At 61.7% G+C, this 57,377-nt stretch carries 53 protein-coding genes (2 of these 53 only partly in view); 24 read left to right on the top strand and 29 right to left on the bottom strand.

What is annotated here, in order from left to right:
* On the top strand, positions 1–1,063 hold the 3' portion of the coding sequence (locus ACZ881_RS13870; protein WP_476116272.1) for a hypothetical protein. It extends 866 nt beyond the left edge of the window; 1,063 of the gene's 1,929 nt are visible here — the last part of the coding sequence; its start codon lies beyond the left edge, outside the window; the stop codon is at positions 1,061–1,063.
* Here ACZ881_RS13870 and ACZ881_RS13865 read toward each other — a convergent pair.
* A complete protein-coding gene (locus ACZ881_RS13865; protein ID WP_476116270.1) occupies positions 1,060–3,414 on the bottom strand; it encodes a HelD family protein in 2,355 nt (784 codons plus the stop codon). The genes ACZ881_RS13870 and ACZ881_RS13865 overlap by 4 nt on opposite strands.
* Positions 3,415–3,537: 123 nt before the next feature.
* Here ACZ881_RS13865 and ACZ881_RS13860 point away from each other — a divergent pair, with 123 nt between their 5' ends.
* A complete protein-coding gene (locus ACZ881_RS13860) occupies positions 3,538–4,173 on the top strand; it encodes a hypothetical protein (RefSeq protein WP_476116268.1) in 636 nt (211 codons plus the stop codon).
* A complete protein-coding gene (locus ACZ881_RS13855) occupies positions 4,167–4,466 on the top strand; it encodes an HNH endonuclease (RefSeq protein ID WP_476116266.1) in 300 nt (99 codons plus the stop codon). The genes ACZ881_RS13860 and ACZ881_RS13855 overlap by 7 nt, the downstream gene beginning before the upstream one ends.
* Positions 4,467–4,543: 77 nt before the next feature.
* Here ACZ881_RS13855 and ACZ881_RS13850 read toward each other — a convergent pair whose 3' ends face one another.
* Complete coding sequence (locus tag ACZ881_RS13850) at positions 4,544–4,864, bottom strand: hypothetical protein (RefSeq protein ID WP_476116264.1); 321 nt, start codon at positions 4,862–4,864, stop codon at positions 4,544–4,546.
* A 400-nt stretch (positions 4,865–5,264) separates the two neighbouring features.
* Here ACZ881_RS13850 and ACZ881_RS13845 point away from each other — a divergent pair, with 400 nt between their 5' ends.
* Positions 5,265–6,656, top strand: a complete 1,392-nt coding sequence (locus ACZ881_RS13845) for an APC family permease (protein WP_476116262.1) — start codon at positions 5,265–5,267, stop codon at positions 6,654–6,656.
* A 46-nt stretch (positions 6,657–6,702) separates the two neighbouring features.
* Here ACZ881_RS13845 and ACZ881_RS13840 read toward each other — a convergent pair whose 3' ends face one another.
* Together ACZ881_RS13840 and ACZ881_RS13835 are read right to left on the bottom strand one after the other, a co-directional pair.
* The gene (locus tag ACZ881_RS13840; RefSeq protein ID WP_476116260.1) at positions 6,703–7,575 is read right to left on the bottom strand and encodes an SDR family NAD(P)-dependent oxidoreductase; all 873 of its coding nucleotides are present in this window, start codon (positions 7,573–7,575) and stop codon (positions 6,703–6,705) included.
* A 67-nt stretch (positions 7,576–7,642) separates the two neighbouring features.
* Complete coding sequence (locus tag ACZ881_RS13835) at positions 7,643–8,008, bottom strand: TfoX/Sxy family protein (RefSeq protein WP_476116258.1); 366 nt, start codon at positions 8,006–8,008, stop codon at positions 7,643–7,645.
* Between the two features lie 424 nt (positions 8,009–8,432).
* Here ACZ881_RS13835 and cspE point away from each other — a divergent pair, with 424 nt between their 5' ends.
* From cspE to ACZ881_RS13820, 3 genes are all read left to right on the top strand, one after another.
* On the top strand, positions 8,433–8,636 hold the full coding sequence (cspE, locus tag ACZ881_RS13830; RefSeq protein ID WP_024819996.1) for a transcription antiterminator/RNA stability regulator CspE: 204 nt from the start codon (positions 8,433–8,435) through the stop codon (positions 8,634–8,636).
* Positions 8,637–9,027: 391 nt separating this feature from the next.
* Positions 9,028–11,586, top strand: a complete 2,559-nt coding sequence (locus ACZ881_RS13825) for a helix-turn-helix transcriptional regulator (protein WP_476116255.1) — start codon at positions 9,028–9,030, stop codon at positions 11,584–11,586.
* 21 nt (positions 11,587–11,607) lie between these two features.
* Entirely contained in the window at positions 11,608–12,870 is a 1,263-nt protein-coding gene (locus ACZ881_RS13820; protein ID WP_476116253.1) for an APC family permease, read from the top strand.
* A 236-nt stretch (positions 12,871–13,106) separates the two neighbouring features.
* Here the strand turns inward: ACZ881_RS13820 and ACZ881_RS13815 are convergent, their stop codons facing one another.
* Positions 13,107–13,520, bottom strand: a complete 414-nt coding sequence (locus ACZ881_RS13815; RefSeq protein WP_476116252.1) for a hypothetical protein — start codon at positions 13,518–13,520, stop codon at positions 13,107–13,109.
* Between the two features lie 106 nt (positions 13,521–13,626).
* On the opposite strand from ACZ881_RS13815, the gene ACZ881_RS13810 reads away from it, so the two are divergent.
* A complete protein-coding gene (locus tag ACZ881_RS13810) occupies positions 13,627–14,883 on the top strand; it encodes a plasmid pRiA4b ORF-3 family protein (protein ID WP_476116251.1) in 1,257 nt (418 codons plus the stop codon).
* 767 nt (positions 14,884–15,650) lie between these two features.
* On the opposite strand, the gene ACZ881_RS13805 is transcribed toward ACZ881_RS13810, so the two are convergent.
* The 6 genes from ACZ881_RS13805 to ACZ881_RS13780 all read right to left on the bottom strand — a co-directional run bounded on the left by ACZ881_RS13805 (position 15,651) and on the right by ACZ881_RS13780 (position 21,211).
* Entirely contained in the window at positions 15,651–17,036 is a 1,386-nt protein-coding gene (locus tag ACZ881_RS13805; RefSeq protein WP_476116249.1) for a UDP-glucose dehydrogenase family protein, read from the bottom strand.
* A complete protein-coding gene (locus tag ACZ881_RS13800) occupies positions 17,033–18,202 on the bottom strand; it encodes a glycosyltransferase family 4 protein (RefSeq protein ID WP_476116247.1) in 1,170 nt (389 codons plus the stop codon). The genes ACZ881_RS13805 and ACZ881_RS13800 overlap by 4 nt, the downstream gene beginning before the upstream one ends.
* 624 nt (positions 18,203–18,826) lie before the next feature.
* Complete coding sequence (locus ACZ881_RS13795; RefSeq protein WP_476116245.1) at positions 18,827–19,468, bottom strand: hypothetical protein; 642 nt, start codon at positions 19,466–19,468, stop codon at positions 18,827–18,829.
* Positions 19,455–20,042, bottom strand: coding sequence for a hypothetical protein (locus ACZ881_RS13790; RefSeq protein ID WP_476116243.1), 588 nt, complete (start codon positions 20,040–20,042; stop codon positions 19,455–19,457). The genes ACZ881_RS13795 and ACZ881_RS13790 overlap by 14 nt, the downstream gene beginning before the upstream one ends.
* A gap of 216 nt (positions 20,043–20,258) precedes the next feature.
* Entirely contained in the window at positions 20,259–20,663 is a 405-nt protein-coding gene (locus ACZ881_RS13785; protein ID WP_476116241.1) for a hypothetical protein, read from the bottom strand.
* Positions 20,664–20,737: 74 nt separating this feature from the next.
* A complete protein-coding gene (locus tag ACZ881_RS13780) occupies positions 20,738–21,211 on the bottom strand; it encodes a MerR family transcriptional regulator (RefSeq protein WP_476116239.1) in 474 nt (157 codons plus the stop codon).
* A 153-nt stretch (positions 21,212–21,364) separates the two neighbouring features.
* Between ACZ881_RS13780 and ACZ881_RS13775 the strand changes: the two genes are divergently transcribed.
* The 4 genes from ACZ881_RS13775 to ACZ881_RS13760 all read left to right on the top strand — a co-directional run bounded on the left by ACZ881_RS13775 (position 21,365) and on the right by ACZ881_RS13760 (position 24,623).
* Positions 21,365–21,787: an Hsp20/alpha crystallin family protein gene (locus ACZ881_RS13775; RefSeq protein ID WP_091465968.1), complete on the top strand. Its 423-nt coding sequence runs from the start codon at positions 21,365–21,367 to the stop codon at positions 21,785–21,787.
* A 132-nt stretch (positions 21,788–21,919) separates the two neighbouring features.
* On the top strand, positions 21,920–22,438 hold the full coding sequence (locus tag ACZ881_RS13770; RefSeq protein WP_476116237.1) for a J domain-containing protein: 519 nt from the start codon (positions 21,920–21,922) through the stop codon (positions 22,436–22,438).
* Positions 22,435–22,812: a hypothetical protein gene (locus tag ACZ881_RS13765; RefSeq protein WP_179019331.1), complete on the top strand. Its 378-nt coding sequence runs from the start codon at positions 22,435–22,437 to the stop codon at positions 22,810–22,812. The genes ACZ881_RS13770 and ACZ881_RS13765 overlap by 4 nt, the downstream gene beginning before the upstream one ends.
* A 479-nt stretch (positions 22,813–23,291) precedes the next feature.
* Positions 23,292–24,623, top strand: coding sequence for a cell division protein PerM (locus ACZ881_RS13760; RefSeq protein WP_476116234.1), 1,332 nt, complete (start codon positions 23,292–23,294; stop codon positions 24,621–24,623).
* 24 nt (positions 24,624–24,647) lie between these two features.
* Here ACZ881_RS13760 and ACZ881_RS13755 read toward each other — a convergent pair whose 3' ends face one another.
* Positions 24,648–25,097, bottom strand: coding sequence for a hypothetical protein (locus ACZ881_RS13755; RefSeq protein ID WP_091465976.1), 450 nt, complete (start codon positions 25,095–25,097; stop codon positions 24,648–24,650).
* 11 nt (positions 25,098–25,108) lie between these two features.
* Here ACZ881_RS13755 and purN point away from each other — a divergent pair, with 11 nt between their 5' ends.
* Together purN and ACZ881_RS13745 are read left to right on the top strand one after the other, a co-directional pair.
* On the top strand, positions 25,109–25,684 hold the full coding sequence (purN, locus tag ACZ881_RS13750) for a phosphoribosylglycinamide formyltransferase (RefSeq protein ID WP_476116232.1): 576 nt from the start codon (positions 25,109–25,111) through the stop codon (positions 25,682–25,684).
* 120 nt (positions 25,685–25,804) lie between these two features.
* A complete protein-coding gene (locus tag ACZ881_RS13745; protein WP_476116230.1) occupies positions 25,805–26,740 on the top strand; it encodes a hypothetical protein in 936 nt (311 codons plus the stop codon).
* 57 nt (positions 26,741–26,797) lie between these two features.
* On the opposite strand, the gene ACZ881_RS13740 is transcribed toward ACZ881_RS13745, so the two are convergent.
* Genes ACZ881_RS13740 through ACZ881_RS13730 form a run of 3 tightly spaced genes read right to left on the bottom strand, consistent with a single transcriptional unit; the run spans position 26,798 to position 30,074 of the window.
* Entirely contained in the window at positions 26,798–28,150 is a 1,353-nt protein-coding gene (locus ACZ881_RS13740) for an MFS transporter (protein ID WP_476116228.1), read from the bottom strand.
* A gap of 51 nt (positions 28,151–28,201) precedes the next feature.
* Positions 28,202–29,152: an N-acetylmuramic acid 6-phosphate etherase gene (murQ, locus tag ACZ881_RS13735; protein WP_476116227.1), complete on the bottom strand. Its 951-nt coding sequence runs from the start codon at positions 29,150–29,152 to the stop codon at positions 28,202–28,204.
* Positions 29,127–30,074 (bottom strand): N-acetylglucosamine kinase, encoded by a 948-nt coding sequence (locus ACZ881_RS13730; protein ID WP_476116225.1) that lies wholly within the window; start codon positions 30,072–30,074, stop codon positions 29,127–29,129. Before ACZ881_RS13730 ends, murQ begins: the two co-directional genes overlap by 26 nt.
* A 191-nt stretch (positions 30,075–30,265) precedes the next feature.
* Here ACZ881_RS13730 and ACZ881_RS13725 point away from each other — a divergent pair, with 191 nt between their 5' ends.
* Both ACZ881_RS13725 and purH read left to right on the top strand, forming a co-directional pair.
* Entirely contained in the window at positions 30,266–31,240 is a 975-nt protein-coding gene (locus ACZ881_RS13725) for an endonuclease domain-containing protein (RefSeq protein WP_476116223.1), read from the top strand.
* A 258-nt stretch (positions 31,241–31,498) separates the two neighbouring features.
* A complete protein-coding gene (gene purH, locus ACZ881_RS13720) occupies positions 31,499–33,169 on the top strand; it encodes a bifunctional phosphoribosylaminoimidazolecarboxamide formyltransferase/IMP cyclohydrolase (RefSeq protein WP_476116221.1) in 1,671 nt (556 codons plus the stop codon).
* Between the two features lie 130 nt (positions 33,170–33,299).
* Here purH and ACZ881_RS13715 read toward each other — a convergent pair whose 3' ends face one another.
* A complete protein-coding gene (locus tag ACZ881_RS13715) occupies positions 33,300–34,409 on the bottom strand; it encodes a trypsin-like serine peptidase (protein ID WP_420180442.1) in 1,110 nt (369 codons plus the stop codon).
* A gap of 249 nt (positions 34,410–34,658) precedes the next feature.
* Between ACZ881_RS13715 and ACZ881_RS13710 the strand changes: the two genes are divergently transcribed.
* Positions 34,659–36,878: an NADP-dependent isocitrate dehydrogenase gene (locus ACZ881_RS13710; protein ID WP_476116219.1), complete on the top strand. Its 2,220-nt coding sequence runs from the start codon at positions 34,659–34,661 to the stop codon at positions 36,876–36,878.
* Between the two features lie 63 nt (positions 36,879–36,941).
* On the opposite strand, the gene ACZ881_RS13705 is transcribed toward ACZ881_RS13710, so the two are convergent.
* The 5 genes from ACZ881_RS13705 to ACZ881_RS13685 all read right to left on the bottom strand — a co-directional run bounded on the left by ACZ881_RS13705 (position 36,942) and on the right by ACZ881_RS13685 (position 42,034).
* Positions 36,942–38,051, bottom strand: a complete 1,110-nt coding sequence (locus ACZ881_RS13705; RefSeq protein ID WP_476116217.1) for an FAD-dependent oxidoreductase — start codon at positions 38,049–38,051, stop codon at positions 36,942–36,944.
* A 155-nt stretch (positions 38,052–38,206) separates the two neighbouring features.
* Positions 38,207–39,064 (bottom strand): phosphonate ABC transporter, permease protein PhnE, encoded by an 858-nt coding sequence (gene phnE, locus ACZ881_RS13700; RefSeq protein ID WP_476116215.1) that lies wholly within the window; start codon positions 39,062–39,064, stop codon positions 38,207–38,209.
* Positions 39,061–39,843 carry a phosphonate ABC transporter ATP-binding protein gene (locus ACZ881_RS13695; protein ID WP_476116213.1) on the bottom strand — a complete coding sequence of 261 codons (783 nt, stop codon included), beginning with the start codon at positions 39,841–39,843 and terminating at the stop codon, positions 39,061–39,063. The genes phnE and ACZ881_RS13695 overlap by 4 nt, the downstream gene beginning before the upstream one ends.
* Entirely contained in the window at positions 39,843–40,763 is a 921-nt protein-coding gene (locus ACZ881_RS13690) for a phosphate/phosphite/phosphonate ABC transporter substrate-binding protein (RefSeq protein ID WP_476116211.1), read from the bottom strand. The genes ACZ881_RS13695 and ACZ881_RS13690 overlap by 1 nt, the downstream gene beginning before the upstream one ends.
* A gap of 53 nt (positions 40,764–40,816) precedes the next feature.
* The gene (locus ACZ881_RS13685) at positions 40,817–42,034 is read right to left on the bottom strand and encodes a TIGR03364 family FAD-dependent oxidoreductase (protein WP_476116209.1); all 1,218 of its coding nucleotides are present in this window, start codon (positions 42,032–42,034) and stop codon (positions 40,817–40,819) included.
* A 163-nt stretch (positions 42,035–42,197) separates the two neighbouring features.
* On the opposite strand from ACZ881_RS13685, the gene ACZ881_RS13680 reads away from it, so the two are divergent.
* Genes ACZ881_RS13680 through ACZ881_RS13670 form a run of 3 tightly spaced genes read left to right on the top strand, consistent with a single transcriptional unit; the run spans position 42,198 to position 44,123 of the window.
* Positions 42,198–42,965: a GntR family transcriptional regulator gene (locus ACZ881_RS13680; RefSeq protein ID WP_476116207.1), complete on the top strand. Its 768-nt coding sequence runs from the start codon at positions 42,198–42,200 to the stop codon at positions 42,963–42,965.
* Positions 42,962–43,633 carry a phosphonatase-like hydrolase gene (locus ACZ881_RS13675; RefSeq protein ID WP_476116205.1) on the top strand — a complete coding sequence of 224 codons (672 nt, stop codon included), beginning with the start codon at positions 42,962–42,964 and terminating at the stop codon, positions 43,631–43,633. The genes ACZ881_RS13680 and ACZ881_RS13675 overlap by 4 nt, the downstream gene beginning before the upstream one ends.
* 49 nt (positions 43,634–43,682) lie before the next feature.
* Positions 43,683–44,123 (top strand): DoxX family protein, encoded by a 441-nt coding sequence (locus ACZ881_RS13670; protein ID WP_091466003.1) that lies wholly within the window; start codon positions 43,683–43,685, stop codon positions 44,121–44,123.
* A gap of 76 nt (positions 44,124–44,199) precedes the next feature.
* On the opposite strand, the gene ACZ881_RS13665 is transcribed toward ACZ881_RS13670, so the two are convergent.
* Positions 44,200–45,270, bottom strand: coding sequence for a Gfo/Idh/MocA family protein (locus tag ACZ881_RS13665; RefSeq protein WP_476116203.1), 1,071 nt, complete (start codon positions 45,268–45,270; stop codon positions 44,200–44,202).
* A 249-nt stretch (positions 45,271–45,519) separates the two neighbouring features.
* On the opposite strand from ACZ881_RS13665, the gene ACZ881_RS13660 reads away from it, so the two are divergent.
* The 3 genes from ACZ881_RS13660 to ACZ881_RS13650 are packed head-to-tail and all read left to right on the top strand — an operon-like array spanning position 45,520 to position 48,533.
* On the top strand, positions 45,520–46,614 hold the full coding sequence (locus ACZ881_RS13660) for an efflux RND transporter periplasmic adaptor subunit (RefSeq protein ID WP_476116201.1): 1,095 nt from the start codon (positions 45,520–45,522) through the stop codon (positions 46,612–46,614).
* Between the two features lie 12 nt (positions 46,615–46,626).
* Positions 46,627–47,355 (top strand): ABC transporter ATP-binding protein, encoded by a 729-nt coding sequence (locus tag ACZ881_RS13655; RefSeq protein WP_476116199.1) that lies wholly within the window; start codon positions 46,627–46,629, stop codon positions 47,353–47,355.
* Positions 47,352–48,533 (top strand): ABC transporter permease, encoded by a 1,182-nt coding sequence (locus ACZ881_RS13650; RefSeq protein ID WP_476116197.1) that lies wholly within the window; start codon positions 47,352–47,354, stop codon positions 48,531–48,533. Before ACZ881_RS13655 ends, ACZ881_RS13650 begins: the two co-directional genes overlap by 4 nt.
* Here the strand turns inward: ACZ881_RS13650 and ACZ881_RS13645 are convergent.
* From ACZ881_RS13645 to ACZ881_RS13620, 6 genes are all read right to left on the bottom strand, one after another.
* On the bottom strand, positions 48,511–49,203 hold the full coding sequence (locus ACZ881_RS13645) for an ABC transporter ATP-binding protein (RefSeq protein WP_476116195.1): 693 nt from the start codon (positions 49,201–49,203) through the stop codon (positions 48,511–48,513). The two genes, ACZ881_RS13650 and ACZ881_RS13645, sit on opposite strands and share 23 nt — an antisense overlap.
* Before the next feature lie 2 nt (positions 49,204–49,205).
* Positions 49,206–50,675 (bottom strand): ABC transporter permease, encoded by a 1,470-nt coding sequence (locus tag ACZ881_RS13640; RefSeq protein WP_476116193.1) that lies wholly within the window; start codon positions 50,673–50,675, stop codon positions 49,206–49,208.
* Positions 50,676–50,884: 209 nt separating this feature from the next.
* A complete protein-coding gene (locus tag ACZ881_RS13635) occupies positions 50,885–51,982 on the bottom strand; it encodes a substrate-binding domain-containing protein (protein ID WP_476116191.1) in 1,098 nt (365 codons plus the stop codon).
* A gap of 54 nt (positions 51,983–52,036) precedes the next feature.
* Positions 52,037–53,305 (bottom strand): multiple monosaccharide ABC transporter permease, encoded by a 1,269-nt coding sequence (gene mmsB / locus ACZ881_RS13630; RefSeq protein ID WP_091466014.1) that lies wholly within the window; start codon positions 53,303–53,305, stop codon positions 52,037–52,039.
* Between the two features lie 45 nt (positions 53,306–53,350).
* Positions 53,351–54,907 (bottom strand): multiple monosaccharide ABC transporter ATP-binding protein, encoded by a 1,557-nt coding sequence (gene mmsA, locus ACZ881_RS13625; RefSeq protein ID WP_091466016.1) that lies wholly within the window; start codon positions 54,905–54,907, stop codon positions 53,351–53,353.
* 129 nt (positions 54,908–55,036) lie between these two features.
* Entirely contained in the window at positions 55,037–56,227 is a 1,191-nt protein-coding gene (locus ACZ881_RS13620; RefSeq protein WP_476116188.1) for an ROK family transcriptional regulator, read from the bottom strand.
* A 310-nt stretch (positions 56,228–56,537) separates the two neighbouring features.
* On the opposite strand from ACZ881_RS13620, the gene ACZ881_RS13615 reads away from it, so the two are divergent.
* Positions 56,538–57,341 (top strand): carbon-nitrogen hydrolase family protein, encoded by an 804-nt coding sequence (locus ACZ881_RS13615; protein ID WP_476116186.1) that lies wholly within the window; start codon positions 56,538–56,540, stop codon positions 57,339–57,341.
* Here the strand turns inward: ACZ881_RS13615 and ACZ881_RS13610 are convergent.
* Positions 57,338–57,377, bottom strand: partial view of a PucR family transcriptional regulator gene (locus tag ACZ881_RS13610; RefSeq protein ID WP_476116184.1) — the final stretch only. The gene runs 1,574 nt beyond the window's last position; the window shows 40 of its 1,614 coding nt (coding positions 1,575–1,614); its start codon lies off the right edge, out of view; it ends in the stop codon at positions 57,338–57,340. The two genes, ACZ881_RS13615 and ACZ881_RS13610, sit on opposite strands and share 4 nt — an antisense overlap.

Raw genomic sequence — 57,377 nt, 5'->3', positions numbered from 1 at the left:
AACCGAAATTGGCGCAGCGGCCTTGGATCAAGCCGAGGGCAAGAGGCGACTAAGTGCCTCGGACCCGTCCGTGGCTGCCGGAAATGAGCCACTTGAGCTTGCGGCACCGTCTGTCTCGTCGGAGAGCGCGCCCGACGACGATACAGAGGCAGAGGATGTAAAGATCGGTAGTTGGGACTCCACCCTTGGAGAGCAGGCCGAGACCTACTTGGCCCTTCGGGCGCTCGTAGAAGAGTACGCCGGGGGCAAGACATCACTTGACGCTGTCGAATCGGTTCGTGGACTCTTGGATGCGGGTGTTGCGGCTGAGGCATTGAGCACGCGGCTCTTAGCGAAAATCGATCAGAAGTCTGCGGCCTTGGACACTGCAGCAGTTGAGCAGGCAAGACTTCACCGCCTCGTGGATGACCTCGAGCTGGACGCTTGGGAGACGTGGGAGCATCTCGAAGTCCAGTCCGCGCGTGCTCGTAGCGCGCAAGAAATGGAGTTGAAACTACGGGGCATGCTGGCCAAAGCCGGTGGTAGCAACGTTGACTGGGCTCTGCTCGACGACGTTGAAAGGCCCGAGCTTTCAGTTCCCCAAAATTTCAACAGCCTCGTGGAGTCATTCGATAATCTCCAGTACGTCATTTACACAGGAAACAAGGACGTCACTGCAAGCCTCGATGATCATGATGCTATTGGACGGTGGTGCGATATGACATGGAGTATCGTCCTGGCGTTGAACGACTATGCACGCTTTAAGGCGGAGGGTAGCGACATACAGGGCGTACACGCCTACCTTGAGTGCCCGCCACCCGGCGGCCGTAGCTACCATCCGGGTCGTCATGCTCGCGACGAGAGTGAGTCAGTGAAGAATAACCCGAGTTTTTCAACGCCCCGCACGCTTTCCGTACCAACGAAGGTCGACCCCAGCGGAGAGATGTTCATGGGAGCACATTTCCGAATCGCTAAACATGGACTTGTGTCCCCAAGGTTGCACTATGTCGATGCAACGGCCGCTGCGGGAAAGATCATCATTGGCTACATCGGGCCGCACCTTCCCAACCCTCAGACGAACTAATTCTCGAGTTCTGCTCCTTCGATCTTGTCCCAAAGAAGATCTACGACCCTCCTTTGAACATTTGGACCCACTTCAAGGAGAACCTCGAAGAACTCCCTGGCAATGCCTTGGGCAACGTGTTCGAGCACGGGTTTTAAGTCGCCGGTTGAAGCCGATTCCGCGGGCGAGGGATTCTTAATATCACTGTGATCGGTATCTTCCGTTTGGGAGCCGCTAGTAGCTGTATCCGGGGCAGCGATCCGGGCGGCTATTTCAACTGCGTCCGATTCGCTTAAATTCGGTTCATCCGTTCCATCACCGGTCGGGTTCGAACCGGTATCGTCTTCGTCGCCGAGGAAGTCGGCCAGTATCTTAGGGATTCTGTCGGCTCGCATGACTACGTCCAGATGGTGGACTGTGCGGGTCAATGCAATGTACAGAAGCTTGTCGCCCTGTGCCAGATTCAAGATGGAGGCTGGCTCGACAACGACTACGGCATCAAACTCAAGGCCCTTTGCATCCTCAGGGGAAACCAGATTGATTCCTTGGGACAACCCACCTTCGGCCGATTCGCTGTGTCTGATGCCCGCCGCGTGAAAGGCAGCACGAACAGAGTCCATCTGCGGTGCAGCTACGACGACTCCCACAAACAAGCCTCGTGAGCTATGTTCTTTTACAGCTGACACCACTACATCGTGAAACGTCTCGGCACCCACTGCATACCAGCGGGGATTCTCCTCTGTCTGCCGTGGGAAGGCTTGGGGCGCAGTCAGCCCGGGGGCTGCCGTTGCCAGCACCTTGGCAGCGACAGCCAGGACAGGCGCTGGCACACGATATCCGATGGTCAGCTCCGCTTCAGTGAAATTGTCCTCAGTGCCCAGCGTGGTCAGAACTTGGTTCCAGTCTTTGCGCGCATAAGCTGACGTTGCCTGTGCAATGTCTCCCACTACAGTCATGGACCCGTTTTGACTTCGTCTCCGGATTGCTCGGAGTTGCATGTAGGAAAGGTCCTGTGCTTCATCCACGACGACGTGCCCGAAACGGCTGACCGTCCCATTAATTGCATTGGCGGCGCAGTCGATAACGCCGAGATCTGCCATCGTCCATGGTTCGTCGCCGATCTTCTGGGCAGCAGGTCTGTATAGCAGCTCGGTTTCGGACTCCGTAGCGCCGGCTCGAATAAGTCGGTCTTTGGAGCCGTACAATTCCCGCACGAATTGCTGTGGAGAAAGCGAAGGGTACACCCGTTCGGTTTGCTCTTCCAGGGATGCTCTGTCTATGAGTGGTGCGGAGTCCCTTCTGCCAGCGTCGATCCTGCCCGCTACGAGTGACTGGAGGGCAGCCTTAAACTGAGCTCGCCGGCGATTGTAAAGACCTGTTGTAATCTGGTGTAGAACGCGTTCGATATCCTCTGCTGCTACAGAAACTGTTAAGGCAGTGTCGAGGCGTCTTACCTCGAGACCGTCTGCTGGAACTCGTACCCGTCCGCTGAGCCCTTTCTGGACAATAGACTCCATCTTCGCGGAGCCCTTCTTTCGTTCTGTGTCACCGCTATCGGTGGCTCGAGGCCCAAAATCACCTGCTAGCAGCTGTGCAAGCGACTGCTGGACTACGTCCACGTCCCCGAGAGTAGGAAGTACACGCCTGATGTATTTGGTGAATGTGGGGTTGGGGCCAACAACGAGTACATCCCTTGGCTGCAGCTCCTCCCGGTAGTTATAGAGGATCCAAGAAACGCGGTGGAGAGCGACCGCAGTCTTTCCAGTGCCGGGCCCACCCTGAATAACAAGAAGTTGGTCCTTGGGTGCTCGAATGATGCGGTTTTGCGTAGCAGTGATGGTCCGCACAATATCCCGCATAAACTCGTCACGACCGCGACCGAGGTCCTCTAGGAGTGGATCCTGCTCACCAACGAAGGTCGCCGCGGAGATGTCGTCAGAGAGCTGCTGGAATAGCACATCATTGAAAGAGTCGATCCGATTGTGGGTTGTGGAGAATACCCTCTTGCGCGCAAGCCCGTGAGGCTCTTCGGGTGTTGCCTCATAAAAAATTTCACCGACTTGAGACTGCCAGGGTGTGATGAGGAGATCATAGTTTTCGTCGCGGATCGCGACGCTACCGAGGTAGATTGTCTCGCCGTCCTCTAAGTCCATCCGCGCTGTGGCAACTGCCTCCGAGGGGGCCAGCTGTCTCCGATTTAGCAGAGCCGCACGCTGACTTGATCGCTCATGGACGTTTCCGCTTACGGTTGAGGAGCTAACGTCTGCTGCGTGCCTGTCATAAGCCTGCTTGGCTGCATCGAAGTATTCCTGTTCGAGGGACCTCTCGGCCTCGAAGGCGTCCCGGTCCGTGTCCTGCAGCTGTGCAGTCATAATGCCCCCTGTGACTATTGGAGTCATTAAAGCAGAGCGCTGCGACAAAAACCGTTGGCATCCCGCGAGTGGCATGACCTGTGATCATTTACGCGCTACATAGCAAAGCTGTAGCCTGGCTGGATGTACATCGATGTTGGTGGACAACAGGACAGCCTCGACGCCAGACTCCGGACCGCTGCTTTCGTCTGGCTTGATCAAAAAACGGCAGCTGGTTCCCGGAACCTTCTGTTCTCTGAAACTCAGTCATTCAATTTTGAGGGGCGGCGCATTCCTCTAAAAGACAGAGTGAAAGGCATTTGGAAGCCAGCAGAGCTTTCGGCCGCATTATCTATCACCACGACCTATCGCCCCCCGGGCGTTGCGCATCCCTACAATGATTTGATTCACAAGTCCGATGGGCTTCTACGATACAAATGGAACGGCGAGAACGGCGAGAACGGCGACGAGTCGACCAATCGCTCCCTTCGTGAGGCCATGGTGCCAGCGTCCCGCTCATATGGTTCTTTGAGGTTGGAAAGGGCATATTTAAGCCCCGTGTATCCGGTCATCGCTGTTGGTGAAGAACCTGGGAGCCAACAGTTTCTTGTTGACGCAGATCCCTACCTTAATTCCAAGCAAAATGCATCACCCGCGGAAGAACTTCGCCGGTATCTACAGGTCGAGACGCGGAAGAGGCTGTTCCAGGCAGTCTTCCGGGGAATGGTGCTGCGGGCATACCGGGAACGGTGTGCAGCCTGTGGCACGCGCGAATGCTAGATGCTGCCCGCATCATTCCAGACAGTGACGACGATGGTATCGCCTCTGTCGTCAATGGGCTTTCCCTATGCAAAATCCATCATGCAGCCTTCGACACAAGCATTCTTGGAATCCGACCAGATTTCGTTGTGGAGGCGCACCCCGCACTATTGGCGGAGGTTGACGGGCCCATGCTTCGTCACGGTCTACAGGAAATGCGCGGCCGACGGATCGCACTGCCCAGTGCTCGTGCGGAGCGCCCAAGCGTGGATCTCCTTGAACGCGCATATGAACATTTCCTAATGGCAACGTGACAAGATGCACGGTCGATCAACGCCGATTCTATGGTTACCCAGACGTTGCCACGAAGCGAGTTGGCCAGCCTAGGTACTCAAAGTTTGTCAATCCAAGTATCTTCTTCTCGTAGGTCCCAACTCGACGCGCCTTTGGTGCGGGGCTTCGCTGAGGTGATTTGCTTTATCCGACTCAATACTCGATGGGCTTCGGCCGCGGTAAGCTCCCTCAGCGCGGAAATTGGACGTACGGTACAGCTCTGTACAATCTCCTGCCGTCGGTCCTGTCCAACAATTCCAGCGACGGCAAATGCTTCACGAATAGCGATGCGCTGGTAGTCGTGAATTGGGAGATCGACGGGACCTGCGGTTTCGGGAAGTTCGTCGCTTGACTTGAAATTGAAGAGGGCATCAGGCACGGTGACAAGCCTACTAGCGAAGCCGTGGCTGTGGAACGGGGGCTGTTGGGCGTGCCCGCATGAGTCTGGCTTGAAGCTGGCGTCGGCTCACGCAGCGAACCGGCTAGCAGTGTGACGGCTCCGAGATTCCGCCCACTTCAGAGAGGTCCGATGCTCGCGGGGTCAACAAACAACCGCTCCGGATGATGATGTAGTGGCGTTCCGTGTTCGCTGACTGCATCACATATTGACTGTGACGAGGCTCACCGCTTTAATAAACGAATGCCATTCATTTATGACTAACTAGGATCCTCCTCCATGGTTAGCGAAGGCAAACAATCCCGCACCCACCAGCGCGAGCCCCTACCCCCAGCTCGGCCGCAGTTCCCCCAGCGCCCCCTCATCAGATTTAGGATCCCCAATGACCCCCACATTTGATACTGATACACCGGCAGGCGAGAAGCCTGTGGGGCCAGCTTCCACTCAGACTCCAACCCGGGGTTGGCGCCGAGTCCTTGGCGTTCCCTCGCTGGTGTTGCTGGGCTTGGTCTACATGGTGCCGCTGACGATTTTCAGCACCTACGGCATTGTGGTGGAGTTGACGGGCGGGCGCCTTTCGGCCGCCTACGCAGTGACGCTGGTGGTCATGCTATTCACCGCGCGCTCATATGGCCGGATGGCGAAAGCATTCCCGTTCGGGGGATCGGCATACACCTACGCGACGCGATCGTTTGGAGCCGGGCTTGGCTTTATGGCTGGATGGTCTCTCTTGCTGGACTATCTGCTGCTGCCGATGATCAACTACCTGCTTATCGGAATCTACATGGAAGCCGCATTCCCTGCCGTCCCTGCATGGGTTTTCATGGTGGTCTCCATCCTGGCCGTGACCGTTCTGAACATCTTGGGCATCACCGCGATTGCCAAGGCCAACTTCGTTGTGGTGGGACTTCAGGCGCTCTTCATTGTGCTGTTCGTTGCGCTGGGACTGTCATCAATTACCGGCACCGGCAATCTTGACTTGATGGCTCCGTTCACCGGAGTCGATGGGGCTGAGGGCGTCTCCCCGATATTGGCTGGCTCCGCAATTCTGTGCCTGTCGTACCTGGGATTCGACGCCGTTTCCACCTTCGCTGAGGAGACAAAGGACCCGAAGCGCAATCTGCCCAAGGCCATCATGCTAACCACTGTGCTGGCCGGTGTGATCTTCCTAGGACTCGCGTATATCAGCCACCTTGTACTCCCGGTCAGCACATTCAATGATGTGGACGCAGCGGCCATCGAAGTCATTGGCGCGGCGGGCGGAAACCTTCTCGTTGCCTTCTTCACCGCCGCATACATTGCAGGAAGTCTTGGATCGGCGCTGACGTCTCAGGCGTCCGTTTCGCGAATCATTCACTCGATGGGTCGTAGTGGTGTCTTCCCTGCTGCACTGGGTCGGCTCCACGCTCGATTCCGCACACCCGTGCTTCCAATTCTCTTGACATCAGCCGTTTCGCTTCTGGCCTTTGTACTTGATCTCCTGACTATTTCATCGCTGATCAGCTTCGGTGCGCTGGTCGCTTTCTCCGTGGTCAACCTGGCCGTGATCAAGCACTACTTCGTTGATGAGAAGGTACGCGGCGCCCGGGGCATAGTTCATAACCTTGTGCTGCCAGGCATAGGTTTTGCCTTGACGGCCTGGCTGTGGACGAGCCTGAGTGGGTTGTCGTTCACGTTCGGGCTCGCATGGGCGGGCGTGGGCGTGGTCTATCTGGCCTTCTTGACTCGCGGATTCCGCAAGCCTGCGCCGCAGTTGGAGCTCGAGCAAGCTTAGAGGCAGCTGCTTTCGGAAGTCATCCTTGACGAGGACGCTGCCCAGGTCACAGGATCTTCGACAGCCGCGTGCACTCTTCCCACAGCCGCTTCCGCGCGGCTGGATCAGAGCCCATGCCCGGCGTCGGCAGTTCCTTGCGTTTCGTCCAGAGCTTGCCGGGTACCGTCGCAGTTTCTGGCGAGGTGGCTAGCCAGACGGCCGTGTCGGCTGCTTTCTCTGCCGTCTTGCCGAAGGTATTTGTCACCCATCGGAACGGCCCGCCAACGTCCTGCAGAAGACCGGTGTTCTTGACGAGGCCCGGATGCACTGCGTTGACCACCACGTTTGATCCGCGAAGGCGCTCCGCGAACTCCTGCGTTAATAGGACCCGGCCCAGCATCGTTGGCGGGGTGGAGCGAAGGTAGCTGTAGTTGCCTTTCGCGGTTTGCAAGTCGTCGAAATCGATCTTGGTCACCGATGGACCGCCCGAATACCTGGACGCGATGTTTACGATCCGCGATGGCTGCCCCTGATCCCTGCTCGCGCCACGTTTGAGCGCATCCAGGAGCAGATTCGTGAGAAGGAAGTAGCCCATCACGTTGGTAGCGAACGTGAGCTCGAGGCCATCCGCGGTCACGTGGCGTTCCTTGCGGAAAACGCCGGCCGCGTTGACGAGGACGTGCAGCTCGTCGTGACGGGAAAGGAACTCCTCAGCCGCCGAGCGGATTGACGCTTGGCTTGAGAGATCGCCGGCAAGGGGTTCCAAGGTGGCGTCTGGGACTGCGGCCCGAAGGTCGCGCACAGCCTCTTCTGCCCGAGCTTCTGTCCGTCCAACCACGACGACGGTGGCACCTTCGCGGGCCAGAGCAGTGGCGATGGCCTTAGCAAGGCCACCCGTAGCGCCGGTGACGAGCGCTGTTCGTCCATTCATCGAGGCCATGGCTTGATCTCAGCACGAAACGGCGGGTTTTGCGAGAGTCCTGCGATGCTTGCTGAGCGGACAGTGGTTACTTCTTGGGCGGACGCGACTTTGGCGCTTTCGCCGGGAACGAGCCCACATGGTCAAAGGCTTTGGCCACCCAGGGCTCGGCCTTCTCAGCGTCATCGTTCCAAGCTTCGGGAAGACCTGTGTATCCGCCCATGGGACGTTCTTCAGGGCCGAACGGTTGAGTTTGGTGGTTAGCCTCGAGCTCAGCTTTGTCAGCCTCGGAAAGGCGGACGCCGATGGTGGGGCCGAAGAGTCCTGCGAACATGTTGCCATTGACGAATGCGCCCAGATTGCCGAACATCGGCTTGACGATGACATCCGGATGATCGGGCAGCACTGAACGGAAGCGTTCCTTATCGGCGTCAGAGGGCTTGGGCATCTGCAATTGGTGTCCTCCTATGTGGCTTTGCGAGCGGCCCCTTTGCTTGATCCTGTAGTCGCGCCGTGGGAAAAGCAATACAAAAATGCATGTCCTCGACAGTTGCGACTTCGTCACGACACCGGCTTGGGGAGTGGCTGTCAGCCTTAGCTGGAGCCGACGATTGACAGAGATTGGCCGCCCGAGGTGTGCTAGGACGTTGATATATTTCTTGGTCAGTCCGAACATCGGATGGATAAATATTTCCCAGCACTAGCCATCTGCTCAAATCTCTGTAGACTAGTTGGTGTTGTTGTGTTTGGCATTTGGTAGTTCAGGCAGTCCCCACGATCCTTCCGGATCGTGACTTTCTGAAGTAACTGTGGAGAACACCCCACACCCGGAGACCCGAAAGTCGGGACAATCTCCACCTTCAGTAAGGACTGAAAAAATGGCTACAGGTACCGTAAAATGGTTCAACTCCGAAAAGGGCTTCGGCTTCATCTCTCCTGAAGATGGCAGCCAGGACGTTTTCGCTCACTACTCTGCGATCAACTCCTCGGGCTACCGCTCCCTCGAAGAGAACCAGAAGGTTTCCTTCGACGTCGAGCAGGGCCCCAAGGGTCCCCAGGCAGTAAACATCCAGGCTGTCTAGTCTTCGGATAACTCAAAAAGCAGGGCCGGTCACTGACCGGCCCTGCTTTTTTGTCTGCCCTTAGCAGGAAGATGTTTTCTAGTGCTTCTTTTCGTCATAGAACATATATCCACATAGTGAATTACACCCATGTAATTCACTTCCGGCTCTCCGTATCGTGGGACGTAGTCCACCCGCAGAGCTGAAGGAGCATCCTCATGGATCGCCCAATATTCGAACAGCCCCACCACCTAGACGCATCGCGCCAGCACCTAGTTTTGCCCGAATCACCACCTAGACTGCCCGAAATCGGTCTGTGCAAGGCCGTTTTGCCACCTAGTCCCGTTTTCAAGATCTAGCCTGCGAAGTGAGCCTCATGTCGGGCATCCACAAAAACAGAAGGCTAGGTCGCGTGTTCGATTCAGAGGTTCAGCGAATCCTCGACTTTGTTGCCCGCGGCATTGGTGTCAGGGTTGTTGGCGCACCGGGTAGCGGTAAAACATCGGTAGTACGCAGCGTCATGAGCAATCTGGAGAAGACTGGCGTTTCCGTGCACTTCATCAGTGGACTCCGTACACACCGCACCATCCCGTACTCGGCCATCAAGGGGCTCGGACTGGAAATGAGGCCTGGCCGCAGCGGTGTCTTCGATATCGCTGATGTGTTCTCCAGCCAACTGGCCAAGGCCGGCAAACACCTGCTGGTTGTTGACGATCTCCACCTGGTGGATAGCGAATCCTTGGCAGTCCTGGAGGCTGTGAGGCGGAGATCCGATTGTCCTATGGTGGCTACGGCGCCGGAAACATGGACTTTCTCCCGGGGCCAGCTGGCCGTGCTCAACAACGGTAGGGAGGCGCACCTGCAGTTGGATCCACTCCACTACGAGCAGGTCCACCTACTCATCGCGCAGGTTCTTGGTGCCCCCGCAGACGCAGACACAACAGCGCGCATCCTCACCAAATCGGCCGGAAACCCGCGGCTCATCGTGCGGATCGCAGAGACAGCCTCACTGAGCAACCTGCTGGTCATGAAAGACAAGCAATGGTGCATGACGGCCGACACCCTATGGAACGAACACCTTCGAGGCACACTTGAGGCCCTCCTGGCTGAACTGGGTGCTGAGGAGTTCACGGCGCTGCACATCATGGCGATTCTCGGTACGGCACGGGTTGATGTCCTCCACAAAGTCATCCAGCCCGATGCCTTGGAAGGCTTGGAGCGCAGGGGATTCCTGTCCGTCCTGGCGGACCACCACAATGGCTCAATAGCGGCCATTAGTCCGCCCGTCATCGCTGACTACTTCCGAGGGAACAAGAAGCTCCGGGACCGCAAACTGCTCCGCAGCAAGATCGCCGGCGTCCTTGAAGCTGCCCCTCAGGTGGCCCCGGAGAAGCACACCACGGCAGACTGCCTCTCCCGTGTGCTTTCATCTCTGCGTCTGGAGAAGGGCGACGACGACGCCATAACTTCCAGGCACTTCCACGACCACAACGCGGACCGGGAACACATCCGCTTCGAACGCTGGCAGGCCAACAAGTCAGCCGCCAACGCCGCAGCACTCCTCCGCATGTACTGGGGTGCTCCCGTGAATGTGGAGCGTGCCAGCCTTGTCTGCGCCGAAACAACAGATTTCGACGCCGATCCCAGAGACCGCCTGTTTGTCACCATCACTGAGGCCATGCTTGCGATCCACACGGGCCGCGGGCCAGGTGCCGCCGTCGACATCCTCCAAAAGTTCGCCGGGGACAATCCGCAGCAGGTAGCTGAAGTCCAGAATGCCATTCTGTTCATCAGTGCTTCCCACGGCAGGGTTCCAGCTGATCACGCTGACGAGCCAGGCGTTTCTGGCGGCCAAGGATCGGGAATGGGGGTGCTGGTCCATGGTTTGCTTGAGTTGTACCGCTTCAAGCCAGCTGCAGCGTTGGAAGCCGTTGACGGTGCGGGCGACGATGATGCCTTTTCGCATCTTCGGCCGTTCATACACGGCTTCGCCCTCTTTGCCGCCGGACGCGTAGAGGAGTCGTTGGTCTTCGCCCTGGACTGGCGGGCCGAAGCTCGCAAGAATCTGGACCAGTTCGGCGTGGTTACCAGCAGCTACGTGGCCGCCCACGGACTGCTTTACCGAGGCCACTTTGAAGAGGCCGAGTACCTGATGAGCAGCGTCTTTGCGATGGGTCGCCCGGGCTTCGTCGTCGACTCGCTCTACGACGCCATGCTCAGGTTGGCTGGGCTCAGGCACGCGACGACTGCCATAGTGCCGACGCTTTCCATAGCTGCACAGGCGCGGACGGAGGTGCCGGACGTTGGTCCGATACCCGGCATCGGCAAGGGAGCCTACGAGCTCATCGCTCACCACAATGCCCAGCCTTCAGTGTTCGACCGAAAAGCCGCCAAGCTCATTAGGCGGCAGTTGAAGAGCGGCTACGTCCTTGAAGCCATGATGACTGCGCTGCTCTGTACGTGCCTTTGCCCGGGCCGACCAGTTTTGGATCTGCTGCAAAAGATCCTGCGGGAGAGCGGCGTGACAGTCCATGACCAGCTCATTGCCATCGCTACCGCGGTGGTTGAAGGTGACCATAAGCTGCTGGGGCTGCTCCTCAAGCACTATGAACCTGACATCGACACGTACCAGGTGGGAATGCTGCTCCGAGGAGCCCTCAAGCGCCACGTAATCGACGGTGATGCTGCCGCAGCCGACGCCATGGCGCAGGCATCATCCGTCTTCGCTGTCCGCTTCCCATCGGCCAACGAGCAGCTCTCCTTCAATTCCTTCAGGACGACGCCGCTGACCGAAAGGGAGATCGAGGTCGCCGTACTAGCCGGACACCGCACCAATGTAGAAATCGCGGAGCATCTCGGCATCAGCGCGAGGACAGTTGAAAACCACATCTCCAACGCGCTGCGGAAGACTGGTGCAACATCCCGCAATAGTCTTTTCATGCTGGTGGGGAATTCACTTCCGCCGCGCTGACCCGGGATAGGCTGGATATCCGTGAGCAACTCTCCGGCTTTGGCCCGCCGACTAGGTACGTTCGACGCATCGCTGATCGGTTTGGGGTCAATGATCGGCGCCGGTGTCTTTGCGGCGTTTACCCCAGCCGCCGCTGCCGCGGGATCAGGGCTGCTGATCGGGTTGGTAGTGGCTGCCTTCGTCGCCTTCTGCAACGCGACCTCGTCGGCCCAACTGGCTGCGGCCTATCCAACGTCCGGCGGTACCTACATCTACGGTCGGGAACGGCTCGGCCCTTGGGCCGGGTTCCTGGCAGGATGGGGATTCGTCATTGGCAAAACGGCGAGTGCCGCTGCCATGGCGATGACCTTCGCCGCCTATGCCGCACCGCAAGGCTGGGAGCGCCCGGTGGCGATTGCCGCCGTCGTAATTTTGACCGCTGTGAATTATCACGGAGTGACCCGCACCGCCGGACTGACGCGCGTGCTGGTGGTCGCTGTACTTGCTGCCCTGACGATTGCTGTCGCAGCGGTTTGGGGTGGCTCCGGTCCCGACTTTGGCAGCTTTATGGGCGAGGGGCTGCTGGCCCACGGCTGGTACGGCATCCTGCAATCAGCGGGGCTGCTGTTCTTTGCTTTCGCCGGGTACGCAAGAATCGCGACGATGGGTGAGGAAGTGCGTGAGCCCAAGCGCACCATACCCCGCGCGATCAGCATTGCCTTGGGGATCACCATCGTCATCTACGCCGTTATTGCCATTACTTTGCTGGCGGCTCTCGGCCCCGACGGCGTGGCTGCTACGGCGACCCCCTTGGCCGACGCGGTGAGCGCTGGCACCTTGGCCTGGGCTTCGCCCGTAATCAGAGTCGGTGCAGCCGTTGCGTGTCTGGGTGCGTTGTTGGCACTCGTCGCAGGGCTTGGCCGGACGAGCCTGGCCATGGCCCGCGAACACGATCTTCCGCACTGGCTCTCCGCTGTGCATCCGCGCTATAAGGTCCCGCATCGTGCCGAAGTCACGTTGGCTGTAGTGATCTGTCTGATTATCGCAGTTGCGGATCTTCGCGGGGCAATCGGCTTCTCATCATTCGGCGTGCTGCTTTACTACTTGGTTGCCAACATCGCCGCCTACACTCAGCCGTCGGAAGACCGCCGCTACCCTAAGTTCCTGCAGGTGGCAGGTGCTGTTGCATGCGTGGCTCTTGTTGCCACCCTTCCGCCTGTATCAGCCGGGTTGGGTGTGCTGATGTTCGCGGTGGGCATCGCATACCGCCTGGTGCTTTTGCGGTTTGACCGCCGCGCCGGCTGATATTCCGGCTGGGCACGGCCCCATCTGGGGGTAGTCGGATGGAGCCGTGCCGCAGTGCCTCCTACGCGTGGAGCGAGTGGGGTAACCCGCCGGACACCGGGAATCCCGCCCCGAGAGGCACAAAAAGAGACTATGGCCGGCAATCGGCCTCTAGGTGCTCGAATCCTCAAACTAGGTGGTCGGGAGACGCATAATTGGGGGTAAATTCATCAAAAATAGGTGCTGAGCGGCAGCGTCTAGGTGTTGGCCCGGCGTCGAGCATTCCTACGTTCCACGGACTCCATGTAGGTGACGATGCTCGCAATAGTCAGGGCTACAGAGCAGACAACAGCCAGCGCAGTGGACGCCTCCTGGAATGGCACCACCACCAGAGGGCTCAGCATCATGGCATTGCCAAAGCCGGATGCAGCGAAGAGGCCTGCTTTAAGGAGCAGACACGTGAGCGGTTCGGCAATCAACATCGCTACGGGCGCCACAACACCCAGAGCCATGGTGAGAACGACAGCCGTGGTCCGCAAATCTGAAGGATCAAGGATGTCCAGGCCTTCTGGCGGGGGCGCAGTTCCGAGCAATGTGGCCGACACCGCCGAGCAAACAGCTATGACGCAGGTGATGATGCGAAGCGCTGCTGGGTAGAAGTGCGTGATCACTGGTAAGTCCTTGTCGTTGTAGGTTCAACCCCCGTCCGTAGTGGTAGTAGTCCATAACAATGACATATGACGCGAAACCTCTCTTTGCGCTGAGAGAATGACTCATATGGAGTCCCCCATCACCGTTCCAGCCGTTGAGTTGCGCATTTCAATCAGTGAGACTGAACCGCTCATCTGGCGGCAACTCGTCCTCCCCGACACCGCCACAGTGGCTGAGCTGCACCGTGCCATCCAGACCGCATTCGGGTGGAAGGACGCTCATCTCTACGCCGTTGCCGGCCACGACCGTGCGGGCACGAAACGCATCATCATGGGAGTCGACGACGGCGACGGTCCGGCTGGTACTGAGTTAGCGGCTGACGTCCGGCTAACTGAGCGTTTTGACCCGCACTCGCCTGGGTTGTCGGACCTTGAGTACGACTACGATTTCGGGGACAACTGGACCCACGAGATTGAAGTTGTTGGACCTGCCGTGCTCCACGAGCACTCTATCGCTTGCCTTGACGGAGCTATGCGGGGGCCCATAGAGGATTCAGGGGGAGTGGGTGGGTATGCCAACGTGGTTGCCGTTGTGTCCAACCCCAAGCATCCAGAGCACAGGGAAGCCGTGGAATGGCTCGAGTTCGTGACGCAGGAACGTGTGTCCAAGTTCGATCCGGCTGCTTTCGACCTAGAGGCAATCAACGGGCAGCTCCGCAGTTTGGCGCAACGGTTCTGGCCAGGCGAAGTGACGACCGCCGACCAACAAGCGGTTCTTGGTCCGATTCTTTGGTTCCTCAACGAGGCACGTTCTGACGGGTTGCCGTTGACGTCGGCCGGCTATCTCAAGCCGGCGTTTGTGAAGCGGGCGATGACTGAACTCGGCTGGGATGACGAGTGGATCTCCGCAGGGCGGGTCGAAGTAAGCACGCCGCCCATCCGAAACCTTCGGGAGCATCTGCAGGAGTGGAAGCTTCTCCGAAAACTAAAGGACAAACTGCTCCTGACACCCAAGGGACGGAAACTGGTGGGGGATCCCGCAGCCCTATGGGATTTCCTCGCCGACCGGTTGGCGAATCCGGGCACCGATGCAGAGAAGATCGCAACGCCCTTGCTGGTGCACTGGGAGCTGACCGGAGACGGGCCGCCCTACGGGTTGAGGGATCAGGTGCTTCAGGCAGCGCTTCATCAGGCTGGGTTGAGGACCAGAGCGGGCCAAGGTGAAATACCGCTGTCCTGGGCTACCGACTTGTACTACGACATCGACCGGAGCCTGCACAGGTTGGAGCTTTGGGAAGGCATCAGCTGGGGGCGGTCTGACCAGAAGTTGTCCGACGCCGGCGTCAAGTTCCTCCTCGATGTCCAGAGCCGCTGGAGAGATTGACTCGCTGCAACCTTCAACAGCTCCGATTGAGCGCTACTTCATGATTGGTTGTGCCATGATGGCCGGATGAATGGAAAGCGGCCGCAGTGAAAAGGGCAGAATTGCTGAGCGTCCTGGCGACCGAATTATTGGCTCTAGCTCCAGTGCGTCAACTAATTGCCATTGATGGAGTCGACGGAAGCGGTAAGTCGACCTTCGCAAAGGATCTCGCCGCAGTACTAAAGGGCCGACCAGTCGTGACGATCCACGTGGATGACTTTCTCAACCTCCAGGAGGTCCGCCACCGTCGAGGTCGAACGTCGCCGGTAGGGTTCTGGCTCGACACTTATGACTACGCCGCTTTGGATGAAAATGTTCTTAGCCCGCTAGGCAAGGGCGGCGACGGGTGGTTTTGCCCGGCGGTCACGGACGCTCGCAGAAACATCAGGCTGGACCACGTTAAACGTCTGGCCCCGAAAATGCGCTCATCCTGGTTGAAGGTATGTTCCTGCAACGCGACGAATTGTTTGGGCGCTGGGACTACTCGATTTTTCTTGACGTCCCATTCACTGAGACCGCAGGGCGAATGTCAATAAGGGATGGGGGAAACCCAGATCCAAACCATCCGTCGATGCAGCGGTACGTGGGCGGGCAACGCCTCTATTTCGAGAGCGCTCAACCGTGGTTGCGAGCTACTCGAGCCGTGGACAATACCTCTCCCGACGAGGCCAGCCTGCTGTCACTGAACGAAGCGACGCAGCACCAAAGGTAACCGGCTGCCAACAAACCTACGCTCGTGCGTGCTTGTTCCTGTCGGCGGGCTTGGCCTGGCCTCCGTCAGCGCCAACAACCGAAGCACCCGTCCCCAAACCGCGGACCGTCCAACCTGCGCTCCGCCAAGCTTCAGCGTCCAGTACGTTGCGAGCGTCCAGCACCATCCGGCGTCGTACGAGTGCTCCCGCAACAACGGGCGAGAGCGATACGTATTCGTCCCATTCGGTGAGCAGCAGCACCAGTTCGGCGCCTTCGAGGGCGCGTTTGGTGGAGGCTTCGAAGCGGATTTGCGGGTATCGGATCCAGGCATTGTTGATGGCTTTGGGGTCCGTGACGGTCACGTGTGCGCCGGCGGCCGCGAGCTGTTGGGCGACGTCCAGGGCGGGAGAGTCGCGGATGTCGTCGGTGTCGGGCTTGAACGCGGCACCAAGGATTGTCACCGTGCGGCCGGACAGGAAGCCGCGGCACATCTCACGGGCGACCTCCACAGCTCGGGAACGCTGGTCCAGGTTCACCGAATCAACCAGGGCCATCCACTCATCCACCGACGGCACCGAAAGCTCGCGCGCCTGCGCCCGAAATGACCTGATGTCCTTGGGCAGGCAGCCGCCGCCGAAACCGAGCCCGGCGTGCAGGTACCTGTTGCCGATGCGCGGATCCAAGCCCATCGCTTCGCTGAGCTCGCTTACGTCGGCGCCCGACGCGTCGCACAGTTCAGCCATCGCGTTGATGAAGCTGACCTTCGTGGCCAGGAACGCATTCGAGGCCGACTTGATGAGCTCCGCCGTCGCGAAATTGCAGACCAGCCGCGGGATACCGGCGCTGATCAGCGGCTCGTACACCGCATCCAGCACTGCAGTAATCGGCGCGCCTGCTGCGGCACCCTTGCCGCCGGGGACGCCGTAAACCAGGCGGTCAGGCACCAGCGAATCCTTGACGGCCGTGCCCTGACGCAGGAACTCGGGATTCCAGCCGAGCAACACGTCCGAGCGACGAGCCAGGATTGCGCGGAGAGACTCCACCGTGCCTACCGGCACTGTTGATTTTCCCACGACGGCGGCACCCTTGGTCAGGTGCGGCAGGAGGCTCTTCGTAGCGCCCATCAGGTATGAGAGGTCGGCTGTGTCTGAGGTCTTGGACTGCGGGGTACCCACGCAGAGGAAGTGGACTTGGGCATCAGCGGCAGTCGCGAAATCCGTGGTGAACACGAGCCGACCGGTGGTGCGTCCATCTTTCAGGAGCTCATCTAGTCCAGGTTCGTGGAAGGGCGCCATCGCCTTGTTGAGCTGCTCAACCTTGGAGGAGTCGACGTCGATACCCACCACGGTGTGGCCCATCGAAGCGAGCGTTGCTGCATGGACTGCGCCGAGGTAGCCGCAGCCGATCACGGAGATTTTCATGAGGAGGGTCCTTTGCTTGAGGTGAATTCGCTGGGCCCGATTGTTCCGCTGGGCACGCCGGAGATGACTTCGTTGTAATGGCGCACCAGGTCTGCGCTGAGGACAGGCCACGTCCGGCCCTGCACCGAAGCGGTAGCTGCCGTTGCGAACGCGCGGCGCTTGGCGTCGTCGCCGATCAAGTCCTGCACATAGCCGCGCAGCTGGCCAAGGTTGCCGGGCTCATACAGCCAGCCGGTACGTGAGTTCTCCACGAGGTCCAAGGGGCCGCCGCGGCCGGTCGCGACCACGGGAACGCCCGATGCCATGGCTTCCTGGATGGTTTGGCAGAAGGTCTCGAACTCGCCGGGATGGACGAAGAGGTCGAAGCCGGCGACAGCTTGAGCCAGTGCATCCCCGCCGAGGAATCCGGCGAAGTGGGCGTTCGGCAGGGCCGCTTGAAGCGCTTCACGTTGCGGGCCATCACCAACGATGAGCAGTTTCGTGTTCGGCAAATCCGCCAATACGGCCAGATCCTCAACCTGTTTCTCGACGGCGAGCCGGCCGACGTAGCCGATGATGCGGTGACCGTCGGGCGCCACTGAGCTGCGCCACGCCGTCGAACGCTTAGCGGGGTTGAAACGCGCGGTATCCACACCGCGACGCCACATGTCCACGCGCAGGATGCCGCGTCCGCGCAACTGGTTCAGCGCGAACGTTGACGGCACCAGGGTTCGGGTGGCCAGGAGGTGGATGTTGTCCACGCGGTTCCAGGCCCAGTTCTCCAGGAACGGCACACCGTAGCGGGCGGCGTAGCTGGGAACCTCGGTTTGGTAGATCGCTACAGTCGGGATGTCGAGCTGATGAGCGGCCTGCACGGCGCGCCAGCCGAGGACGAACGGGGAAGCGAGGTGCACGACGTCGGGGGAGAAATCGGCAAGGATTCGCTTGACCCGATTCACACCACCCAACGCAACCCGCACATTCGTGTAACCGGCCAGCGGCACCGAAGGAAGCCGGTGCACATACGCACCCTTCTCGACGCTCGAAACATCAGTGTCCGACGTCGACGGCGCGATCACCATCACCTCATCCCCGCGCTCCTGCAGATGCTCCAGCACCCGCAGTATCGAGTGGGTTACCCCATTCATCAGTGGCAGGAATGATTCGGCGACGATTGCGATCCTCACGCCTACAACGGTGGTCGCGGCGGTTGGCTTTGTGGGTTCGAACGGGTGGCTTGTGGGGGAAGAGTTGGTTAACAGGTGGGTTGGTTGGCTTGGCGACTGCGTGCTGAGAGCATTTCATCTGCAGATCTGCATTTTTGCTGGAGGCTGGTTCGGGCACGTTTGGGAATAAGCCATATGACTTCAGCGCGGGGAAGCGTAGCCTTCCGACGGAGGAAGCCATCAACGTCAGTGGCTCAGCTACTCACCATCAAGCATGTCGGTGCAGGTATTCTCGAGGGCCGCGACGAATAGGGCAGTTATCGCCTTTAAGCAATCATGATGGTTGGGCAGCAAAGGGCGCCATATCTCCGGTCAGTTGAGAGACGGGGACGGCACCTGACCTTCTCAGAAACCCTGAACCGCGAAGTTCTTCAGGCATCATCGCTACCAAGTCAACAAAGGGGGCGAACTGCTGGCTATCAAGGTCTGCGCTGAACTTGCTGAATAGTTCCAGCGTTTCGTATACCGCCAGCACGTCTAGGTCCGTCGGGGGAAAAGGTCCATGAATCCATGACCCAAAAATGTAGAGGTCGATGGAGGGATGTCGATCGACTAGTTCTCTGAGACGCACAAGTTCGTCGCCAATCATCGCCAGAGCCGCCCGAGCGTGTCCGCCCACTGCAGTATCTCAACCCCAGCGCCCAGCGCAGCAGTGACCGCTTGGCGTGTCGGCCCTGCGTTTGGGTTAGTTGCGACGAAAATGTCGAACGGAGAGCACCTATCGAGAGCATACCGGACCGACGTGACCTCCGCCTGGTATCCAGGCTCGATATAGAGAACCAGTGGCGGCAATGCTCCCTTTCTGGTGACCAAGAGTCGGCGACTATCTACAAACGAGACGCTGTCCACGCGCGTATGCCGGTTTAGACCTTCCCACACAAAACTAAGGGCGGGGGGGAAAAACATCTGTGGGTCGTCGTACAAGCGAAGCGCGCGCATGCTATCGGCTAGGCCGCCCCAGGCGACCTTTGCTGATTCACAAAGCTCGATGGCATCCTGTTGGAAAATGCCAATTTTAGGAATGTTCACGACAAAGTCGAGATCGCCATCGAAGAGATGGGCAATGTCCCATGCGGTGACGTCCCGTTGCTTGACCACCCCAAACCGAACTGGACGGTCGGAAGCGCGCGAGATTCGCACATGATCGCCGTCGGCTTCGACACCCACCACTAGATCATCATCCATTGACAGGTACGAGGACAAAACAAAATCATCAACGGTCGGCAAAGAGAAACTCCATTTCCTTGGGGTAGCGAACTGTCTTCAGGCCGCCCTCGCCCTGATGGCGGTAAGTCATGCCCTTCACGTGGCTGCGATAGGCGGCGACCGTCTCCTTTTCTTCATGGGAGAGCAGTCGTGCGTTCGCGTCAATGATGCGAAGGATCCGATGGTGGTTTGGGATGATTGTCGCTTCCACTTCATGCTGCCACATTGCAGCTTCCTCTGCCTCGGGATCGAAGCGGTACTCATTGTCCGGGCCTATGGTGCGGTGAATATAGCGGTTTTGCGTTGTGTAAGGCTCGATCGCGGAGCGCGCCGCTGCCCGAGTGGGAAAAGCTGCGATCCCGAGTGCACTTTCGACTGCTGATTGGCGCCCGTCCTTCCAACTCAGAAGCAAGTCAACAGGGTATTCCTTCGGCGCTTTGTCAATGACCGTATGGCAGTTCGCACAGAGTAGGACGAGGTTGTCCCAGAGGCCCAAAGCCTCAGGGGCGACGTCCTCATTGCCACGCGCGCCGTGAGGTCTAGCGGCGATAATGTGAGCAATTTCGCCGAAGTGAACCGCGCCGCCGGTTTCCAAATCTACGAAAAGGGTGCGCTTACAGCTCGGATTCTGGCAGTATCCAGCGGAGTCCGCCCAGAGTCGATATCTCGTTGTTTGTGTGGGGTTCGCCTTACCCCGGATGCAATGGTTGGCCACCCTAAAAGTATGCACCGTGGCGCAAGTTCCGGGACATACCCGAGTTCGCGGGGCCCAGTTTGTTGAAGCCTAGCCGACAGGCCGCTGCGTCGTTAACTACCAAACAGTCCAGACGCTGGCCGCGGTTGCACATAGGATGCCGCCACCCACGAATGATATGTCGCCCTTCAACTTCAGAAACGTGGCATAGGCAGAGGCGCTGTTGCTACTGAAACCCAGAATGAAGTCGCTGGCGTTGTACTTCACTCCCCACGGATCCAGTTCTTCCAAGCGTGCCGTATGCCAAGCTTCGGCGACTCGCGGTGTGAACTGGGGGTAATGTCGCTGCGTGCCCGCTTCCAACCTTCCGCGCTTTGCGCGCAATTCTGCAATATGGTTCTCCCGATATTCGTACCTCTTTGCAGGCTCTTTGACCACATTCCAGGCGCGTAGGAGGCCTACTAGCGGGAGAATTCCGCCAAGAAGATAGAGCAAGCTCTGGAGTATTTTCAAAAGATCCACATCCATACCATAAAGGTCGGTGTTATCAAGCTCGCACGTTGGCGCTGACTTCCTTTGAACGCACCGAGGGATTGTCAAGAATCCATACTGCTCGCACGGCCAGCTCCTATGTCCGCGTCCCGCGCCCGCTTCAGATCCTTCCGCAAACCCCGGTTATCCGCCCGCAGCCCCCGATTATCGTCAGCCAACCCCCGGTTGTCCTCCGTTAGCCCCCGGTTCTCCGCTTCCAACTCGAGCACCAGTTTCACGCCGGCCAAGTTCAGCCCCTCGTCCAACAACACGCCGATCCTGCGTAGCGTCGCAAGGTCGCTTTCGCTGTATCGGCGAGTGCCGCCGTCGGTCCTTTCCGGGGTGAGCAGGCCCTTGCGCTCGTACTGCCTGATGTTCTGCTGCCCTGTGCCGACGAGCTCAGCTGCCACCGAGATCGCGTAGACCCCGCGCGCGTCCCGGTCGTTAGTCGAACCCTCACCCGAGGTGCCGTCCGCACCGGAAGCCGACCCTCCGCCGTCGTACTCTTCAGCGGCAGTCTCAACATCCGAAGCTGCCATCAAAGACCTCCAAAAATCTTCCCGAAAACTACTTGCATCAACTCTCTCACCGGTGCTATAAAAAATCTATACCAGCCACCATAGATCTAGCCGGATCGAGCAGGCTGGTACGAACAACAGAATCAGCATCAAGACCAAAGGAGTGAGAACCAAATGCTGATGCGCACTGACCCGTTCCGCGAATTCGACAGGCTCGCCCAACAGGTTTTTGGCACAACAGCACGCCCGGCCGGAATGCCGATGGATGCATGGCAGGAGGACGGACAATTTGTTGTTGCCTTCGATCTGCCCGGCGTAAGCCCTGATTCAGTTGAGCTGGACGTCGAACGGAACGTCCTCACGGTAAAGGCAGAACGCAAGTCGCCCGCAGGCGAGAACACCGAGATGATCGCCGCCGAGCGCCCACAGGGCATCTTCAGCCGGCAGCTCATCCTCGGTGACACCTTGGATACCGACGGCGTCCAAGCCAGCTACGACGCCGGGGTGCTCACACTCCGCATCCCCGTCGCCGAGAAGGCCAAGCCGCGGCGCATCGAGATCCAATCCAGCGGGCAGAGGCAGGAAATCAACGCCTAATCCCGTCCGCCCTGCCGGAAGGCTCACCCGGGGTGGCCAACCGGCAGGGCGTCAGCCGGGAACAACGGAGGCGGCCGCATCGGAATAGTAGGGCGCAGGCTTCGCGCCACGTCACAGCGTTTTTTAGCGCACATGAAAGCGGCCCCCGCCCGTCGTCTCCCGATTGATGGCCCCCGGTCCAGGCCGGGGGCCATCGCCAACCCGCAGCAGGAAACCGGAACACCATTGAGCACCCAACCTGACCACTACGCCACTCTCCACGTGTCGCCGGACGCGACGGCCCGGGAGATCACCCGCGCCTACCGCACCCTGCTACGGACCCACCACCCGGACACACGCCAAAAGGTCGACGACGGCGACACCACCTCCGCGTCCGACCTCCAGGAACTGCACGCCATCATGCAGGCATACGTCGTTTTGTCGGACCCGGGGAAGCGGGCGGCATACGACAGTGCGCGGCTGAGTCCTGACGGTAAGAGCGGAAGGGGCGGTACGGGCGGAACGCCGGTGAAGGTCCGGTTCCATCGGCGCGAACCTACCCCGGGACGAGAGTCTGCCGGCCGCGAAAGGGACCAGACGCCGCTCGCGTTTGGGCCACCCCGCTGGGAACCTTCACCCCGCAATATGAGATCACCGAGGAGTAATCCATGAGTGCTTGGCGTCCGTACGACGGTCACATCATTCCAGCGTTCTACGAGCGGTTCGAGAAACGCTGGGGGAGAGGGACGGCCCCGTTCCTGGACCCCGAAGTCCACGAACAACCCATGCCGCGTGCTCAATGGATCAATCCGGACACCGGGGCTGCCGTCGCCGTGGTCCCCATCTGGACCGACGACCCCGAGCACCGCTCCTTCGGCGTGTTCTACCTGCCGCCCGCCGGCGATATCTGGATGCTCCGCCCAGGGCCAACGACGTTCATGGAACCGAGCGGGGGAGCCAGTGGGGAGCAGGTGACTCTCCGCAACGACGCCTTCAAGAAGGCCGTCAACCATGCCAAGGAGTTCATCTACGGGCCCCAGCTTTGACAGGCGGCGGGGTTGGCACGTAATTAACGCCCGCCGTCGACCATTCCTGTCACCCAAATTCCTGCGGGCCGCGGATACCCGTTGACTCCACCCGGATGTGCGCGTCGAGAGCGTATATGCGCGGCGCGGACCGGATTGCGTGGCGCGGACCGACTTGTGCGGCGCTGGGAGTCAAGCAAAAGAAGGCTGGTGCAGCCTCTGGAAAGAATCCCAAGGCGGCTGCACCAGCTGCTAGTACGACTTTCTGTTATGAGTTGTGACACCTATCCATTGGCCGCTCCTAGTTCCCGGCTTCGATTGTTTCCGGGCCTTTCAAATCCTGTGCAGGGCGGGGCGAAGCTGAGGTGGTCATTGAGGGCTCCGTCCCCGGGAGAACACCTCCCATTTTACGGCGGCCCATGGGAAAAAGCGCTGGAATTCCCTGTATTTCAGGGGTGCCTGCCGGGGGAGTGCTGCCTACCGTGGCACGATAGATCACGATGAAACTGCGCGCTGATCAGACCGGAAACCGTGGCCTCCCGATGCCCCTTTGGCTACAGGGTGGTTTGGAAGCGGCTCAGGCAGCGTTCATTTCAGCCATTGTCGTGATTCTTCCGCTGGTGGGAGTGTGGGCTACCGACGGATTCCAGAACCGGAACGTGGACGCCTTGGCGCGCCTGGCCGGCCAAGCATGGCTGCTGATCCACGGTGTCCCGCTGGAGTTGGCGCACGTCAACCTCGGCACTGCTGCCCAACCCGGTTCGGGTTTACTGTCCCTCATCCCGCTCGGCCTGACACTCATTCCGTTCCTGCTCGCTTGGCGTGCCGGCCGTCGACTCGCCCGGGCGTCGTACACCGACCAACTGTGGCAGGCGTTCCTTGGCGCGTTCGTGGTGTACGCAGCATTCGGGACGGCCACGGGATTCGTGTGCCGCACCCCCGAAGTCGTCATTAACCTGTGGTTCGCCATGACCATCCCGCTGATCTCCTTCGGCCTCGGCATGATCGTGGGCGCCCGACGCGAAGCGGGCTCGTGGAGCCGACTGATCGGCGTCGACGCCGTCGCCTGGCTCGCAAAGACCAGTCAGCATTCCCGCTGGGCCGGCTCATATGTGGGCTCGGCGTTGAAGGCCGGTTTCGTAGCGACGATGGCTTCCGTTTCTTTGGCCGCGCTGTTGCTGGCTGTGACCATCGTGTGGCATTGGACGGACATCATTGCCGTCTACGAAGGTCTGCAGGCGGGCGCCATGGGTGGTGCCGTGCTCACCATCGCGCAGCTCGGCTTCCTGCCAAACCTCGTCATTTTCGCCCTGTCCTGGTCCACCGGTGCAGGCTTCTCACTCGGCGTCGGCTCAACAGCGGGTCCGCTGGGTACCGCCGTCGGACCGCTTCCGGCGGTTCCGGTTCTTGGGGCACTTCCCGCGGGACAGCTCGACGCCGGTGCCATGGCCCTGGCGCTTCCCGTCATCGCCGGCATCCTGGCGGGTTGGTGGTTCCTGCGTGAAGGCGAGAACCATTTCGACGAGTGGCTTTCCATCAAGATCAAAGCCCGCTGGTTCACGGCTACCGCCTCCACCCTGTTCCTGGGCGCGTTCATAGGCATCGTTGCAGGGCTTCTCGGCGGGGCCTTGGCGTGGATCGCACGGGGTTCTGCAGGAATTGGACGGCTCACGGAAATCGGACCCCACCCGATGTGGACGGCAGCCTGGCTGGCCGCCGAAGTGGGCATCGGCGTCGTAATTGGCTATGCCGTGGGGCCGTGGCTGGAACGCCGCCAGAAGCTGCGCGAGGCCAACCTCGACGAAGTAGCGTACGACGACGAACACGCCTGAGCGGGTTCGCTCAGTAACCTTGGGCTAGCGCAGCGGCCCCGGCATCGAGTCCTCAAGCTGCGTCAGGCACTGTGTCTTGGCGGATTCCGTCAGCGCCGTGCGTGAGCAGTCCTGGTACGTGCTGACCTGGTTGAAGAAGAGCACGGATGTCAGGATCAGCAGGCACATAACGGCCGTGACAACCAGGCCCGAAATAGTTCCGAACAGCATCAGTTTTGGGTGCTTGTGCTTCAACGTCCGTACCAGGACGACGATACCCAACACCAAAGCTGCGAGCGTGAGGATGGCGCTCAACCACACGTAGTTCACGTTCAGTGAGAACACGAAGAACGCGCCCAAAGCCGCCAAAAGGAAAGCACGGAAGAGGTTCTGGCTCACGCCGAGGGCGGACTTTTCGGCCTCGGAGCGGGGTTGTTGGCTCGGCTTGGAACCGACGTCGGGATTCATGTTTTCCAGCCTACGCGAGCCGCCCATAAGCTAGTGCAATGCGCATTGTTGTCCTCGTCTCCGGTACCGGTTCAAATCTCCAGGCTGTCATCGACGCCGTGAAGTCGGGTGAACTGGATGTCGAGATCGCCGCTGTGGGCGCCGACCGGCCCGATACGTACGGCGTAGAGCGCTCCGACGAGGCTGGTATTGAGACGTTCGTGGTCAACTTCAACTCGTTTGAAACCCGCGCCGAATGGGATTCAGCCTTGCGCGACAAAGTCCTGTCCTACAAGCCGGATGTGGTGGTTTCCTCCGGTTTCATGAGGATCGTGAGCGCCGACTTCATCGACGCTTTCGGCGGCAAGTACGTCAACACCCACCCCGCGCTGCTGCCATCGTTCCCGGGCGCCCACGGAGTGCGCGACGCCATCGCATACGGCGTCAAAGTCACGGGCTGCACAGTGCATTGGGCCGACGCCGGCGTGGATACCGGCCCCATCATCGCGCAGGAAGCCGTTGCCATCCTGCCCGAGGACTCCGAAGAATCCCTGCACGAGCGCATCAAGGTAGTTGAGCGCCGCCTGCTGGTCCAGACCCTGGCGGACCTCGCCGCCGACCCCTTACCCAACTGAGTAACAGCAAGCGTCGCAATGAGCCCTGATTAGAACGTCTGCTGTTACCTAGTTGAGTGGCAGGGGCGAAGGGCTGTGGATAACTCCCCAAGTCCTCGGCGCATTTGTCAGCATGGGCTGATGAAGACTTCGCGGCCGCTCCCGGCAGACCTCACTTCGAAACCATTTACAAGGCAGGAAGCGCTCGACGCCGGAGTGTCAGTTGGACGCCTGCGTTACCGGGATCTGGACTCACCAAGCCGTCAGATATACATACCCGGCTCCCTTGACGAGCTGCCATTGACCGATCGCGCCAGACCCCTGACGTTGGTCACGCCGTTCTCCGCGGCTTCGCATGCCACGGCGTTCCTTCTTTGGGGGTTTCCCGGTTTCCTCCCGCGCAGCCATGAGCCCGGTATTCACATTTCCCGCCCTGACACCGTCGGGATCCCTCGCCGCCGGGGCGTGATCGGGCATAGGGGACAGTTCTTCGAGGATGAAATCACCATGTTTAATGGCCTGCTTATCACCAGCCGGGCCCGGACGTGGCTGGATTGCGCGCGGAAGATGGATATTGACGAGATCACGGTTGTGGCCGATCACTTGCTCCGCATTCCCAGGCCGGAATTCGAGGGTCGCGGTGAGCCACACTGCACCATGGATGAGCTCGAAGAAATGCTGGACCGGCACTGGGGGACACCGGGTATTCGGAAGGCCCGCCTCGCTTTGGAGCAAGCCTGCGTGGGGGCCGACTCTGCCCCCGAAACGCGACTGAGGCTGGCGCTTGAGCGGGCTGGGCTTCCCGCCCCGGAAGTAAACGTGCGCACAGAACTAGGTCCCGGCGTCGTGCGCCAACCGGACCTGGCCTATCGCGAGCGGCGGGTCGCCGTCGAATATGAAGGTGAGGGCCACTCGGATCCGGAGCAGATAGTGAGGGACATTGCCCGTGAGGAGGACTTCAGCCGTGCCGGATGGATCCTTGTGCGAATCTCCAAGCGCCACATGTCTACGGGCGCGACGACCGCCGTGGCCAAGGTCCGGAGGGCGCTGGAGCAGCATGGGTGGGCTCCCAACTAGGTAACAGCAAACGTCCCACTGAGCGCTCAATGGGACGTTTGCTGTTACCTAGTTGGGTTACCCGAGGACTCGCTGCTTGGTCTCCGGAGCGAAGAACGCCATCCACAGAACGGACAGCAGCACCAGGCCACCAGCCATCGCGAACGACTGCGCCAAGCCGAACTCCGGCCAGAAGAACGAGGCAAACACCAAGGGGCCGAAGCCCGCACCGATGCGCGAGAACGTCGAAGCCCAGCCAAAGCCCGAGCCGCGGAGCTCGGTCGGGTACAGCTCGGATACATACGCATAGAGCACAGGAATGGCCACCTGCACCACGAAGCCGAACACCAGGAGCCAGAACACAGCGGCCGACGGCACATCCACCACGATCGCGACGATCACCAGCGTCAGCGCGGACAACGGACCAGTGATGGCGAGGATCCACTTGCGGCCCACGCGCTCCACCAGCAGCGCTGCAACAATGACGCCCAAAAGTCCGACGGCGGCCATGCTCGCCGTGGTGACGAACGCCTTGTACTCCTCGAATCCGGCGCCGATGAGAATCCGAGGCATCCACGTCAGCGACAAGTAGTAAACCAACAGGACGCTGAAGAACAAAGCCCAGGCCGCCGTCGTGATTTTCCAGTTGAACTGCCAAATCCGCCGGAGCTGCGTCCACGCGCTGCCGGGGGAGAGACGCGGCGCGGCCTGTGGTTCGGGCAGGCTGTAAGCGCGCGGCTCTGCACCGGTTGCCTCGACCAAACCATCAATCACCGCAGCCGCCTCAGCACGTCGGCCCGCCCGAATCAGGAACAACGGCGACTCGGGCACCGAACGCCGAACCCAGAAAACGAGCAGCGCCGGCAGCACCATGATCAGCATGGTGAGCCGCCAGTCGCCAAAGGCCGCAACCAGCCCCGCCGAGACGAAACCGCAGAGCGCAGCGCCGATCGGCCACCAACCATCCATGGCCGTGAGCACCTTGCCCCTTTGCTTCCGGGGTGTGAACTCACCCACCAGGGCATAGTCCACAGGGATGCAGCCGCCCAAGCCGAAGCCGGCCATGAAGCGGAAGATGCAGAACCATACGATGTCAGGGGAGAACGCACCCAGAACTGTGAAGATGCTGAAAATGAGGAGGGTGGCAGTGAACGCCTTTTTACGGCCGATGGTGTCCGCGATGGTGCCCCACGCGAACGCACCCACAGCCATGCCGATCAAGTTGGCAGTGCCGATCCACGCGGCGTCAGCCGGTTGCAGCGACCAGTGCTTGGACAGCAGCGGAATCAGGATGCCGTTGAGCGTGACATCCCAGGCGTCGAACATGAACCCGAGCCCGCCGATCAGGAAAATCCGTCCTTGGACCTTCCACCGCCATGGCAGTTCCTGCACAACTTGTTCGCCGCTGGGCACGGCCGTGTATGTATTCATTTGCCCTCCTGCATGCAACTTTATGCGCTTGGGCTAACCCCGCCGACCGCGTTACTTCTGGTTCTCGATGGCCCTCCGCAGGAAACCGCCGGCTTCTTCCAAGGCACCCTTGGCCTGACCAGCCTCGATGCCGGTAAGGAGGACCAAAATGGCTGCCTTCACTGAACCGCCAACGGAGTCCAGCGCTGCGGCGGCTTCCTGGGCGGACACGCCGGTTGCGTGCTGGACGGTCCTTTGCGAGCGGGCCAGCAGCTTCTCGTTCGTGGCCCGCAGATCCACCATGAGGTTCCCGTAGGTCTTGCCGAGCTTCACCATCACCAACGTGCTGATCATGTTGAGGACGAGTTTCTGCGCCGTGCCCGAGTTCAGCCTGGTGGAGCCGGCAATGAACTCCGGACCCACAACAACCTCGATCGCGGCATCCGCCAGGTGGCTAACGGCCGAGCCCTTGTTGCACGCCAGCGACGCCGTAAACGCGCCCCGCTTCCGCGCTTCTTCCAGCGCGCCGATCACGTAGGGCGTCCGGCCCGAGGCCGTAATACCCACGACGGCGTCGGCTTCGGTCACGTTGATGTCGTGCAAGTCGCGCGCACCGGCAGTCGCGTTGTCCTCGGCATACTCAACCGGTTTCTGGATCGCCTGCACTCCGCCCGCAATAAGTCCGACGACGAGTCCCGGCGGAGTGCCGAACGTCGGCGGACATTCGCTCGCGTCGAGCACACCCAGCCGTCCGGCCGTTCCGGCTCCCACATACAAAAGACGGCCACCGCGCTGAAGCCGCTCCGCAACGGCGTCGACGGTTTGAACAATGGCGGGACTCGCAGCCTCCACGGCAGCGTGTACTCCTGCACTGTGCGCAAGCATCGCCGCAACCAGTTCCTGGGTGCCCAGGATGTCCAGGTTCTCCAGGCCCTCGGCCGTGGCCTCGGTCTGCAATCCTGCCAGTTCCGTACGCAGGCCCGCTAATTTGTCGGCGTTAGTCGGGCCAGTTTGTTCCGTCACGGTGGATGTACCTTTCCTGGATGAGCCCGCGGCGCGTCGCAGCGAGGGCAGCACCGTCCAAACCATCGCCCAGCGGTGCAACCACCTCAATCCCAGCCGAAGCAAGGCACTTCCGCAAGAGCGCCGCGAAGAAGTCCGAACCCACCACTCCGCCCAGCAACGCCACACGGGTTGTGCTGCCGTTGTCGCCGCCGGATGCGAGCCCCACGGTACGGGTCAGGATGCGGCAAGCCTCCCCGATAATGCCATGTGCGACGGCGTCACCCGCCTCCGCTGCGTGCAGAACCAGCGGCGCGAAACGGGCCATCGCCCGGTAGGGGTTCTCGTTGGCGGCGAGCCACCCCGGGAGCATGTCCGGTGACTCCACCAGAGCGCCGGCTGCAGCTGACAACGACGTAGCCGGGCCGCCGTCGTGCGCTTCAAGAACTGCCTGAAGACCCTGCTGACCGATCCATCGTCCGCTGCCACGATCACCCAGATAGGGCCCCCAGCCGTCGGCCCGGTGCAGGACGCCGGCTTCATCGAAGCGGAAGGCCACGGCACCCGTGCCCACGATGAGCGTAGTGCCGGGGGCACCTTGGAGAGCGCCGAGTTGGGCGGCCGTCGCATCTGAGAGGACCGCTGCAGGAACCGAGAACCTTCGGGACAACATGGTGGCCAGTTCCTGGGACTTCTCCGCGGACGCTTCGACGCCGGCAACTGCGGCGCCAACGCTGGTGATCGCGCTGAGGGGAAGCCCGGGTGGCAACAGGCTCACGGTTTCAAGGAGGAGCTCGAACGCGAGGGCGGGCCCGTTGTCCACGTGAACCCCGGGGAAGCCATGCTGGTCGGCGGCGCCCAGCAACTCCGTGCCGCTGCGCAACTCCACGCGGCAACGGCTCTTCCCTACATCGGCAACAAGAACGACCTCGGTGGCTTCCATGGATCAACCCTATGTTGCGGGGCCCGCTCTGCGCGGTAAACCCCGTAAATGGCGTGCAGAGCGGGCCTCGCAATGCCTGGACCCTGCGTTGTGAGGCCAGTTCTGCAGGGTATTGTGTGTGCTTTGCGTGCAGAGCGGGCCTCGCAACTTCTGTGGAGGAATAGTCGCAGCGTCCTTCAGGGGCCAAATCTGTGGATAACGCAACGCTGCTGGCCGTTTCCGGCGAGCATGGTCCAATGCGGAAACCTATGCCTTTGCCGTCGGAGATCAACCCGGAAGGCTTCCTTATCAGCGACGCCTACGCGGCCGGCGTGCCACGCGGGAGGCTGCAATCGGCAGGCCTCACCACACCCAGCCGGGGAATCCGGCTTGACCGGAGCGATAGCCCCAACGTGGCGCTACTTGCACGGCTGCACACGGCCGTCACTCCCCGTTGTGCGGTCAGCCATGTGACCGCTGCGCTCCTCTGGTCGATCCCCCTTCCGATATATCTCGAGGAGGAGGGCAACAACGGCGTTATTCACGTGACGCGACGACACGAGATCGGGCGGGTCAAACGTCGCGGCGTGGTCGGGCATCGAGCACCGTTACTGGCCCGAGACGTTCGTGCAGTGAACGGGGTGCAACTGACGTCGCCCGAGTGGACCTGGATGGATTTGGCCCGGCACATGGGGCGGTCTTCGCTCGTGGCGGCCGGCGACTTTCTGTTGGCTCGGGAGAATCCGCTGTCTTCGATCGAGGCAATCCAGGAAGTCATTGACCGGCGGCCGAAGGTCAAGGGAATCAGGATGGCCCGGGAGATACTGCCGTTGCTGCGCGTCGGGGTGGACTCTCCTCAGGAATCCCGGCTGCGGTTGAAAATCGTCGACGCCGGGCTGCCGGAACCAGCGGTCACGCAGCCCGTCTTCGATGAACAAGGCAGGTACGTATCCACGCCGGACCTCCAATACAAGGAATACAAAATTGCCATGGAGTATGAGGGGGATCATCATCGATCCGACCCAGTGCAGTGGGGTAAGGACATCGAACGCGACGACCGGCTTCGAGCAATGGGGTGGATCGTGCTGAAGTTCTCGGATGTTCAGATGAAAGGTGGATGGGCCAACGCCGAACGTAAGGTGCGCGATGCGTTGGTGTCGCGCGGGTGGCGCGGGCCGGCGTCGTAAGGGGGTGGGTTTGTGGGGCCTGGTGTGCAGGGTGTGGGGCTGGTTTTGGGTGCAGAGTGGGCCTCGCAACGCAGGCGGTGGGTTTGTGGGGCCTGGTGTGCAGGGTGTGGGGCTGGTTTTGGGTGCTGAGCGGGCCTCGCAACGCAGGGGGTGCCAAGACGCAAAACGGGACCAACCACGAAACACGATAAACTCTCCGTATCCCCACCACCCGCGACACCACCCGCGACATCTACGCGAACTAAGACGGAGACTTTTGTGAGCTTGACGCAGCTTGACCGTGTTCCCATCCGCCGTGCACTGATCTCGGTTTACGACAAGACGGGACTGGAGGAGCTCGCGAAGGGCCTGCATGCAGCGGGCGTCGCCATCGTTTCCACCGGCTCCACCGCCAAGAAGATCGCCGCCGCAGGCATCCCGGTCAAGGAAGTCGAAGAAGTCACCGGCTCCCCGGAAATGCTGGACGGCCGCGTCAAGACCCTGCACCCGCGCGTGCACGGCGGCATCCTGGCTGACCGTCGCGTCCCGGCGCACATGGACACCCTCGCTGGCATGGAGATCGAGACCTTCGACCTCGTTGTGGTGAACCTTTACCCGTTCGTCGAGACCGTGAAGTCCGGCGCAGCGCAGGATGACGTCGTGGAGCAGATCGACATCGGAGGCCCCGCGATGGTGCGTTCGGCCGCGAAGAACCACGCCGCCGTCGCCATTGTCACGGACCCGAACTTCTACGGCGCAGTAGTCGACGCCGCAGCACACGGCGGTTTCGACCTGAACACCCGTCGCCGCCTGGCTGCCAAGGCCTTCGCGCACACGGCCAGCTACGACACCGCTGTTGCGACGTGGACTGCCAGCCAGTTCCTGGACGAAGACGGCGACGGCATCATCGACTGGCCCGCCTACGCAGGCCTGTCCTTGGAACGCTCCGAGGTCCTCCGCTACGGCGAAAACCCCCACCAGCAGGCCGCGCTCTACGTGGACAGGGCTGCTCCGGCCGGCATCGCCCAGGCTGACCAGCTGCACGGCAAGGCCATGAGCTACAACAACTTCGTCGATGCCGATGCTGCCCTCCGCGCTGCCTTCGACTTCGCTGAGCCTGCTGTCGCGATCATCAAGCACGCCAATCCGTGTGGTGTCGCTGTTGGTTCCGCCGACGCTGCAGATCCGATCGCCGACGCACATGCCAAGGCCCACGCCTGCGACCCCGTCTCCGCTTTCGGTGGCGTCATCGCTGCGAACCGCACGGTCACGGCCGGCATGGCCCGCACGGTTGCCGACATCTTCACCGAGGTTGTCATCGCCCCGGACTTCGAGCCCGAAGCCGTGGAGATCCTCTCCAAGAAGAAGAACATCCGCCTCCTCGCCCTGCCCGAGGGCTACGGCCGCTACCCCTCCGAGATGCGCCAGGTTTCCGGTGGCGTCCTGGTCCAGATGAGCGACAAGGTAGACGCCGACGGCGACAACCCCGCCAACTGGACCCTCGCTGCCGGCGAAGCCGCCGACGAAGCAACGCTCGCGGACCTCGCCTTCGCCTGGACCGCTTGCCGCGCTGCCAAGTCCAACGCCATCCTGATCGCCAACCACGGTGCAGCCGTGGGCATCGGCATGGGCCAGGTCAACCGCCTGGACTCCTGCCGCCTGGCCGTCGAGCGAGCCAACACGCTGGGCGTGACGGTGGAGTCCGACGTCGAAGGTGCCGGCGGCGCGTCCAACACCAGCGGTGGCGACGCACCTGAGCGCGCACGCGGTGCCGTTGCATCCTCGGACGCGTTCTTCCCGTTCGCTGATGGGCTGCAGATCCTGATCGACGCCGGTGTCCGCGCCGTCGTCCAGCCGGGCGGATCCGTCCGCGACGAGGAAGTCATCGCCGCAGCCAACGCCGCCGGCATCACCATGTACTTCACCGGCGCACGCCACTTCTTCCACTAGAAGCACTGGGCCGCAGTCCCAGCAGCATGGCAAAAGCACCATAACGCAACGGCGGCCGCCCCCGGAAGGGGACGGCCGCCGTCGTGCTTAACACGTACTTAACAGGGACGTGCCAGATACATCAGAAGCGCTACGAAGCCGCCGCAGCAGTGTTGTACGTGGACTGGATGACGGTGCCCCAGTACGGGCCGTACATGGTGGTGGAGTTGCTGCCGTATCCGTAGCTGTTCACGGAGTTCTGGTAGCCGGTGGAGCTGGTGCCGATGAACCACGGGCCGCCCGAGGACCCGCCGGTCATGTTGCAGGGGATTCCCTGGCTGTTGAACTGCGGGTTGTAGGGATCGTTGGTGGCCTTGCCGGAGCAGCTCTTGAGCGATTCACCGTTGAAGGGCGAGCCTGCCGGGTAGCCGAAGGCCTTATAGCTCAGGCCGCGGGCTGCGTTGAACTGGACGCCGGAGGAACCTACGACGTCGGCGAGACGCTGGCCGTTGAGGGTGTTCATGACGGCGAACGCGGTGTCGTACTGCATGTTGCCGTTGGAAGCCCACTGGGTGGGGGCGTACAGCGCCTTTGCCGTCCACTTCCCGTAGGGTGCAGCACCGTTGAGGTAGGCGGGAACGAAGACGAAGTTGGTGGCGTAGGCGCCCGGGCCTTCGTTGAGGCAGTGTCCGGCGGTGGACACGGTGCTCTTGTTGGTTGCGGTGACGGAGTTGCCTGAGCAGACGTAGTTGGAGCCGCCCAGGGTGAAGAAGATCTTGCCGATGTGTTTGACCGGCGTCTCGCTCTGGTTCACTTTGCGGTCGATGGTCTTGGAATCGGGTGCTGCCTGCTGGCCTGCGATGCTGCTGGGGGCGCCCGGGGCTTCAGTGACCGGGGCTTTGCCGAGGTTGAGGAGCTTGCCGCGTTCCAGTGCTTTGGCGGCAAGGATTTCGCCGGACTTGGCATTCTTCATGCGTTCCGGCGTCCAGTAGTCTGCAGCGCCGGCGTCCGACACTACATGGCTGCTGACCGCAGCGCCGCTGGAGTCTGTGGTGTTTACCGGAGCCGCATTTGCGCTGGTGGTTCCAACCAGCGCCAGGATTGCGGCAGCGGACAGACTCAGCAGGCTTGTGGCCAGGGTCTTGGTTTTTGTCACGTTGTTCCTACCTATCGAGGGAGTGAGGCGGTCAGTGATGGCGACCGCCGACTGACGGAATTGAAGGTATCGAACGTATGACAAGTTTGTAAAGAGATGTTTCATAGTTTGTGATAATTTGCTGTCACTTCCAGTTGAGGCTAGGTGGGCCATGCTTGCGCGCCCGGATTCCGAAGGCAGAGGCAGCGTTCGACGACGGCGGGCAGCAGCGGCGGCCGGGCCGCCGTCGGGTGTTGGTCCCTGTTGTGAGCGGTAACGCAGAGAGTGATCCCGGACACGAAGGGCCGTCAAAACGGTCTACTCGGGTAAGTTAGAGATGTTGAAATCTGCAGACTTTCAGGGAGAACCCCGCCAATGGCCAAGATTATCTATACCCACACAGACGAAGCGCCGATGCTGGCAACTTACTCATTCCTGCCGATCGTTGAAGCGTATGCCTCGACCGCAGGAGTAGAGGTGGAGACCCGCGATATTTCGCTGGCCGGCCGCATCATCGCCGTCTTCGGTGATTTCCTGACAGAAGAACAGCGCACGGGCAACGCACTTGCTGAGCTTGGTGAACTGGCAAAGCAGCCGGAAGCCAACATCATCAAGCTGCCCAACATCAGCGCCTCCGTGCCGCAGCTCAAGGCTGCCATCGCCGAGCTCCAGGCCCAGGGCTACGCCCTCCCGGACTACCCGGACAACCCCTCCTCGGACACCGAGACGGACATCCGCTCGCGCTACGACAAGATCAAGGGCTCCGCTGTGAACCCGGTGCTGCGTGAGGGCAACTCGGATCGCCGCGCCCCCTTGTCGGTGAAGAACTACGCCCGCCAGAACCCGCACTCCATGGGTGCCTGGACTGCTGAGTCCAAGACCAACGTTGCCACCATGGGCGAGAACGACTTCCGCTCCAACGAGAAGTCCGTTGTCCTGAAGGCTGACGATTCCCTGACCATCCAGCTGGTGCGCGAAGACGGCACCACCAAGGTCCTGAAGAAGGACTTCCCTGTCCTGGCCGGCGAAGTTGTGGACGCTACCGTCCTCCGCGCCGACGCCCTGGACGAGTTCCTCAAGGCACAGGTTGCCCGCGCCAAGGAAGAGGACATCCTCTTCTCCGCACACCTGAAGGCCACCATGATGAAGGTCTCGGACCCCATCATCTTCGGCCACGTGGTCAAGGCTTACTTCTCCGAGCTGTTCGACACCTATGGCAAGCAGCTCGCAGCCGCAGGCATCAGCCCCAACAACGGCCTCGCAGCCATCCTCAGCGGCCTTGAAGACCTGCCCGAGGACGTCCGCGAAGGCGTCAAGGCAGCCATCACCAAGGGCCTCGAAGACGGTCCGGCGCTGGCCATGGTCGATTCCGACAAGGGCATCACCAGCCTGCACGTCCCGTCGGACATCATCGTTGACGCCTCCATGCCTGCCATGATCCGTTCCTCCGGCCACATGTGGGGCCCGGACGGCAAGGAAGCCGACACCCTGGCTGTTATCCCGGACAGCTCCTACGCCGGGATCTACCAGGTTGTGCTGGACGACTGCCGCGCCAACGGTGCGTTCGATCCCACCACCATGGGCACTGTTCCCAACGTGGGCCTCATGGCGCAGGCCGCCGAGGAATACGGCAGCCACGACAAGACCTTCGAGATCCAGGCAGCGGGCACCGTCCAGCTCGTGGACAGCAAGGGCAACGTCCTCACCGAGCACCAGGTCTTCCCCGGTGACATCTGGCGCGCATGCCAGACCAAGGACGTCCCGGTCCGCGACTGGGTCAAGCTGGCCGTCACCCGTGCCCGCGCTTCCCAGACCCCGGCTGTGTTCTGGCTGGACGAGACCCGCGCACACGACGCCAACCTCATCGCCAAGGTCAACGAGTACCTCAAGGAACACGACACCGAGGGCTTGGAAATCAAGATCCTTTCCCCGGTTGAGGCCACGGCCTTCACCCTGGAGCGCATCCGCAAGGGCGAGGACACCATCTCCGTCACGGGTAACGTCCTCCGCGATTACCTCACGGACCTGTTCCCGATCCTCGAGCTCGGCACCAGCGCCAAGATGCTCTCCATCGTTCCGCTGATCAACGGTGGCGGCCTGTTCGAGACCGGTGCCGGTGGCTCCGCTCCCAAGCACGTCCAGCAGTTGGTCAAGGAAAACCACCTCCGCTGGGACAGCCTGGGCGAGTTCCTTGCCCTGGCCGTGAGCTTCGAGCACCTTGCCACCACCACGGGTAACGCCCGCGCACAGGTCCTGGCTGACACGCTGGACCGCGCCACGGGTACGTTCCTGCTGGAGAACAAGTCCCCGCGCCGCAGCGTCGGCGAGCTGGACAACCGCGGAAGCCACTTCTACCTGGCCACGTACTGGGCCCAGGAACTGGCCAAGCAGACCGAGGATGCCGAGTTGGCCAAGGACTTCGCGGCAATCGCCGAAGCCCTGACCTCCAACGAAGAGGCAATCGTCGGCGAGCTTGCCGCAGTCCAGGGTCCCGGCGTCGACCTTGGCGGTTACTACCGTCCGGACGCTGCCAAGGCCGCTGAGATCATGCGCCCGTCGGCTACGTTCAACAAGGTCCTCGCGACCCTGAAGTAGTCCTGGCATAACGCAACCGGCCCGCAGGCATTGCCTGCGGGCCGGTTGCTTTTAAACGAGGATTCAGCGTTCCGCGTGGAACCGCTCAGGTGCCACACCGCCGTCGACGATGTCCTTCAGCACCCGGCCAATGGCGGGCGTGAACTTGAAACCGTGACCCGAGAAACCAGCGCCCACCACCAGCGGACCGAAGTGGTCCAGCACGAAGTCCTCGTTGGGCGTGGTGGTGTAGGTGCAGCTGATGGGAACCGCGGTGGAAGGGTCGACGCCGGGAAGCCACTCTTCTGCGTACCGCACCAAAGCTTCCATCTGGTGGGGGATGGGCTCGAACGTGCGCTCGTCAGGATCCATGACCGGGCCGACTCCGTGCCAGCCCGCCTTGACGCCTTCGCCGGGGGTGAGCATCCCGTAGACGGGGCTGTACCAGTACTCGTAGGCTTCGTTGTTGGGATCGGGGTCCGGGCTGTGGTTGAAGCTCGGCCACACCAGCGTGTTATCTCTGGGCGTGAAGTGGGCCGGCTGCTCCTGGGTCACCACCAAGGCCGGAAGATCCGTGAGCTTGCCGATGAGTTTCGGAGTCCAAGCACCGGCGGTGACCACCACGCGGCTGGCCGTGTACTCCGTTTCCTCCGTTACCACCACCGCTGATTCGCCGCCCGTGACACGGATGTCCTTGACCGGCGTCGAGTATTTGAAAACGGCACCGTGGGCTTCAGCTGATTTCCGTAGTGCCGTCAGGGCGTCAGCCGCACGGATCCGGCCCGAGCCCGGGACGAAAAGGACATCGGTGGCGAAGTTCATCCCGAGCCAACGGTTAGCGGCTTCGTCGGGGGAGATGAAGTAGCTTTCGATGCCCCGGGCCTCGTGTGCCTCCCGGACCTGTTGCAGGAGGGGAACATTTCCGTGGTTCACAAGCCCCACCATGTCCAGGAGCGGTGCGCCGTGCTCTGCCGCGAGCTCGTCCCAGAGGATTTTCGATTCGGCGAGGAGGTCCAGGTAGTCGGCTTCGGCGTAGGCGGTGTTGAAGTTGCGGGTGGCGCCGTGGGATGCGCCGATGTGGTGTCCGGCCTCGAACTGCTCCAACAGAACCACGGAGCGACCCGCCCGGGCGAGTTGCCACGCGGCAGCCGATCCCATGGCTCCTCCGCCAACAACTACAACGTCAACTTGCATGCCTGCTCCATCCACCGTGGCCCTCTTGAAAACGCGACCCCCAAAGAGGGCCACCTCCCATTCTGCCCCCACTCACCCAACTAAGTCGCAGCAAGCGTCGCAATGAGGGCTCATTGGAGCGTTTGGTGTTACTTAGTTGGGTCAACCATGCAGGGTTACGCGGCCAGGCGCCTGCGGATCCACGCGGAGAACTGGTCCACCACGATGATCAGCACCAGCACAATGAGGATGTGCGTGAGCATGGAGTCGAACTGGAACGACTTGATGGACTGGTTGATCAGCAGGCCGATGCCGCCGGCGCCCACCAGGCCAAGCACCAGCGAGGACCGTACGTTGACGTCGAAGCGGTAAAGCAGCAGGCCAACAAATTGCGGAACCACCATGGGCAGCGTTGCGTTGGCTACCTGCTGGATCCGGTTGGCTCCTGCGGTCCGGAGCGCTTCCTGGGGGCCGGCGTCGATTTCCTCCATTGACTCCGCCCACAGTTTCCCCATGACACCCGTGTTGTGGCAGATCAGCGCGAGCACACCCGCGAACGGACCAAGCCCGACGGCGGTGACGAAGATCAGCGCGAACACGATGTCCGGCACGGCGCGGAAGAAGGACAGGATGGCCCGTGCAGCCTGGTACACAAGCCGGTGCGGGCTGGTGTTCTCGGCGGCCAGCGCCGCAAGCAGCAGGGCGAACGGCACGGACAACGTAGTCCCCAAAAGCCCGATCCACAGGGTCACCAGCGTGGCTTCGAGGCCGGGCTTGAGCGTCTTCTCCCAGCTGAGGTCCGGCGGGAAGGCGTCGCCGATGAACGCAGCCATGCCCTTCCAGCCATCCACTAATAGCTCGGGTTTGAAGTCCGTCCCCTCGATGGCCACGGCGTGAAGTCCGACGACGGCGGCCGCCACTGCCGCCGTCGTGATCCACCGCAACGGCTTCTTCGGGCGGACCAGTGCCACTCGGGTTTTGTTGCTTGGGGAGTCCCGGCGCGCCACTGCCGGGGTCAAGGTGTGGGGTGTCATGCTGCCTGGGTCCTGTCTGAAACGGTGTCTGAAACGATCCTGTCCGGGGCGTACAAGGTGTCGAGGTGCTCCGCCGTGATCCCTGTGGAGGGGAGGTCGAAGGTCATGGAGCCCCGGAGCAGGCCGATGGACCTGTCCGCGTACCGCAGTGCGAGATCGGGTTGGTGCAGCACGGCGGCCACGGCCAGCCCTTCGGAATGCGCGAGTTCACGCAGCAGCGCCATGACCTGCTCGGCGGCGTGCGGATCCAGGGCGGACACGGGCTCGTCGGCGAGTACGACGTCGGCCCGCTGGCACAGTGCCCGGGCTACGGCGACGCGCTGCTGCTGTCCGCCGGACAGCCGACCGACTCGGTCGAAAGCGCGGTCAGCCAGGCCAACCCGGTCCAGGCAGTCGAGAGCTTCCTGCTGAACGTCGGCCGGGAACAGCAATGGACTGAGTGACCGGACAGTGGGGATCCGCGACAGGGCGCCGGCGCAGACGTTATCCAAAGCGGTACGGCGGGGGACCAAGTGGATCTTCTGGAAAATCATGGCCATCCGCTGGCGCGCCTGCTGCAACTCACGGCCCTGCAGGGAATCCAGCGCGTTCCCGGAAATGCTGATGCTGCCGGAATCCGGGGAAGTGATGCCCATGACGCAGCGCAGCGTGGTGGACTTGCCGGAGCCGTTGGCGCCCAGGAAGGCCACCAGCTCACCGGCCGCAACTGAGAAGTCGACACCCTCCAGGACGGTCCGCCCGTTGAAGGACTTACGCAAACCCTGGACAGAAAGGAGCATTACAGATCCTTCTCGGTGAGGCCCATGGTCTCGGCGAGCTCAAACAAGGGCGTGTAGTTATCCTTGGTGACCTCAAGCAAGGGGCCCGGAGGGGTGACGTCCAGGAACTCGCCCACTTTGGCTACATCGGCGGGATCAAGGCTCAGGAATGCGTCCTTCACGGCGGCCTTGAACGCGGGATCGGCGTCACCGCGCACGGTGATGGGGTCATTGGGGATGGGGTTCGACGTCCACACCTGGCGGAAGTTGTCCGCCGTGAACGTGCCTGCGGCGATAGCTGTGGCCAGCGTCTGGGAGTTGATCTGGGCTGCGTCCACTTTGCCGTTGGTGAGCGCCAGCAGTGCTTCAGGATGACCGCCGGTGTAGTCCATCTTGATATCGGCATCGGCATCGGCGATTCCGGCTTCACGGAGGCCGAAACGGGGCAGTACGTCGCCCGAGGTTGAGCCGACGCTGCCCAGGGCGAGGGACTTACCCTTCAGATCCCCGATGGCTTGGATGGGGCTGTCCTTGGGAACCCAGATCCCCGCGGTGTAGGTGCTGAGTTCCTTCTCGGCGGTGCCAAAGGAAACCAGCGGCTCGGCGCCGGCCTTGGCGTCCGCGAACACGTAGCCCAGGGGACCGAACTGGCCCAGGTCGAGCTTGCCGTTGCGCATGGCCAGGACCTCGGCCGCATAATCTTCAACCACCTGGACGCTGACCGGGCATTCAAGCTTCTTGGACAGGGCGGCCGCCAGGACATCGTAGGCCGGCTTCAACTTGGCGGGGTCCTCGTAGGGTTCGATGCCGAACTTGATCTCGCCGTTGGGGCAGGTGGCCTTGGTGGCTTCGGGGGAGGACTGTGCCGAGCCGCCGCAGGCAGTGAGCGCCAGAACGGTGGCGAGGGCAAGCGCGGAACCGGTGAGGAGCGTGGTTTTCATGGGGATCCTTATGCGAAGGGGACTGAGAGGGGAGAACGGATACCAAAGATGAATCAGTACAGGCGGGAAACGTTGCGGTGCGCCAGGCCGAAGGACAGCGTCATGCCGACGCCGGAGGTCACAGACACCACGGTGACGCCGGGCTGGACCTCGCGGACCAGGACCGGTGCCACCTCGGAGGACGCGTAGATGCCCTGCCAGCGCTGGATGATCTCCAGTGGTTCGCCGATCCGGCCGGTGATTTCAGAGTTGAGTGTGTCGGTCACGGATTCGTCCAGGAACGGATCGGCCGTGCGGTGGTAGTGGTGTGAGTCGCCCAGGATGATGGTGCCGTCAGGGCGTTGGGTGAACATGACGTTGGCGCCGATCTCCAGCAGTTCCGGCTGCTTCTCCAGTACTTCGGAGTGCAGGGCTGCAGCAGCGGGCATGTCCGTGAAAGCCGGGTACCGGAGCATCGATGTCGCAGTGAGAACCGCTGGCGCGAACTCGACGCCGGATGGCTTGGCCGCCAGCGACATCTGCAAGGCGCACCGTTGGATGTGGTGCTCCTCGGCAAGGTCCGGGAAGAGGTAGTCGACGTCGTGGCCAACACAGACAAAGACCTGCCTCGCGCGGAGCTCGCCGCGCGATGTCTGGACAGTCACGCCCTCAGGACTCTGGTTGAAGTCCAGCGCGGCCGTGTTCCAGTGAAGTTCGACGCCGGGTTGCTGGCTTAACCACTCGGCCAACTTGGCGACTGTTGTACGGGGATCTACTCGGAGGTCGTCCCGGAGGAAGGCGCCGCCCACCAGGCCGGGCCATTTTCCGCCTGAAGTACCGCCGTCGTCGTGCGGTTCTTCTGCCCCGGAAGCTGACGAGCCCAGGCGTGCCCGCGTCTCCGCAGGGGAGAGCAGTTCTACCTGTCCCGGCTCCCGCACGGCGGAGAGTTCGCGGAGGACGTTCATCTCAGCTTCGGTGCGGGCGAGAACCATGGCGCCGGCTTCGGCAGCCCAGAACCCGGCGCGCTCGGAAAACTCGAGCCAGTACTTCCGCGAGGTCTGCGCAAGTTCATACAGTTCGCCGGATTGGGCCGTGATGCAGCAGTGGCCGAAGTTGCGTACAGAAGCGCCGGCCGCATGATGGTCGCGCTCGATGATGGTGACGGTCAGGCCGTTGGCGACAGCGTGAGCGGCGTGGGCCAGTCCCACAATTCCAGCACCAACAACGACGACGTCGGTGGCCTGGCTCGCTCTGCTGTTGAAACGTGCGGGGGAGGTGCTTGTGTTGTTCACACCATTGAGACTGGCGGCTGATTGAAGGGGAATCAAGCCAAATTGGCACTTGTATATACAAGTTAACCTGATTTTAACTTCTGTTCACTTGAGTTCACATCAAATTCATCTAAAGCCTCTCAAAACCAGTGTTTCCATTGGGCCGGACTTGTATTATCAACTTGTGAGCACACAGCAGAACACACCCCTCCACGTCCGTCTCAGCGAGGAATTCATGCGCCGGATCACTGACGGCGACTGGCCGCCGGGCTTCCAGCTACCCAGCGAGGCGGAGCTGTGCCGCGAGTTCGGAACGTCGCGTGGACCCATCCGCCAAGCGCTCGCATTCCTTCGTTCGGAAGGAGCTGTGACCGGCGGCCGAGGCCGGCCTCCCATGGTTCGCTCGTCTGTGCCGTCGCAGTCCTTTTCCACGTTCAACTCTTTCACTGAATGGGCCAGCGGGATAGGCAAAAAGCCCGGCCAACGAACCCTTGAAGTGGCCAGGCGCGAAGCCAGCCCGGAAGCGGCGGAGGCACTTGGTTTGATGCCCGGGACCACCGTGGTGGAGGTCCTGCGCGTCCGCTACCTGGATGACGCTCCGGCCATGATCGAGCGCACCACGTTCATTCTGGATGTGGGCCGGAAACTGTTCGACTTCGATACCGATTCCGGGTCCATTTTTGCGTTCCTCAAGGAACAAGGCGTAGACCTGCACAGCGCCCGCCACACCATCGACGCCGTCGCCGCCAGTGACGAGGACGCCGAACTTTTGGAGCAACCCGAAGGTATTCCGCTCCTGCGCGAACGCCGCATCACCCGTTCCTCCGACGGACAGCCCCTCGAATACTCCGAGGACCGCTACCTGCCGGCACTCACAAACTTCACCATCGACAACACCGTGGAACGCCGGGCCGCCCTGGTCCGCATCCACACCGAAGGAGCCACCCCATGATCAAGCTAGTTGCCTGCGATATGGCCGGAACCACCATCGACGAACACGGCGACGTCTACGTAGCGCTGGCCCGCTGCGTTGAAGAAACCGGCGTGACCACCACGCCCGAAGCTGTGCAGGAGTGGATGGGCGCCGACAAAGTTGAGGCCATCACGGCGCTGATTGAAGCCGGGGGAGGAGTGGCCACGCCGGAAGTAGTGGCTGCCGCTTTCAAGCGCTTCAAGGAATTGCTCGTCGAGTTCTACGACGCCAACCCGCCGGTTGCGCTCGAAGGCGTGGAAGACGCGTTCCGTGCTCTCCGCCGCCAGGGCATCAAGGTGGCCCTGACAACCGGCTTCTCGCGCGACGTGGCCGAGCCTCTCCTGGAGCGGCTGGGTTGGAGCGTCGACGACGATAACCTGTTGGACGCCGTCGTATGCTCCGACGAAGTAGCCGCCGGTCGTCCGGCACCGCACATGATTCACCGGGCCATGGAGCTGACCGGCGTGCAGGATGTCCGCGCCGTGATCGCTGCCGGCGATACCGTGAACGACCTCGCCGCTGCCAACAACGCCGGCGTCACCGCCGTGGGTGTCCTGACCGGCAAGCTGGACCGCGACGCCTTGGCCGCGCACCCGCACCACCACATCCTGGACGGCGTGAAGGACATCCCGGCGCTGCTGTCGTAGCGGACCGCGATGTTGGCGGCAGGCCCGCAGGCATGGAAGATTGGAACCCGTGAAATTCCTGCACCCGTCTCCCACGTCCTCTGCCCGCGGCGTCACCATCCTGCGAGTGGTGTTCGGTGCGCTCCTGATGGTGCACGGCTTCCAGAAGTTCATGGCCGGGCATGCTGCGTTCGCCGCGTCGGTGGCGGCCATGGGCGTGCAGAAGCCGGAGATCGTGGCGTGGCTTGTGATCGCCGGCGAACTGGGCCTCGGCCTGCTCCTGGTCATCGGCGCCCTCACCAGGGTGGCCGGATTTCTGGCGGCGATCATGTTCGCCGGGATCTGGTTCGTGACCGAAGCGGGCAAACCACTGCTCACTGACAAGTCCGGTGTCACCGCCGAACTCCTGATCATTTACGTCGCCATCTCCATCGCGTTCGTGTTTCTGGGCCCCGGCGCTCTGTCCCTGGACCGCAAGCTGGCAAGGCAACCGGCCCGCCACGGGCGCTAATACAGCTGAGTTAACTCACGACGGCGGCACGCGCCACCGGGCTAGCAGTCACCGGGCCGGGTCACCGGGCTAGCAGTCACCGGGCGTCGTTGGGGTACCGGATCCCCAACTGCGACCGCACCCCGTCGAAGAGGCGCATGACGTTAATCGAGTCTTCCAGCGGCATGACCGGGCTCTCCGTGAGGCCTTGCTGGATGCAGCGGGTTACTTCCCGGAGTTCGTAGGTGTAGCCGGTGCCCACAACGTCAAAGTGCTCGCGGCGGGGTTCGTCCCACCCGATCCGGATCATCAGCTCACGGGGGTTGTTCACGGAGCCCACCGTCTGCAGGAACCCGAGCCCGCCGGCCACCGTTGCGGTTCGGGGGCCGTGGGCCATTAACGACGACGTCAACTGCGCCTGTGCACCAGTGTCGTAGCCCAGCGTCAGGGCGTTCTGGCTGTCCACGCCGTCGTCGTTGAGTGTGCCGATTGCGGTGACCGACTGCGGGAAGCCCAGCGTTCCCAGCGCCCAGAGCAGTGGGTAGACAGTGATGTCCAGGAGCGCTCCGCCGCCGTCATTGAGGGCCCAAATTCGTGCAGCGGGATCGTAGGGTGCCGGGAAGCCGAGGTCTGCGCTGACCCACTGGATCTGTCCGAGCTCCCCGGAGGCCGCGATCTCGAACGCCCGCTGCATGCTCGGCAGGAAGCGGCTCCACACGGCTTCCATGAAGAACACGTTCTGCTCCCGGGCCAGTTTCACCAGCTCGCTGGCTTCTCGGGCGTTAATGGTGAGGGCTTTCTCGCACAGGACATGCTTACCGGCCCGCAAAGCGGCGGCTGCAATCTGGAAGTGCTGGGCATGCGGTGTAGCAACGTAGACCACGTCCACGGCGGGATCGTCGAACAAGCGCTGGTAGCCGGGTACGTCGCCGTCGTCCCCGTAGCCCTTGGCAAAGCCGAGAGTATGGGCGAATGCATCCGCGGCTGCCTGGGTGCGGGAGCTCACTGCGTACAGCTCCGCATCCTCAAGCATTGCCAAGTCCCGGGAAACACTGTTGGCGATGTTGCCTGTGGACACTACTCCCCACCGCAAGGGCAGCCCGGTGGCTACGCGGGGATCCTGATTGGTTTGAGTGGAAAGCCACGGCACGGCGATAGGAAGTGTCATGCCGTTCATCCTCTCATTCCGCAGGTGGTCGCAGTTCTGAAGGAGCGGTGCGCACCCTTTCGCGCCGATCGCTACCGTAACCTCTGGTGCGAGCGGCGGGTACGGGTGCGCCCGGCTCGCCATGGCCACCCGACACGGTAAGCATTCTGTCAAGTCATAGGAATGCCCGGCGCGCAGAATTTCCTCCCTTAGGCTTAGGCAATCATCCCTCGCAGAGGTTCTGTGGGGAGTTACCGAAATGGAGCAGGGATGGGTACTTTTCGGCGCGTCATTTTGCCGGTTGCCTGGTTGTTGGTTTTCGCGATTATTGCGGTGGCCCTGGTTAAGATCGCTTTTGTGGATGGCCTGGAATCGGCCGCTGCCGAGCCCGCGCCTTTGGCCCAAGTGGACATCCCGGTAGTCCCGGCCACCCGGGCTACTGTCACCAACACCGTGGAAATCAAGGGCACCGTACAGAGCGACGCCGCCGAGACTGTCCGCAGCACCTCAGCCGGAAAAGTAGTCCAGGTGTTCGTGGAGCCAGGTGCGACCGTCACCAAGGGCGAGGTCCTTTTCCAAGTCAAGGCTGAGCGCGCGGTCGCCCCCACGCAGACCACACAGGAGGGGCCGCAAACAGCTCCCAAGCCCGTGTACGACTACTTCGACATCCTCGCTCCAAGCGCCGGAACCCTGCAGCAGCTCACAACCCTCATTGACCAGCAGGTCACCGTGGGCGAGTCCGTGGGCAAGATCGATCCCGGAACCTACACGGTGTCGGGATCCGTCACGGCCGCGCAACAGTACCGCCTGCTGGGCAAGCCCGGCCCTGCGGAAATCGCTTTGGTGGGTGGACCGGCGCCGTTCCAGTGCGCCGACGTGACGCTCAAGAACAACACATCCGACGACGGCGGTGCGGCCTCGGGCGGACTGGCCGCCACAGGCGGAGGTGCCGGAATGGGCGTCGGCGCAGCGATTGCGGGCCCCGGCGGAGGCAACCAACCGGAAGAGGGCGGCACTCCTACAGGAACGCTGAGCTGCCCGGTTCCTTCAGGCCAACAGGTCTTCGCGGGACTTGGCGCCACCATGACGGTCAGCGCCGGTGTTGCATCCGACGTAGTAACTGTTCCGCTGACATCCGTGAAGGGCAGCGTCAAGGACGGGATCGTATGGATCGCCGGCCCGGGAGGAACCGGTGCCGCTCCCGAGCAGCGCACTGTCCAGCTGGGGCTCAACGACGGCTCTGTGGTGGAAGTGACCTCCGGCCTGACCGAAGGCGAACAGGTACTGGAATTCGTGCCCGGGGCGCCGGCCGTTCAAGATCCCATGATGGGTCCGGGCCAGGCCGTCTACGGCCCGATGGGCTAGGCAGCGAACGGCATGGACGAATCACCTAAAGAAACTCTCGTCAGTCTGCGTTCAGTCACCCGATCCGTCAGGCTGCCCGACGACCAGCAGCTGAACATCCTCCGGGGCATCGACCTCGAGGTCCACAGCGGGGACCACACCGCAATCGTGGGCCGTTCGGGTTGCGGCAAATCAACATTGCTCAACCTGCTTGGCCTCCTGGACATCCCGACGTCGGGGGAGCTGGAGTTCCTTGGCCAGCCCGCAGACCGGCTGGGTAACAACGCCCGTGCCCGGTTGAGGGGCTCTACCGTGGGCTTCGTGTTCCAGCAGTTCAACCTGTTGCCCGGACGCAGCGCGCTGGACAACGTCATTACGCCGCTGTTCTACGCCAAAGGCAAGGAGTTCTGGCGGCGTCGCGAGATTGCCATGGACATGCTGGACAGGGTTGGCCTCGCCTCCCGCGCCAAGACCATGCCCAACATGCTTTCCGGTGGCGAGCAGCAGCGCGTAGCCATTGCCCGTGCCCTTGTCCGCAGGCCGAGGCTCATCCTGGCCGATGAACCAACCGGTGCGCTGGATGTGGAAACAGGGCAATCCGTGATGGCCCTCCTGGATACAGTGGCCACGGAAACGGCAGCCGCGTTGGTGACCATCACGCACGACACTAACGTCGCAGCCCTGGCCAGGGCCTGCTACCGTCTGGATTCCGGCATGCTCAGCTCGCTGCCGGCACCGGCTCCCGCAGGAGTCGGCGCATGACCGGCTTCATTTCCACGCTCGTTGAAGCGTGGCAGGAACTCCGCATCAACAAGGTTCGCATTCTCCTGGCCCTGTTGGGCGTTGCCTTGTCCGTTGCGGCGTTGACCTCCGTGGTGGGCGTGGGCAGTCTGGCCCGGGAAGGCATGAAAGTTCAGTCCGAACGTAACGGCGGTCGGGTGGCCACGCTGTCCTTGAACGTCCAGGGGCCAACCATGCCGGACACGGTGAAACTTGAGAAGGCCTACCAAGGTATCCAACAGCGCTACGGCATCACGACCTCCACGCACGTCAGCCAGACCCAGGCCGGTTTTCAGTTTCCCCGTGGAGTGACAACCGTGAACGTGACCATTGTGGATGTCGGCTACGGCGTCATCCACCGGGTCCCCCTTCAGCAAGGAAGCTGGTTCGCTGCCGACGACGGCAAAAGGCTCGCACCCGCCGTCGTCGTCTCTGAATCCTTCTATAACCAAGCGGGCAGGCCAAACCTCACCACCCATCCCACGGTGAGCATCCCCGGAGATCAGCCGGCAACGGCGGTGATTATCGGCGTCGTGCCTGATTCCTACCCGGACTCGCCGCCATCCGCGTTCATCCTTGCCGAGGGCGCGGCCATGACCGGGATCAAGCCGCAGATGTCGGAGTTCAAAATCTGGGTTGGCGAGGCACAGGCCGGAGCCCTCACGGCAGCAATCACGGCCGATCTCCAAGGCCAGTTCCCCGGCTACTACGCCCACGCCAACCGTATGGACTATGCCGCATGGGGAGATCCTTTGGCTCCCGTCCAGATGGTGGTGGGCGGCGTGGCCGGTCTGGTGCTCCTGCTCGGAGCCGTGGGAATGCTCAATATCTCCATGGTGACCGTGCGCTACCGGGTCCGTGAAATCGGCATCCGGCGCAGCTTCGGGGCAACGTCCGGACGGATTTTTGTGGGCGTCATGATGGAATCCGTGGTGGCCACCGCAGTTGCCGGCCTGGCGGGAGTCATGCTGGCAGTCGCGGTGGTGAAGCACCCGTGGATCGAATCGAAGGTAGCGCCAGGTCTGACCGAATACCCGGCCTTCCCCATCGAGGCCGCGCTGATGGGATTCGGCGCAGCAGTCCTTGTGGGCGCACTCGCCGGAGCCATTCCTGCGCTTGTGGCGGTGCGCGTCAAGGTCATCGACGCGATCCGGTTCTGACCTCCTCGGTGAGCCGGCCCTGCTGAAGCCGGAAGCAGCGCTCGGTCTTCTGCGCCAGGCTGCGGTCGTGCGTGACCACCAGGATGGTGGTGTTGTGATCGCGGCTCAGGGAACTCAACAGCTCGATGATGTGCTCGCCGGTTTGCTCATCCAGATTTCCGGTGGGCTCATCGGCGAGGATCAGCTTGGGCTCGTTGGCCAGCGCCCGGGCAATCGCCACACGCTGCTGCTCGCCGCCGGACAGTCGGTTGGTGCGGCGCGAGTGCTTCTCCGGGTCCAACTGCACCTGCTCCAGCAGCTCCTTGGCCCGCTGCAGCCGTGCCGCTTTGCGCATGCCCGCGAACTCCATGGGCAGCATGACGTTGTCCACGGCACTGAGGTTGGGAATCAGGTTGAACTGCTGGAACACGAAGCCGATGTCCCGGCGACGGTACTCGGTCAGCTTGCCGTCCGGCAGTCCGGCCAGGCTGACGCCGTCCACGACGACGTCTCCCGAGGTGGGCTTGTCCAGCGCACCCAGGAGGGACAACAGTGTGCTTTTGCCGCTGCCGCTCTTGCCGACGATGGACGCCAGCGAGCCCTTGTCGAGCTCAAAGCTGACCCCGTTTACTGGCTTGATGGTCCGATCACCGGACTTGAACTGACGGACCAGGTCCTTGACTACGATCACGGCTATTCTCCTCGGAGTACTTCGATGGGACGGATACGGGCGGTCAGCAGTGCCGGTACCAGCGCACCGATGATGGCTACCGCGAAGACTGCGGCGATGCCTGCAGCGAGGACGCCGGGGGAGACGCTCGCAGTGACGGAGGTGAGCAGCTGCGACGCTCCACCGAAGGGGCCGCCCTGGCCGCCACCCATCCCACCGCCGGGCATCCCGCCACCCGGGACTGTGCCGTTGGGCATGGCCCCTGCAAGTCCGCCGCCGCGCTGGGTGGTGGTGGCCGCCGTCGTGGTGGTGTTTGAACTAATGAGTGCCGACGCGATGCCGCCGCTGGCCAATGAAGCGATCACAGCTCCCACAACACTGCCCAAGGCAACAAGGACCAACGACTCGAGGACGAACTGCAGGCCGATAGTGCGGTTCCGGGCACCGATGGCCTTCAGGACGCCGATCTCGCGGCGGCGCTCGCGAACCAGCATGACCATGATGAGCAGGATGATGATTCCGGCGGTGGCTAAGGCCGCAATGAAGGCGATCATCGAGATGTTCTTGACGCTGTCCAGTGAGCTGACAGCCGTTTCGAGGTTGCGCTGGCCCTGGGTGACGTCGGCCTTGTCGGTGCCGAGCGCGTCCTGAACGGCAGTTTTAGTGCTGTCCACGTTCTCCATGCTGTTGACCGTGACGATCATGGTGGACAGCTCATCCGCGGTCTCCGCCAACGTCTGCGCTTCAGGAAGCGTGACGTAGACGGCGTTGTTCCCGAAGGTAGTGCCGGCGTCGAAGATTCCCGTTACGGTGAAGGTCTTGTCCTGGATGGTGAACGTGGAGCCTACGGTCAGGCCGTTCTTCTCAGCCAAGGACGTGCCCACCAGAGCCTTCGCCTCGGATGCCGTGTAGTCGCCCAGGCCTGTGCCGCTGGTGATCTCCAGGGCCTTGCCGGTGCTGTCCACTTCGGCGCCGATGCCCGTAGCGGTGATCGGCAGGGTGCGCGTGGGCAGGGTAGTTGTGCCGGTGGTTCCGCTCGCGTTGTTGCGGTTTCCCAGCGTGCCGGCGTCGACGGCGGCCGTCAGGTTGGTGCTGACCGTCGCCTGCTGCCCGCCGGGACCGAAGCCCCCGGCCGGGCCTGCCTGTTGGGTGGTGCCGGTGGCTGCGTCGGTGGTCCCCGTTGTGGTGGTCGTCTGGAGGCGCAGTGCCTTGGTGCCAACTACTGACGCCACGTTGGCGACCGACGCCGCAGTCTCAGCCTCCGCCGTCGTGAGCGGTTCGCCGCCGCCTTCAAAGCCTTGGCCGCCCGCCGGATTAACCGTCAAGATGGTGCCAACGGAGGCGTTGAGCTCCTGGACCTTGGCGCCCACTGCCTGATTGGCCACGAGCATGGCCAACGCCAGGCCGATGGCTACGGCCAGCACGGCGACAACCGCCGTCGTTCGTATTTTGTTGCGGAAGGCATTGCCTACGCTTCGGGCAAGGACGCTCACGTTTCTCCTCTTGACCTGCAAGTTCGGGGGCCCACTGGACGTGGGCTGCAGATCCAAGACTCGTGAGTGCTGCTGTGCGGAAAGCCTGCCGTAGCTATGCGTGGGCTGTGAAAGTACTCGAGTCTCGTTTGAAGGCAAGAGAAAGCCCCGGCCCGCCGAATTGGCGGACCGGGGCTTGCTGCTCTTAAGCGGTGTTACTTGGTGACCACTTACTTGGTGATCGGGCCGAGTACCGGATCGTCAACGTAAGCCGTCTTGACGTTCTCTGCCGTAACGATCTGCGGAGGCAGGAGGAATGCCGGGACGGTCTTGACGCCGTTCTTGTAGGAATCCTTGTCGTTGATTTCCAGTTCCTTGCCGGCCTGGAGGTCCTTCACCATGGTGATGGCGTGCTCAACGAGCTTGCGGGTGTCCTTGTTGATGGTGGAGTACTGCTCGCCTGCCATGATCGACTTCACGGACTCAACTTCGGAGTCCTGGCCGGTCACGACGGGCAGCGGCTTGCCGGCGGCCTTGACGGACGTCAGGACTGCGCGGGCCAAGGTGTCGTTCGGGGAGAGGACACCGTCCAGGGAAGCGGTGCCGTAGCTGCCGGTGAGCAGTGTGTCAGCGCGACGCTGGGCGTTCTCTGCCTTCCAGCCCTGAGTAACAGCCTGCTCGAACGAGGTCTGGCCGGAGACAACCTTGAGGGTTCCGTCGTCGATCTTCGGCTTCAGGACGCTCATGGCGCCGTCAAAGAAGACCTTCGCGTTGGCATCGTCGGGGGAACCGGCAAAGAGCTCGATGTTATACGGGCCGGAAGGCTTCTTGGCCTTCATACCGTCCAACAGCGCCTGGCCCTGGAGTTCACCAACCTTGAAGTTGTCGTACGCCACGTAGTAATCCACGTTCTCGGTGTTGAGAAGCAGACGGTCGTAGGCGATGACTGTGGCGCCGGAGTCCTTGGCCTGCTTGAGCTGCGTACCCAGCTGGGCGCCGTCGATGGCTCCCACGATGATCACCTTGGCACCCTTGGTGACCATGGCGCTGATCTGGTTCTGCTGCTCGGACACGCCGCCGTTGGCGAACTGGACGTCGGGCTTGAACCCGGCGCTGCTGAGGCCATCGTTGAACAGCTTCTCCGCGAGGACCCAGTTTTCACTGGTCTTCTGCGGAAGTGCGACGCCGATCATTGAGTCCTTGGGGAACGCTTCCCCGCCTGCTGTGCTGCTGCTTGAGCCGCTGTCACTGCGGCCGCAGGCTGTCAGCGCCAGTGCCGCGATGGCAGCGACTGCTGCTGCCTTTCCTGCTTTACCAAACATTCGCATATCTTGGTTCACTTTCTGTGTGGGTGGGGTGGAGCGAGTCTTTCAGGGAGCGGATTACGCTTCCTTGGAGATGACCTCTTTGGTGGAGGTGGTTTCGTCGGGCTTGATCTCGTTGTTGCGCTGGAAGTTCTTCATCAGCAGCCCGGTAATGGACCGCTTGCCCTGCGACTTGTTGTAAACATCGAAGGCGACTGCTGCAAGGAGCACCAGGCCCTTGATGATCTGGGTGAGGTCGGCGCCGACGCCCAGCAGCTGGAGGCCGTTGTTGAGGACAGCCATGACCAGGCCACCAACGATCGAGCCGATCACGGTGCCAACACCACCGGTGACGGCTGCGCCACCGATGAAGACTGCCGCAATGGCGTCCAGTTCCCAACCGACGCCGTCGAACGGACCGGAAGCGGTGGAACGTCCAACGAAGATCATGCCTGCCAGGCCAGCCAGGACGGACATGTTCATCATGACCAGGAAGTTGACCTTCTTGGACTGCACGCCGGACAGCTCAGCTGCGTGGCGGTTGCCACCCACTGCGTAGACGTGACGGCCGAGGACGGTCTTGTCAGCGATGAAACCGTAGATGAGAACCAGCACGGCCAGGATCAGGCCGGGGATCGGGAAGGACGTGCCGGGCCGACCCGTGGCGAACAGGTATGTAGCGTAGAGGATGGCGCCGCAGATCAGGACCAGCTTGGTGACTTCGACCCAAAGTTCAGGAACTTCGGCGCCCAGCGCCTTGCTGGTGGCGCGGGCACGCAGGGACATGATGACCACGAACGCAGCTGCAATGATGCCCAGCAGCAGGGTGAGGTTGTTGAAGCCTGTATTAGGGCCAATCTCGGGCAGGTAGCCGGAACCAAGGAACTGGAAGTCCTGGGGAACGGGGATGGTGTTGGACTTGCCCACGAACTGGTTGAAGCCACGGAACAACAGCATGCCGGCCAGGGTCACAATGAAGGCTGGTATGCCCACATACGCCACCCAGAATCCTTGCCAGGCTCCGATCACTGCTCCCAGGAGCAGGCCGAAGAGCACGCCTGCCCACCAAGGCAGACCCCAGTCGCGCATTGCCAAGGCCACGAAGACGCCCACGAAGGCGGCAACGGAACCCACGGAAAGGTCGATGTGGCCGGCAATGATGACCAGGACCATGCCGATGGCCAGGATCAGGATGTAGGAGTTGCCGTTGAACAGGTTGATCACGTTGCCGGGCGTCAGGGTACGGCCGTCCGTGAAGATCTGGAAGAAGACGATAAGTGCCACCAGGGCGAAGATCATGCCGAACTGGCGGGTATTGCCACCAAATAGCTTCTTGAGCGCGTTCATTGTTTTGGTCCTTGTGTCAGGAAGGGGCGGGGCGAGGCCAAAGGGTCAGGCTGCTTTGCGGGCGGACGTCATAAGCTTCATCAGGCTTTCCTGGCTTGCTTCGTTTTTGTCCAGGACGCCTGTGATGGCGCCTTCGAAGATGGTGTAGATCCGGTCGGACAGGCCCAGGAGCTCAGGAAGCTCCGAGGAAATGACAATCACTCCCTTGCCCTGGTTCGCCAGCTTCTGGATGATGCCGTAGATCTCGTACTTGGCGCCGACGTCAATGCCACGGGTGGGTTCGTCCAGGATCAGGAGATCCGGATCTGTGAACATCCATTTGGCCAGGACCACCTTCTGCTGGTTGCCGCCGGAAAGCTTGGCAACGCCTTCCTCAACCGACGGGGTCTTGGTCCGCAATGATTTCCGGTACTCCTCGGCAACGGAGAATTCCTTGCGGGTGTCCACCACCGTGTAGTTGCTGATCTTGTTCAGCGCCGCCGAAACCGTGGTGGTCTTGATGTCATCGAGCAGGTTCAGGCCCAAGGACTTCCGGTCCTCAGTGACGTAGCCGAGTCCGGCGTCGATCGCTTGACGAACGGTGCGAAGGTTGACCTGCTTGCCGTCCTTGTAGACCTGGCCCTTGATGAACCGGCCATAGGAATGCCCAAACAGCGAGCGGGCCAGTTCCGTGCGTCCTGCCCCCATGAGCCCTGCGAAGCCAACGATTTCGCCGCGGCGCACAAAGAAGTTGGAACCCTTGCAGATCAAGCGGTCCTGGATCTGCGGGTGCCCAACGGTCCAGTCCTTGACCTCGAAGAAGACCTCGCCAATCTTGGGTTCGTGATCCGGGAAGCGGGACTCGAGCGTCCTGCCCACCATGCCCTTGATGATGCGGTCTTCGTCCACGCCGTCACGCTTGACGTTGAGGGTTTCAATGGACTTGCCGTCACGGATGATGGTGATCTCGTCCGCGATCTGTTCGATCTCGTTGAGTTTGTGGGAAATGATGATGGAGGTGATGCCCTTGCCCTTCAGGCCAAGGATCAGGTCCAGCAAGTGCTGGGAGTCGGACTCGTTCAGTGCGGCGGTGGGCTCGTCCAGGATCAGGAGCTTCACGGACTTGTTCAAGGCCTTGGCGATCTCCACCAGCTGCTGCTTGCCGACGCCGATTTCCTTGATGGGGGTATCGGGATCTTCCCTGAGGCCGACACGGGCCAGCAGCTCGAGGGAGCGCTTCCGGGCTTCTGCCCAGTCGATCACTCCCCACTTGGTGGGTTCGTTGCCCAGGAAGATGTTCTCCATGATGGACAGTTCCGGGATCAGCGCCAGTTCCTGGTGGATGATCACGATGCCGGCCGCTTCGCTTGCGCGGATGTCCTTGAATTGCTGCGTTTCCGCCTGGTACACGATGTCGCCCGTGTAGCTTCCGTACCCGTAAACACCGGATAGAACTTTCATGAGCGTGGATTTGCCGGCCCCGTTTTCGCCACAGATGGCGTGGATTTCGCCGGCCATCACGCGCAGGCTCACATTCGACAAGGCCTTCACTCCAGGAAATTCCTTGGTGATGGAACGCATCTCCAAAAGGATGGGTTCACCTTGCGTGTCGAGGGATGTCATCAGCCCTTACGCCTCCAATGCATGACTTCGTTGTCGGCCCCGCAATGGCGAGGCTGTCTGATCAAAAAGTAAACTGGATCACCCATCTTGTCGTCAAGACTTGAACGCATGATCCAGCTAACGATTTCGTTACCTACCGGTAATGCCTGCGTGTTGGAACACCAAAGCGGCGGCTCCCAGGGCCTCTGCGCGTGCTCCGAGGGACGACATCGCGAGGTGGGTTGTCTCTCCCACCACGGGTACCGCATGCCGGACAAGGCCGCGGCGGATGGGGTCCAGGAGGAGGTCGCCCAAGCCCGCCAAGGGTCCACCGACAACGATCACTTCAGGGTTTATCAGGTTGGAGACATTGCCCAAGGCGCGGCCCACTGCCAGGCCGGCATCGTCCACCACGCGCTGGGTTGCGGAGTCTCCGGCCAAGCAATTGCGGACGATGTCCTGCGGGGTTAGGAGCTTCTCCTGCCCGCGACCCAGGAGCTCGATCATGGTGGTGGTTGAGGCAATGGTTTCCAGGCATCCGCGGTTGCCGCAGCGGCACACCAATCCGTGTTCATGGATGGTGGCATGGCCGATTTCTCCGGTGATGCCTACGTTCCCGTAATAGGGCAGTCCGTTAAGGATCAGGCCGGCGCCGATGCCCGAGCCGATCTTGAGGAACATGAGGTTGGAGACCCCGCTATGCGGGCCCCATGTCACTTCTGACAACGCACCAAGATTGGCGTCATTATCAACAAAGACGGGGCAGTTCAGCGCTTCCTCCAAGCGATGGAGGATGTCGATGCCCACCCATTCGGGGAGGATGGCGCCCTGGGCAACCGTACCTGTGCGGCGGTCTATGGGCCCCGGAATGCCGGCACCTGCGCCCACCACTGCGGTGCGGTCTACGCCATTTTCACGCAGTAGCCTGTCAAGGAGTGGGACTGCTGCCGCGATGCCCTCTTCCGCCTGGTGGCCCAGCGGTAGTTCCATGTAATCCTCGGCAATCACGTGGTACCCCAGCGATGCCAACACCACCCTCAGGTGCCGGCGCCCGAAGTCGATTCCGACGGCGACCGCACCGTTGCTGTTGAGTCTCACGTTGGTTGCCCGGCGCCCCGAGCTTGTGGTCGGCTCGGTGGAAACCAGTCCGGCGTCCTGCATGATTTTCACGATGTTGGAGATGGTGGCCGTGGAAAGACCGGTCTGCCGGGAAAGCTCCGCCTGCGTAGACGGCCCGCTCAGCAAACACTCGATGATGCGTTGCTGATTCAGGTGTCGCAGCGCGGACTGCGAGCCGGGTTTTCTTGGATGGCTCTTCGTTGAGCGCTGCGTAGCGGACATGACAAGAAGATTGCCCCACAAGCAACCTTGTAGTCAAGAAGTGAACACAGCGAGTCAACCCTGCCCGACATACTCCAACGCAAGATCGAGAGATATGTACCCCTTGTGAGGCCCGTTATGCGCACTATGAACCCATGTTTGCCTGCAGAGCGGGCCTCGCAACAGGGGAGCGGCGTGCATTGCGTCCCGATCCAGAGTTCCCCGGGTCCAATTGCCTCACTCGCCGAGCAAGTCCCGGGCCTACGCTGGAAGCAAGAAACGTCCCGGGCACGTGTATGAGGCATCGGGATCAGGCGAAACCAAGGTGGTAATGATGCTGCTCTCAGTCCTGCAGGCGAACGCTTCCGTCATGGACGTTGAGGCGAACCTGCGCACAATCGACGACGCCGCGCAGCGCGCCGCCCAAGCCGGGTCCGGGCTGCTCCTCACTCCGGAGCTGTTCCCCGTGGGCTACGCACCCTTGCGGCTCCACGCCGAACTGGACCCATCTACGCTCCCTGGCATTCGTGAACGGCTGGCCGGCATTGCCCGGACCAACGGCGTTGGCTTGGTTTATAGCCTTCCGGCGCCGGCAGCGGGAAGCGAAGGGAGCTGGCACATCACCGCCACCCTCCTCGACTCGGCAGGCAACGAGGTCCTCAACTACGCCAAAGTGCACCTCTTCGGTCCGGAGGAGCATAAGGCGTTCGTCGGCGCCCAAGAACCTCCCGCCGTCGTGGATTTCAACGGGATCCGCACATCGATGCTGATTTGCTACGACGTCGAGTTCCCGGAAGCCGTCCGTGCCGCCGCCACACGAGGTGCTGAACTCCTGCTGGTGCCAACTGCCCTTTCCGCCGGGTTCGACAACGTGCCGCAGGTCCTTATCCGTGCCCGCGCGTTGGAAAGCCAACTCAACGTGGCCTACGCCAACCACAGCGGACACGAGGACATCTACAACTTCCTGGGCGGCAGCGTTGTTGCCGGACCAGACGGATCGTTGCTTGCCGCTGCGGGGGAGTCAGCCACTCTGTTGTTCGCGGAGGTCGGCACGGAGTCAGTAAAAGCGGCGCGCGAAGAAGTCCCGTACCTGCGCGAACGCCGGCCGGAACTCTACGAGGAATGGGACAACTAGTCGCCCGTCGAATCACCGGAAAGGCCAGCGACCAGC

This window comes from Paenarthrobacter sp. TE3676 (assembly GCF_056279165.1).
Note: the sequence above shows the minus strand (reverse complement) of the source record. Positions and strands in the feature narration are given on the sequence as shown.

Coding starts and splice junctions, on each gene's coding strand:
- ACZ881_RS13840 (WP_476116260.1), bottom strand. CDS start 7,575: ATGGCCTCGATGAATGGACGAACAGCGCTCGTCACCGGCGCTACGGGT.
- ACZ881_RS13860 (WP_476116268.1), top strand. CDS start 3,538: ATGTACATCGATGTTGGTGGACAACAGGACAGCCTCGACGCCAGACTC.
- phnE (WP_476116215.1), bottom strand. CDS start 39,064: ATGACACCCCACACCTTGACCCCGGCAGTGGCGCGCCGGGACTCCCCA.
- ACZ881_RS13675 (WP_476116205.1), top strand. CDS start 42,962: ATGATCAAGCTAGTTGCCTGCGATATGGCCGGAACCACCATCGACGAA.
- mmsA (WP_091466016.1), bottom strand. CDS start 54,907: ATGACATCCCTCGACACGCAAGGTGAACCCATCCTTTTGGAGATGCGT.
- purN (WP_476116232.1), top strand. CDS start 25,109: ATGCGCATTGTTGTCCTCGTCTCCGGTACCGGTTCAAATCTCCAGGCT.
- ACZ881_RS13770 (WP_476116237.1), top strand. CDS start 21,920: ATGAAAGCGGCCCCCGCCCGTCGTCTCCCGATTGATGGCCCCCGGTCC.
- ACZ881_RS13615 (WP_476116186.1), top strand. CDS start 56,538: ATGATGCTGCTCTCAGTCCTGCAGGCGAACGCTTCCGTCATGGACGTT.
- ACZ881_RS13690 (WP_476116211.1), bottom strand. CDS start 40,763: ATGAAAACCACGCTCCTCACCGGTTCCGCGCTTGCCCTCGCCACCGTT.
- ACZ881_RS13745 (WP_476116230.1), top strand. CDS start 25,805: ATGAAGACTTCGCGGCCGCTCCCGGCAGACCTCACTTCGAAACCATTT.
- ACZ881_RS13805 (WP_476116249.1), bottom strand. CDS start 17,036: ATGAAAATCTCCGTGATCGGCTGCGGCTACCTCGGCGCAGTCCATGCA.
- ACZ881_RS13730 (WP_476116225.1), bottom strand. CDS start 30,074: ATGGAAGCCACCGAGGTCGTTCTTGTTGCCGATGTAGGGAAGAGCCGT.
- ACZ881_RS13775 (WP_091465968.1), top strand. CDS start 21,365: ATGCTGATGCGCACTGACCCGTTCCGCGAATTCGACAGGCTCGCCCAA.
- ACZ881_RS13845 (WP_476116262.1), top strand. CDS start 5,265: ATGACCCCCACATTTGATACTGATACACCGGCAGGCGAGAAGCCTGTG.
- ACZ881_RS13695 (WP_476116213.1), bottom strand. CDS start 39,843: ATGCTCCTTTCTGTCCAGGGTTTGCGTAAGTCCTTCAACGGGCGGACC.
- ACZ881_RS13665 (WP_476116203.1), bottom strand. CDS start 45,270: ATGACACTTCCTATCGCCGTGCCGTGGCTTTCCACTCAAACCAATCAG.
- ACZ881_RS13760 (WP_476116234.1), top strand. CDS start 23,292: ATGAAACTGCGCGCTGATCAGACCGGAAACCGTGGCCTCCCGATGCCC.
- ACZ881_RS13740 (WP_476116228.1), bottom strand. CDS start 28,150: ATGAATACATACACGGCCGTGCCCAGCGGCGAACAAGTTGTGCAGGAA.
- ACZ881_RS13655 (WP_476116199.1), top strand. CDS start 46,627: ATGGACGAATCACCTAAAGAAACTCTCGTCAGTCTGCGTTCAGTCACC.
- mmsB (WP_091466014.1), bottom strand. CDS start 53,305: ATGAACGCGCTCAAGAAGCTATTTGGTGGCAATACCCGCCAGTTCGGC.
- ACZ881_RS13855 (WP_476116266.1), top strand. CDS start 4,167: ATGCTAGATGCTGCCCGCATCATTCCAGACAGTGACGACGATGGTATC.
- ACZ881_RS13865 (WP_476116270.1), bottom strand. CDS start 3,414: ATGACTGCACAGCTGCAGGACACGGACCGGGACGCCTTCGAGGCCGAG.
- cspE (WP_024819996.1), top strand. CDS start 8,433: ATGGCTACAGGTACCGTAAAATGGTTCAACTCCGAAAAGGGCTTCGGC.
- ACZ881_RS13765 (WP_179019331.1), top strand. CDS start 22,435: ATGAGTGCTTGGCGTCCGTACGACGGTCACATCATTCCAGCGTTCTAC.
- ACZ881_RS13755 (WP_091465976.1), bottom strand. CDS start 25,097: ATGGGCGGCTCGCGTAGGCTGGAAAACATGAATCCCGACGTCGGTTCC.
- ACZ881_RS13620 (WP_476116188.1), bottom strand. CDS start 56,227: ATGTCCGCTACGCAGCGCTCAACGAAGAGCCATCCAAGAAAACCCGGC.
- ACZ881_RS13780 (WP_476116239.1), bottom strand. CDS start 21,211: ATGGCAGCTTCGGATGTTGAGACTGCCGCTGAAGAGTACGACGGCGGA.
- ACZ881_RS13660 (WP_476116201.1), top strand. CDS start 45,520: ATGGGTACTTTTCGGCGCGTCATTTTGCCGGTTGCCTGGTTGTTGGTT.
- ACZ881_RS13705 (WP_476116217.1), bottom strand. CDS start 38,051: ATGCAAGTTGACGTTGTAGTTGTTGGCGGAGGAGCCATGGGATCGGCT.
- ACZ881_RS13715 (WP_420180442.1), bottom strand. CDS start 34,409: ATGAAACATCTCTTTACAAACTTGTCATACGTTCGATACCTTCAATTC.
- ACZ881_RS13710 (WP_476116219.1), top strand. CDS start 34,659: ATGGCCAAGATTATCTATACCCACACAGACGAAGCGCCGATGCTGGCA.
- ACZ881_RS13635 (WP_476116191.1), bottom strand. CDS start 51,982: ATGCGAATGTTTGGTAAAGCAGGAAAGGCAGCAGCAGTCGCTGCCATC.
- ACZ881_RS13810 (WP_476116251.1), top strand. CDS start 13,627: ATGGAGTCCCCCATCACCGTTCCAGCCGTTGAGTTGCGCATTTCAATC.
- ACZ881_RS13650 (WP_476116197.1), top strand. CDS start 47,352: ATGACCGGCTTCATTTCCACGCTCGTTGAAGCGTGGCAGGAACTCCGC.